At 66.1% G+C, this 54,550-nt stretch carries 56 protein-coding genes and 2 pseudogenes (1 of these 58 cut by a window edge); 21 read left to right on the forward strand and 37 right to left on the reverse strand.

The window, feature by feature from the left end; genetic code table 11:
- Positions 1 to 321, forward strand: a pseudogene (locus tag ACUCV3_RS16805) (transposase); the annotation flags it as partial.
- On the opposite strand, the gene ACUCV3_RS16810 reads toward ACUCV3_RS16805, so the two are convergent.
- The 3 genes and pseudogenes from ACUCV3_RS16810 to ACUCV3_RS16820 form a co-directional block, all read right to left on the reverse strand.
- Positions 291 to 617 carry an alpha-L-rhamnosidase-related protein gene (locus ACUCV3_RS16810; RefSeq protein WP_482240915.1) on the reverse strand — a complete coding sequence of 109 codons (327 nt, stop codon included), beginning with the start codon at positions 615 to 617 and terminating at the stop codon, positions 291 to 293. The pseudogene ACUCV3_RS16805 and the gene ACUCV3_RS16810 overlap by 31 nt on opposite strands.
- Before the next feature lie 113 nt (positions 618 to 730).
- A pseudogene (locus ACUCV3_RS16815) lies at positions 731 to 1,164 on the reverse strand (alpha-L-rhamnosidase-related protein).
- Positions 1,119 to 1,544 (reverse strand): family 78 glycoside hydrolase catalytic domain, encoded by a 426-nt coding sequence (locus tag ACUCV3_RS16820; RefSeq protein WP_279728072.1) that lies wholly within the window; start codon positions 1,542 to 1,544, stop codon positions 1,119 to 1,121. Before ACUCV3_RS16820 ends, ACUCV3_RS16815 begins: the two are co-directional and overlap by 46 nt.
- Here ACUCV3_RS16820 and ACUCV3_RS16825 point away from each other — a divergent pair.
- Positions 1,516 to 1,773, forward strand: a complete 258-nt coding sequence (locus ACUCV3_RS16825; protein WP_122928403.1) for a CoA transferase — start codon at positions 1,516 to 1,518, stop codon at positions 1,771 to 1,773. The genes ACUCV3_RS16820 and ACUCV3_RS16825 overlap by 29 nt on opposite strands.
- Here ACUCV3_RS16825 and ACUCV3_RS16830 read toward each other — a convergent pair.
- The 7 genes from ACUCV3_RS16830 to pgeF all read right to left on the reverse strand — a co-directional run bounded on the left by ACUCV3_RS16830 (position 1,770) and on the right by pgeF (position 10,324).
- Entirely contained in the window at positions 1,770 to 4,484 is a 2,715-nt protein-coding gene (locus ACUCV3_RS16830) for a xanthine dehydrogenase family protein molybdopterin-binding subunit (protein WP_482240916.1), read from the reverse strand. The genes ACUCV3_RS16825 and ACUCV3_RS16830 overlap by 4 nt on opposite strands.
- Positions 4,481 to 4,957, reverse strand: coding sequence for a (2Fe-2S)-binding protein (locus tag ACUCV3_RS16835; RefSeq protein WP_279728070.1), 477 nt, complete (start codon positions 4,955 to 4,957; stop codon positions 4,481 to 4,483). The genes ACUCV3_RS16830 and ACUCV3_RS16835 overlap by 4 nt, the downstream gene beginning before the upstream one ends.
- A complete protein-coding gene (locus ACUCV3_RS16840) occupies positions 4,954 to 5,823 on the reverse strand; it encodes an FAD binding domain-containing protein (RefSeq protein ID WP_482240917.1) in 870 nt (289 codons plus the stop codon). The genes ACUCV3_RS16835 and ACUCV3_RS16840 overlap by 4 nt, the downstream gene beginning before the upstream one ends.
- Positions 5,820 to 6,491, reverse strand: coding sequence for an SRPBCC family protein (locus ACUCV3_RS16845; protein ID WP_279728068.1), 672 nt, complete (start codon positions 6,489 to 6,491; stop codon positions 5,820 to 5,822). The genes ACUCV3_RS16840 and ACUCV3_RS16845 overlap by 4 nt, the downstream gene beginning before the upstream one ends.
- The gene (locus tag ACUCV3_RS16850) at positions 6,491 to 8,578 is read right to left on the reverse strand and encodes a PQQ-dependent dehydrogenase, methanol/ethanol family (RefSeq protein ID WP_279728067.1); all 2,088 of its coding nucleotides are present in this window, start codon (positions 8,576 to 8,578) and stop codon (positions 6,491 to 6,493) included. Before ACUCV3_RS16850 ends, ACUCV3_RS16845 begins: the two co-directional genes overlap by 1 nt.
- A gap of 154 nt (positions 8,579 to 8,732) precedes the next feature.
- Positions 8,733 to 9,518: a FadR/GntR family transcriptional regulator gene (locus tag ACUCV3_RS16855; RefSeq protein ID WP_048938538.1), complete on the reverse strand. Its 786-nt coding sequence runs from the start codon at positions 9,516 to 9,518 to the stop codon at positions 8,733 to 8,735.
- A gap of 44 nt (positions 9,519 to 9,562) precedes the next feature.
- Positions 9,563 to 10,324 (reverse strand): peptidoglycan editing factor PgeF, encoded by a 762-nt coding sequence (gene pgeF / locus ACUCV3_RS16860; RefSeq protein WP_279728066.1) that lies wholly within the window; start codon positions 10,322 to 10,324, stop codon positions 9,563 to 9,565.
- A gap of 152 nt (positions 10,325 to 10,476) precedes the next feature.
- On the opposite strand from pgeF, the gene ACUCV3_RS16865 reads away from it, so the two are divergent.
- The 3 genes from ACUCV3_RS16865 (at position 10,477) to ACUCV3_RS16875 (ending at position 14,820) form a co-directional block, all read left to right on the forward strand.
- On the forward strand, positions 10,477 to 12,039 hold the full coding sequence (locus ACUCV3_RS16865) for an amino acid permease (RefSeq protein ID WP_010338621.1): 1,563 nt from the start codon (positions 10,477 to 10,479) through the stop codon (positions 12,037 to 12,039).
- Between the two features lie 128 nt (positions 12,040 to 12,167).
- Positions 12,168 to 12,566, forward strand: a complete 399-nt coding sequence (locus tag ACUCV3_RS16870; protein WP_159367336.1) for a DUF2946 family protein — start codon at positions 12,168 to 12,170, stop codon at positions 12,564 to 12,566.
- Between the two features lie 85 nt (positions 12,567 to 12,651).
- Entirely contained in the window at positions 12,652 to 14,820 is a 2,169-nt protein-coding gene (locus tag ACUCV3_RS16875; RefSeq protein WP_482240918.1) for a TonB-dependent receptor, read from the forward strand.
- Between the two features lie 98 nt (positions 14,821 to 14,918).
- On the opposite strand, the gene ACUCV3_RS16880 is transcribed toward ACUCV3_RS16875, so the two are convergent.
- Complete coding sequence (locus ACUCV3_RS16880; RefSeq protein ID WP_029547873.1) at positions 14,919 to 16,190, reverse strand: multidrug effflux MFS transporter; 1,272 nt, start codon at positions 16,188 to 16,190, stop codon at positions 14,919 to 14,921.
- Positions 16,191 to 16,427: 237 nt separating this feature from the next.
- Between ACUCV3_RS16880 and ACUCV3_RS16885 the strand changes: the two genes are divergently transcribed.
- A complete protein-coding gene (locus ACUCV3_RS16885; protein ID WP_029547874.1) occupies positions 16,428 to 16,724 on the forward strand; it encodes an SEL1-like repeat protein in 297 nt (98 codons plus the stop codon).
- On the opposite strand, the gene ACUCV3_RS16890 is transcribed toward ACUCV3_RS16885, so the two are convergent.
- The 5 genes from ACUCV3_RS16890 to ACUCV3_RS16910 are packed head-to-tail and all read right to left on the reverse strand — an operon-like array spanning position 16,725 to position 19,959.
- Entirely contained in the window at positions 16,725 to 17,858 is a 1,134-nt protein-coding gene (locus ACUCV3_RS16890; protein WP_313737498.1) for a GNAT family N-acetyltransferase, read from the reverse strand. It abuts the gene before it with no gap.
- The gene (locus tag ACUCV3_RS16895; protein WP_279728087.1) at positions 17,855 to 18,511 is read right to left on the reverse strand and encodes a glycerophosphodiester phosphodiesterase family protein; all 657 of its coding nucleotides are present in this window, start codon (positions 18,509 to 18,511) and stop codon (positions 17,855 to 17,857) included. The genes ACUCV3_RS16890 and ACUCV3_RS16895 overlap by 4 nt, the downstream gene beginning before the upstream one ends.
- Positions 18,512 to 18,554: 43 nt before the next feature.
- Positions 18,555 to 19,022, reverse strand: a complete 468-nt coding sequence (locus ACUCV3_RS16900; protein ID WP_007715324.1) for a RidA family protein — start codon at positions 19,020 to 19,022, stop codon at positions 18,555 to 18,557.
- Positions 19,019 to 19,675 carry an HAD family hydrolase gene (locus ACUCV3_RS16905; protein WP_125989181.1) on the reverse strand — a complete coding sequence of 219 codons (657 nt, stop codon included), beginning with the start codon at positions 19,673 to 19,675 and terminating at the stop codon, positions 19,019 to 19,021. Before ACUCV3_RS16905 ends, ACUCV3_RS16900 begins: the two co-directional genes overlap by 4 nt.
- Positions 19,672 to 19,959, reverse strand: a complete 288-nt coding sequence (locus ACUCV3_RS16910; protein ID WP_125989179.1) for a DUF3572 domain-containing protein — start codon at positions 19,957 to 19,959, stop codon at positions 19,672 to 19,674. Before ACUCV3_RS16910 ends, ACUCV3_RS16905 begins: the two co-directional genes overlap by 4 nt.
- Positions 19,960 to 20,027: 68 nt before the next feature.
- Here ACUCV3_RS16910 and ACUCV3_RS16915 point away from each other — a divergent pair, with 68 nt between their 5' ends.
- The gene (locus ACUCV3_RS16915) at positions 20,028 to 20,390 is read left to right on the forward strand and encodes a response regulator (RefSeq protein ID WP_004208955.1); all 363 of its coding nucleotides are present in this window, start codon (positions 20,028 to 20,030) and stop codon (positions 20,388 to 20,390) included.
- Between the two features lie 149 nt (positions 20,391 to 20,539).
- The gene (locus tag ACUCV3_RS16920; RefSeq protein WP_125989177.1) at positions 20,540 to 22,420 is read left to right on the forward strand and encodes a PhoX family protein; all 1,881 of its coding nucleotides are present in this window, start codon (positions 20,540 to 20,542) and stop codon (positions 22,418 to 22,420) included.
- Positions 22,421 to 22,555: 135 nt separating this feature from the next.
- On the opposite strand, the gene rpmG is transcribed toward ACUCV3_RS16920, so the two are convergent.
- Positions 22,556 to 22,723 carry a 50S ribosomal protein L33 gene (gene rpmG / locus ACUCV3_RS16925; RefSeq protein WP_004208953.1) on the reverse strand — a complete coding sequence of 56 codons (168 nt, stop codon included), beginning with the start codon at positions 22,721 to 22,723 and terminating at the stop codon, positions 22,556 to 22,558.
- 201 nt (positions 22,724 to 22,924) lie between these two features.
- Here rpmG and ACUCV3_RS16930 point away from each other — a divergent pair, with 201 nt between their 5' ends.
- The 3 genes from ACUCV3_RS16930 to ACUCV3_RS16940 all read left to right on the forward strand — a co-directional run bounded on the left by ACUCV3_RS16930 (position 22,925) and on the right by ACUCV3_RS16940 (position 24,440).
- Positions 22,925 to 23,248: a hypothetical protein gene (locus ACUCV3_RS16930; RefSeq protein WP_004208952.1), complete on the forward strand. Its 324-nt coding sequence runs from the start codon at positions 22,925 to 22,927 to the stop codon at positions 23,246 to 23,248.
- Between the two features lie 11 nt (positions 23,249 to 23,259).
- Positions 23,260 to 23,826, forward strand: a complete 567-nt coding sequence (locus tag ACUCV3_RS16935) for a TMEM165/GDT1 family protein (protein ID WP_004208951.1) — start codon at positions 23,260 to 23,262, stop codon at positions 23,824 to 23,826.
- Between the two features lie 122 nt (positions 23,827 to 23,948).
- Positions 23,949 to 24,440, forward strand: a complete 492-nt coding sequence (locus ACUCV3_RS16940; protein ID WP_048938547.1) for a Dps family protein — start codon at positions 23,949 to 23,951, stop codon at positions 24,438 to 24,440.
- Positions 24,441 to 24,506: 66 nt separating this feature from the next.
- Here ACUCV3_RS16940 and ACUCV3_RS16945 read toward each other — a convergent pair whose 3' ends face one another.
- From ACUCV3_RS16945 to ACUCV3_RS16970, 6 genes are all read right to left on the reverse strand, one after another.
- A complete protein-coding gene (locus ACUCV3_RS16945) occupies positions 24,507 to 24,977 on the reverse strand; it encodes a GreA/GreB family elongation factor (protein WP_048938548.1) in 471 nt (156 codons plus the stop codon).
- A gap of 52 nt (positions 24,978 to 25,029) precedes the next feature.
- Complete coding sequence (gene cobT / locus ACUCV3_RS16950; protein ID WP_279728062.1) at positions 25,030 to 26,856, reverse strand: cobaltochelatase subunit CobT; 1,827 nt, start codon at positions 26,854 to 26,856, stop codon at positions 25,030 to 25,032.
- A complete protein-coding gene (locus ACUCV3_RS16955; RefSeq protein WP_097384775.1) occupies positions 26,853 to 27,275 on the reverse strand; it encodes an OsmC family protein in 423 nt (140 codons plus the stop codon). Before ACUCV3_RS16955 ends, cobT begins: the two co-directional genes overlap by 4 nt.
- Before the next feature lie 37 nt (positions 27,276 to 27,312).
- Positions 27,313 to 28,320 (reverse strand): cobaltochelatase subunit CobS, encoded by a 1,008-nt coding sequence (gene cobS / locus ACUCV3_RS16960; protein ID WP_004208944.1) that lies wholly within the window; start codon positions 28,318 to 28,320, stop codon positions 27,313 to 27,315.
- 86 nt (positions 28,321 to 28,406) lie between these two features.
- A complete protein-coding gene (locus ACUCV3_RS16965; RefSeq protein WP_279728061.1) occupies positions 28,407 to 29,699 on the reverse strand; it encodes an Hsp70 family protein in 1,293 nt (430 codons plus the stop codon).
- Between the two features lie 177 nt (positions 29,700 to 29,876).
- Positions 29,877 to 30,494, reverse strand: a complete 618-nt coding sequence (locus ACUCV3_RS16970; RefSeq protein ID WP_279728060.1) for a J domain-containing protein — start codon at positions 30,492 to 30,494, stop codon at positions 29,877 to 29,879.
- Positions 30,495 to 30,539: 45 nt separating this feature from the next.
- Between ACUCV3_RS16970 and ACUCV3_RS16975 the strand changes: the two genes are divergently transcribed.
- Together ACUCV3_RS16975 and ACUCV3_RS16980 are read left to right on the forward strand one after the other, a co-directional pair.
- Positions 30,540 to 30,827 carry a BolA family protein gene (locus ACUCV3_RS16975; protein ID WP_004208941.1) on the forward strand — a complete coding sequence of 96 codons (288 nt, stop codon included), beginning with the start codon at positions 30,540 to 30,542 and terminating at the stop codon, positions 30,825 to 30,827.
- A 22-nt stretch (positions 30,828 to 30,849) separates the two neighbouring features.
- Positions 30,850 to 31,755 carry a pirin family protein gene (locus ACUCV3_RS16980; protein ID WP_279728059.1) on the forward strand — a complete coding sequence of 302 codons (906 nt, stop codon included), beginning with the start codon at positions 30,850 to 30,852 and terminating at the stop codon, positions 31,753 to 31,755.
- A gap of 9 nt (positions 31,756 to 31,764) precedes the next feature.
- Here the strand turns inward: ACUCV3_RS16980 and ACUCV3_RS16985 are convergent, their stop codons facing one another.
- Positions 31,765 to 32,622, reverse strand: a complete 858-nt coding sequence (locus ACUCV3_RS16985; RefSeq protein WP_279728058.1) for an MJ0042-type zinc finger domain-containing protein — start codon at positions 32,620 to 32,622, stop codon at positions 31,765 to 31,767.
- Positions 32,623 to 32,801: 179 nt separating this feature from the next.
- Here ACUCV3_RS16985 and ftsE point away from each other — a divergent pair, with 179 nt between their 5' ends.
- The 4 genes from ftsE to ACUCV3_RS17005 are packed head-to-tail and all read left to right on the forward strand — an operon-like array spanning position 32,802 to position 35,637.
- Positions 32,802 to 33,512, forward strand: coding sequence for a cell division ATP-binding protein FtsE (ftsE, locus tag ACUCV3_RS16990; RefSeq protein WP_010338642.1), 711 nt, complete (start codon positions 32,802 to 32,804; stop codon positions 33,510 to 33,512).
- Positions 33,512 to 34,414 (forward strand): cell division protein FtsX, encoded by a 903-nt coding sequence (locus ACUCV3_RS16995; RefSeq protein WP_279728057.1) that lies wholly within the window; start codon positions 33,512 to 33,514, stop codon positions 34,412 to 34,414. Before ftsE ends, ACUCV3_RS16995 begins: the two co-directional genes overlap by 1 nt.
- Entirely contained in the window at positions 34,411 to 34,941 is a 531-nt protein-coding gene (locus ACUCV3_RS17000; protein WP_010338644.1) for a YdcF family protein, read from the forward strand. Before ACUCV3_RS16995 ends, ACUCV3_RS17000 begins: the two co-directional genes overlap by 4 nt.
- Before the next feature lie 3 nt (positions 34,942 to 34,944).
- On the forward strand, positions 34,945 to 35,637 hold the full coding sequence (locus tag ACUCV3_RS17005; RefSeq protein WP_037509970.1) for a lysophospholipid acyltransferase family protein: 693 nt from the start codon (positions 34,945 to 34,947) through the stop codon (positions 35,635 to 35,637).
- 94 nt (positions 35,638 to 35,731) lie between these two features.
- Here ACUCV3_RS17005 and ACUCV3_RS17010 read toward each other — a convergent pair whose 3' ends face one another.
- From ACUCV3_RS17010 to ACUCV3_RS17025, 4 genes are all read right to left on the reverse strand, one after another.
- The gene (locus tag ACUCV3_RS17010; protein WP_048938557.1) at positions 35,732 to 36,637 is read right to left on the reverse strand and encodes a prephenate/arogenate dehydrogenase family protein; all 906 of its coding nucleotides are present in this window, start codon (positions 36,635 to 36,637) and stop codon (positions 35,732 to 35,734) included.
- Positions 36,638 to 36,641: 4 nt separating this feature from the next.
- The gene (hisC, locus tag ACUCV3_RS17015) at positions 36,642 to 37,751 is read right to left on the reverse strand and encodes a histidinol-phosphate transaminase (protein WP_279728056.1); all 1,110 of its coding nucleotides are present in this window, start codon (positions 37,749 to 37,751) and stop codon (positions 36,642 to 36,644) included.
- 46 nt (positions 37,752 to 37,797) lie between these two features.
- Positions 37,798 to 38,589 carry an acid phosphatase gene (locus ACUCV3_RS17020; protein ID WP_048938559.1) on the reverse strand — a complete coding sequence of 264 codons (792 nt, stop codon included), beginning with the start codon at positions 38,587 to 38,589 and terminating at the stop codon, positions 37,798 to 37,800.
- 102 nt (positions 38,590 to 38,691) lie between these two features.
- Positions 38,692 to 39,318 (reverse strand): TetR/AcrR family transcriptional regulator, encoded by a 627-nt coding sequence (locus ACUCV3_RS17025; RefSeq protein WP_125988648.1) that lies wholly within the window; start codon positions 39,316 to 39,318, stop codon positions 38,692 to 38,694.
- A 174-nt stretch (positions 39,319 to 39,492) separates the two neighbouring features.
- Between ACUCV3_RS17025 and ACUCV3_RS17030 the strand changes: the two genes are divergently transcribed.
- Together ACUCV3_RS17030 and ACUCV3_RS17035 are read left to right on the forward strand one after the other, a co-directional pair.
- Positions 39,493 to 41,850 carry a TonB-dependent receptor gene (locus tag ACUCV3_RS17030; protein WP_279728055.1) on the forward strand — a complete coding sequence of 786 codons (2,358 nt, stop codon included), beginning with the start codon at positions 39,493 to 39,495 and terminating at the stop codon, positions 41,848 to 41,850.
- Between the two features lie 94 nt (positions 41,851 to 41,944).
- Complete coding sequence (locus tag ACUCV3_RS17035; protein WP_279728054.1) at positions 41,945 to 43,195, forward strand: spinster family MFS transporter; 1,251 nt, start codon at positions 41,945 to 41,947, stop codon at positions 43,193 to 43,195.
- Between the two features lie 44 nt (positions 43,196 to 43,239).
- Here ACUCV3_RS17035 and ACUCV3_RS17040 read toward each other — a convergent pair whose 3' ends face one another.
- The gene (locus ACUCV3_RS17040; protein ID WP_017502740.1) at positions 43,240 to 44,817 is read right to left on the reverse strand and encodes a peptide chain release factor 3; all 1,578 of its coding nucleotides are present in this window, start codon (positions 44,815 to 44,817) and stop codon (positions 43,240 to 43,242) included.
- Between the two features lie 145 nt (positions 44,818 to 44,962).
- Positions 44,963 to 45,844: an aldose 1-epimerase family protein gene (locus ACUCV3_RS17045; protein ID WP_279728053.1), complete on the reverse strand. Its 882-nt coding sequence runs from the start codon at positions 45,842 to 45,844 to the stop codon at positions 44,963 to 44,965.
- A 197-nt stretch (positions 45,845 to 46,041) separates the two neighbouring features.
- Between ACUCV3_RS17045 and ACUCV3_RS17050 the strand changes: the two genes are divergently transcribed.
- Positions 46,042 to 46,536 (forward strand): hypothetical protein, encoded by a 495-nt coding sequence (locus tag ACUCV3_RS17050; RefSeq protein WP_004208924.1) that lies wholly within the window; start codon positions 46,042 to 46,044, stop codon positions 46,534 to 46,536.
- Here the strand turns inward: ACUCV3_RS17050 and ACUCV3_RS17055 are convergent.
- The 7 genes from ACUCV3_RS17055 to rpmI all read right to left on the reverse strand — a co-directional run bounded on the left by ACUCV3_RS17055 (position 46,526) and on the right by rpmI (position 52,578).
- The gene (locus ACUCV3_RS17055) at positions 46,526 to 47,230 is read right to left on the reverse strand and encodes a DUF4386 domain-containing protein (protein WP_482240919.1); all 705 of its coding nucleotides are present in this window, start codon (positions 47,228 to 47,230) and stop codon (positions 46,526 to 46,528) included. The genes ACUCV3_RS17050 and ACUCV3_RS17055 overlap by 11 nt on opposite strands.
- A gap of 17 nt (positions 47,231 to 47,247) precedes the next feature.
- Positions 47,248 to 49,677 carry a phenylalanine--tRNA ligase subunit beta gene (pheT, locus tag ACUCV3_RS17060; protein WP_482240920.1) on the reverse strand — a complete coding sequence of 810 codons (2,430 nt, stop codon included), beginning with the start codon at positions 49,675 to 49,677 and terminating at the stop codon, positions 47,248 to 47,250.
- Positions 49,674 to 50,765: a phenylalanine--tRNA ligase subunit alpha gene (pheS, locus tag ACUCV3_RS17065; RefSeq protein ID WP_279728050.1), complete on the reverse strand. Its 1,092-nt coding sequence runs from the start codon at positions 50,763 to 50,765 to the stop codon at positions 49,674 to 49,676. The genes pheT and pheS overlap by 4 nt, the downstream gene beginning before the upstream one ends.
- Before the next feature lie 56 nt (positions 50,766 to 50,821).
- The gene (locus ACUCV3_RS17070) at positions 50,822 to 51,148 is read right to left on the reverse strand and encodes a GIY-YIG nuclease family protein (RefSeq protein ID WP_279728049.1); all 327 of its coding nucleotides are present in this window, start codon (positions 51,146 to 51,148) and stop codon (positions 50,822 to 50,824) included.
- Between the two features lie 52 nt (positions 51,149 to 51,200).
- Positions 51,201 to 51,821, reverse strand: a complete 621-nt coding sequence (locus ACUCV3_RS17075; protein ID WP_279728048.1) for a LysE family translocator — start codon at positions 51,819 to 51,821, stop codon at positions 51,201 to 51,203.
- Between the two features lie 177 nt (positions 51,822 to 51,998).
- On the reverse strand, positions 51,999 to 52,361 hold the full coding sequence (gene rplT, locus ACUCV3_RS17080) for a 50S ribosomal protein L20 (RefSeq protein ID WP_004208917.1): 363 nt from the start codon (positions 52,359 to 52,361) through the stop codon (positions 51,999 to 52,001).
- 13 nt (positions 52,362 to 52,374) lie between these two features.
- Positions 52,375 to 52,578: a 50S ribosomal protein L35 gene (rpmI, locus tag ACUCV3_RS17085; protein ID WP_004208916.1), complete on the reverse strand. Its 204-nt coding sequence runs from the start codon at positions 52,576 to 52,578 to the stop codon at positions 52,375 to 52,377.
- Between the two features lie 159 nt (positions 52,579 to 52,737).
- On the opposite strand from rpmI, the gene ACUCV3_RS17090 reads away from it, so the two are divergent.
- A protein-coding gene (locus ACUCV3_RS17090; RefSeq protein WP_482240921.1) for an AsmA family protein crosses the window boundary here: on the forward strand, positions 52,738 to 54,550 show its 5' portion. Its footprint extends 350 nt past the window's final position; 1,813 of the gene's 2,163 nt are visible here — the first part of the coding sequence; the start codon lies at positions 52,738 to 52,740; the stop codon falls past the right edge of the window.

The following is a 54,550-nucleotide window of genomic DNA, read 5'->3' on the forward strand; positions in this document are numbered from 1 at the left end:
TATGCCCGCGCCCTACCAGACCAGCGACAAAGCCCAATCGCTGCTGGGCGATCGGGGCTATGACACCGACAGTTCCGCAATGCGGTGCAGGAAAAAGGGATTGCTCCCTGTCCGGCTCGGAAATCCCGCAATAAGGCCGTCAAATACGGCACCCGTCGGTATAAGAGGAATCCTAACCGCCTCGAAATCATGTTCGGTTGCCCCAAAGACTGGCGGCGCGTCCCCACCCGCTATGACCGGTGCCCCCACGTCTTCCGATCCATCGTTTGCGCGCACTGCCACAGTCTTGTTCAGGTCATGGGCCTGTCCCTGATGAAATGATATCGGCCTGAACCCACCTCGATCGTCACGCCTTCGGGTGTCGTGGCATGGACGGGGATATCGGGATGCTCCTCGACTGCCCGGCTGCCTTCGCGCCAGACTCTGGCCGGAAGGCTGATCCGCGCCGTGCAATTGGCAGGCACGCTCAGCGTCAGGTGCGACAGGTCGCCGACATCGCCATTCCATCTTTCCCAGACGGTGGTGGCGCCGACACTGGGCATATAGCCCCAGGAGGGATAGCGGGTCTGCAGCAGCAGGCCGATCACCTCGTCGCGTGTGCCCGCATCGGCGAGCACGTCGAGCAGAGAGGCGTGGCGAGGAAGCCGGTGGACAGCGCCATGCCGCGCGCGCGAATATCCTGTGCCAGAATTTGTGCCGCCTGCGCCTGCTGGTCCGCCGGCACCAGCCCCTAGCTGTCATTGCCGGCCTTGCCCGCACCGTCCAGCAATTCTGCCGCAAGGGCCGTGCCGCTCGCCGCGCGCAGCGCTTTATAGTGGGCGGCGTCGGCGGCGCGGCCAGACGCCTGGGCCATCTCGGCCATCCATTGCTCCATCGCGGCCCAATTCTCGTCGATCACGGCGGTACCGCCATAATGGCGCCACAGCCCATGGGGCAGGATGATGCCGGCCTCGCTCCAGCCGGCGGTCACGACATCGGGGAAGGAGAGGGGCTGCGGCACGACGATCGGATAGGCGTCATCGGGGTGCTGCGCAGCGCGTGCCTCCAGCAGGAAGCGGCGGATGAAGGGATCGACCTCCATGTTGAAGGCGGCGGTATCCAGAAAACCTGGATGTCGCTCATCCATCCCATGCGCTCGTCGCGCTGCGGACAGTCGGTCGGCACGGCGAAGAAATTGGAGCGCTGGCTCCGCAGGGCATTGTCCGAGATCTGCTAGAGCGGGGGGAGGCCAGCTGTATCTCGCCGGTTTCACGGCAATTGCTAGGGACGACGACGGCCGCGATATCGTCGAGCGTCGGCCTGCCGGGATAGCCCTCCACCTCGACATAGCGGAAGCCATGATAGGTGAAGCTGGGTTCGAAATGCTCGCCGGCGGGATCGCCGCGCAGGATCACATGGTCGGTGCATGCGGTGCGGCGCAGATTGGACTGGTCGGCGGTGCCATCGGGGTTCAGCAATTCGGCAAAGCGCAGGCTGATCTGCTGGCCCAGGCATTGTCCGGGGCGATGTGGCTCAATGGCCGCGCTCGTCCGGCGCAGTATCAAGGGCGTGGGCGGCCATGTCGAAACAAGCCTGCTGGAGGCGATGGTCGATTTCCAGTTCGAGGTGCTGACTACCCATCTCAACGATGGCGGCCGTCCGCCGCAGCGGGCGCGGGTCCGCAATGCCCATGCCTATCTCGGCGCGCGCCATGGCGTCTATCGCACTGCCGGTGCCTCGGCAGCGCCCCATGTCGACGAACATGGCGCCCGGATACGCGCCGAATTTGGCTAGGCCCTTTCGCCGCGCACCTTGACGGTGCCGAATATCCCCATCTTGCACTTGCCGGTTACGCTGTCGCCATCGAACATCAGGGCATATTTGAGGGTGATCGCCATCGGCTTTGTCACCTTCATCTCCCATGCCACCTGATTGCCGGCGATCGTGCCGGCAAATTCCTGCGATCCCTGATCCGCCTCCAGCCGCCCCGTCACCCGGTCGCCCGTAACCTCGAAATGCGCCACCATCGGCTGCGGCCCCATCGGCGTCGCCAGCACCAGCTTCCATGCGCCGCCGATGCCCACCGGGGCGGCCGGCACGACAGGCGGGGGAGAGGGGGCTGCCGGGGCAGGGACATCGACCTCCGGCGCCAGATGATCGGGATGGAAGCGGCTGACCGGACGTTCGGGCCAGGGCTGCCCTTCGATCACGGTCATCAGCTTGTCCGGCGTCAGCGGCAGGTCCACCGGCACCTCGCCGAACGGCGCCAGCGCATCCGCGATTGCATTGACCAGGGTCGGCGGGCCGATGATGCAGCCGCCCTCGCCAACGCCGCGAAAACCGCCTTCGGCCTGTGACGGCGTATCGGCATGGACATATTCGAAATCGGGCACGTCGAAGATCGTCGGCAGCGCATAATCCTTGAAGGTCGCGGCCGTCGGATTGCCCTGCGCATCGCGCGCGGCATCCTCCAGCAGCACGCTGCCGATCGCCTGGGCCAAACCGCCGGCAATCTGCCCCTCGACCACGGCGGGATTTATCATCACCCCGCAATCCTCGCTGCTGACCCAGCGCTGGATCGTCACGAACCCGGTGTCGGCATCGACCTCGACGATGCAGGCATGGGCCGCGCTGGTGAAGGTCATGGGCGGCGGATCATAGCGATATTGCGCTTCCAGCCCCGTCTCCATGCCCGGCGGCATCCGTCCCGGTTCGCCATAGGCGATCTCGGCAATCTCGCGCAGCGTCCGCCGCATCTCCGGCGCGCCGGCAACATGGACCATACCGTCGGCCAGGCTGATCGCCTCCGGACTGGCGTTGAGCAGATGGGCGGCCACCATCTTCACCTTGTCGGCGAGCAGCCGCCCGGCCCGGATCGCCGCGCCGCCGCCGATCACCCCCTGACGACTGCCGCCCGCGCCGGGGCCGAAGCCGCCGCGCGAACTGTCGCCGTCAAAGATGGTGACGTCCTCGATTGGCACGCCCAACTGCTCGGCGATGCACTGCGCCATCGTCGTCTGGGTGCCATGGCCCTGTGAATGGACGCTCATCACCGCGACCACCCGTCCGGTCGGCTCGATCCGCAGTTGCGCCAGTTCGCCGGTCATCACCGCGATGCTGCCGGCTGCGCCGGTCGGCTCGATATAGGCGGCAAGGCCCAGACCCAGATAGCGCCCCCGCGCCCGCGCCGCCGCCTGCTCCGCGCGGAAGGCGGGCACGTCCACCACCGCCAGCAGCTTTTCCAGACATTGCGCCGGCGTGATGTCCTCGCGCGGGATGCCGAGCGGCGTGACCGACGGTTGGTCGGCGGCGGTGCAGAGATTGCGCCGGCGTAGCTCCACCGGATCGATGCCGATCTGCCGCGCTGCCCGGTCGAGCAACGTCTCGCGCGCCAGCGTCTCGATCGCCCAGGGCCCGCGATAGGCGGCCAGCCCCGGCGTGTTGCTGTACCAGCCGCGGGACACGAAGCTGTAGGCGGGGATATTATAGGCCGACCACTGGAACATATGGACCGCGATATTGGCGTCCGCCCCCATCGGATAGGCGCCGTTGTTAAGCGCATAATCGGCATGGCTGGCGATCAGCCGCCCGTCCGCGTCGAAGGCGGCGCGCAATGTCATTTCCTGCTCGCGCGCCTGGTTGGCGGCGGTCAGATTCTCGATCCGGTCCTCGATCCACTTGACCGGCCGGCGCAGCAGCATGGCGGCAAGGATGGCGGACACCTCCTCCATCCAGGGATGATTCTTGAGGCCGAAGGAGCCGCCGACATCCTTGGCAATCACCCGCACGCTCAGCCCCGGCCGGTCGAGCGCCAGCGTCAGCCAGCGCGCCACCAACTGCGGCCCGGCGCAGGTGATATGGACCAGCAATTCGCTCTCGCCCTGCAGGCTCGCCACCACGCCGCGCGTCTCCATCGGCGACTGGGCGATGCGCTGATGGCGGATCGACTGGCTGACCAGATGCGGCGCGCGCGCCAGCAGCGCCTCCAGCGCGGCATCGGCGTCCTCCTCGCCCATCAGCGCGGCGACATTGTCGTCGGTATCGGGATGCACCCGTGGGCCAAGGCGCGCATCGTCCAGCGTGACGACGGCGGCTTCCTCGGCATAATCGACCACCACCAGGCTGGCGGCATCCTCGGCCAGATAGCGATCGTCGGCGATCACCAGCGCGACCGGATGACCGACATAGGCGACCCGCCCGTCCGCCAGCGGCGTCATCGCCACCTCCACCGGGCCAAGGAAGAAGCTCAGCATGGTGACGCCGAACGGCGCCAGATCCGCCTGGGTCAGCACCGCATGGACGCCGGGTTGCGCGCGCGCGACATCGGTGTCGATCGACCGGATCGTGCCGCGCGCGATCGGGCTGCGGACGAAGGCGGCGTGCAACATGCCGGGCAGGATGATATCGTCGACGAAGCTGCCGCGCCCGGTCAGCAGCCGGCCATCCTCCTTGCGCGGCACGCGCCGGCCGATGAAGCGCTGGGCGGGAATCGGCGGCGCGTTCACGCGCCATCCTCCGTCGCCAGTTGCCGGATCGCGCGGCGTATCCCCTGATAGCCGGTGCAGCGGCAAAGATGACCGGACATCGCTTCGGTCATCGCTGCTTCGTCGGGCCGGGCGCCGTCTGCCCGCAATGCCGCCAGGGTCATGACGATACCCGGCGTGCAGAAGCCGCATTGCAGGCCATGGTTATCCTTGAGCGCCTGCTGCACCGGGTGGAGTGTGCCGTCGGTTGCGGCCAGACCCTCGACCGTGGTCAGGCTGCATCCATCGGCCTGCACCGCCAGCATCAGGCAGGACCGCACCGCGCGCCCGTCGACAATCACGGTACAGGCGCCGCACCCCCCCTGCTCGCAGCCGACATGCACGCCGGTATAGCCCGCCGCCTCGCGCAGCCAGTCGCTCAGCATCAGCCGCCCGTCCACCAGCCCGCGATGCTGCTGGCCGTTCACCGTCATCGAAATGCGATGCTCGCTCATGCGGCCAGCCTCCGGTCGAGCGCTTGCGTCAGGCTGCTGGCAAAGATGCGCCGGCCGACGCTGCATCGATAGGCGGCGCTGGCATGGCCGTCGTCAAACGGCGCGCTGTCGGCGATCGCCAGATCGGCAATGGCCTGCACATCAACTCGATCGATCGCCTGGCCGACCAGCGCCTGCTCCGCCTGTCGCGCGCGCATCGGCGTTGGCCCCATGCCGAACCAGGCGATGCCCGCCCTCTCGATCCGGCCTTCCGCGATCGCCAGCGCGCCGACCAGCCCGACCAGTGCAAAATCGCCGGGCCGCCGCGCCACTTCGCGGAACAGCGGCACCGCATCCGCCGGCCAGGCGGGATAATCGATAGCCACCAGCATCTCGTCCGGTGCGATCGCGGTCGCATAGGGGCCAAGATAGAGGTCGTCGGCGGCCATGGTCCGCGCGCCGCGCACCGACCGCAGGGTCATGGACGCACCGAGCGCCACCGCCGTCGCCGGCATTTCCGCTGCCGGTTCACCCAGCGCGATCGAGCCGCCGATCGTCCCGCGATTGCGGGTCTGGTGATGGCCGACATGGGCCAGCGCCGTGACGAAGACCGGCAAGGCCTGTGCCAGCAGGGGATGGACCAGCGCGTCGGCCTGCCGTGTCGCCGCGCCGATCCGCAGGCCGCCGGCATGGGCGGCGATGCCCTGCAATTCGGGCAGATGGCCGATGTCGATCAGGATGAAGGGCTGGCTCATGCGCAGCGCCAGCAACGGCATCAGCGTCTGGCCGCCCGCCAGCAATTGTGCGCCGCCGCCGGCCTCGGCCAGCAGGGCGCAGCCATGGTCGATGCTGGTGGCGCGGACATAGTCGAACGGTGCGGGCTTCATCGCCGCCCCCTGCGCCCGGCCTCGAACCCGGCCAGCGCCGTCACCGCCAGCAACAGGCCGATCGCCACCATGCCGGTGCCCGCCACGCCGCTGCGCTCCAGCAGCACCCCGGTCGCCAGCGCCAGCAATAGCGCGATGATCCAGCCCCAGGGATGGCCGCCCGCCGATGGCGGAGCTTGCACCGGCGCCGTCACCGCCGCGACCCGCCCATCCTCCGCCGGCGCGCCTGCGCCGCTGACCACCGCGTTGAAGTTGCGAAAAAATTGCCCCGCAAGCTGCTTCGCCGTGGCGTCGATGATCGGTCCACCCAGTTGCGCCAGCCGGCCGCCAACCTCGGCCTCGACCGCATAGGACAGGCGCGTGGCCCGGCCATCGTCGGCCAGCGTCACCTTCGCGCCACCCCTGGCATGGCCCACCGTGCCGCCCTGGCCTTCGCCGCTGATGCGATAGCCATTGGGGGCGTCGATCTCCGACAGGGTGACGGTGCCGGCAAAGCGCGCGCCGATCGGCCCGATCTTCACCGCGATTTCGGCCCGCAGCCGGTCTTCGCCGTCGCGTTCCAGCGACTGGCAGCCGGGAATGCACTGGCGCAGCACCGCCGGATCATTGAGCGCCTGCCATACCGCGTCGCGCGGCGCGGCGATCCGCTCCTCGCCGGTCAACTGCATCAGAAGCGGGCCGCCGTCGGTATGTCGGTGTCGGGCTTGCGCGTGCCCAGCGCCTCGCGCGCGGTGGCGCGCAGATAGGACCAGATATTGTGGATCTGCGCCTTGCCCAGCGGGAAGCGCGGCATGCCCCGTTCGGCCAGCGCGCCTTCCTGCACCACCTCGTAGAAATTCTCCTCCGACAGCGACAGGGCGGATTCGCGCAGGTCCGGTCCCGGTGCGCCGGCGCCCTTGAACGCCATGCCGTGGCAGGCGCCGCAGATGAAACCCATCTCCTTGCCCGCGGCCACCGCCTTTTCGTCCAGCACGATGTCGGGATCGTCGAGCGCATGGACCGTCATGTCGCGCGGGGGTGATGGCGCCAGCCGCGCCTTGCCGTCGATCGCGAAGCTCAGCAGCCGGCGGGGCTGGGCGCCATATTTCCAGCCGACATTCAATATCTCGCTCGCCGCCGCCGTGGTGCCGCCCCAGCCGACCAGCAGCGACACATATTGGGTGTCGCCGATGGCATAGCTCATCGGCGCGCCGATGATCCCCAGCCCCGCATTGAAGCGCCACATTTCCTTGCCGCTCGCCGCGTCATGGGCGCGGACATAGCCATCGGCCGTGCCCTGGAACACCAGCCCGCCCGCCGTCGCCAGCGTCCCGCCATTCCACAGATGGGGCCGCGTCATGCGCCAGCGCGCCTTCTGCGCCACCGGATCCCACGCCAGCAGCGCGCCGGTCAGGTCGTCCTTGTCGCGCTTTTGCGTGATGAAGCTGGCGCTGGCCCCGGTGATGCTCGCCAGGAACCCCTTGTCCGCCTTCGCGTAGCGGGCGCCGGCCTGCATATAGGGGATATAGGCCAGCCCCGTCTGCGGGCTGTAGCTCATCGCCTGCCAGTTATGGCTGCCCAATGTGCTGGGATAGATGTCGACCGGCCCGTCCTGATAATGGGCATTGGCGGTTTCCACCGGGCGTCCCGTGGTCATGTCGATATGGCTGGCCCAGTTCACCTTGCCGACCTTCTCGGCGGAGATGAGCTTTCCGGTCTCGCGGTCCAGCACATAGAAGAAGCCGTTGGTCGGCTGCTGCATCAGCACCCGTCGCGGCTTCCCGTCGATCGTGACGGTCGCGGCGATCATGTTGGCCGTCGCCTTGTAATCCCAGCTTTCGCGGGGGTTCTGCTGATAATGCCAGAGATATTTACCGCTATCGGCGTCCAGCGCGACGATCGAGGCGACGAACAGATTGTCGCCGCCGCCCGGACTGCGCTTCTCCGGATCATAGGGGCCGGCATTGCCGACGCCCAGATAGATGCGGTTGAGCTCCGGGTCGAAGGTCATGCCGTTCCACACCGTGCCGCCGGTGCCGGTCTTCCAGTAGGAACCGTTCCAGCTTTTGGCCGCCATTTCCATCACCGGGTCGCCGGCATTCTGTTCGGGGCTGCCCGGCACCGTCCAGAAACGCCAGACCTGCGCCCCGGTCTTCTGGTCATAGGCGGTGACGAAGCCGCGCTGGCCGATGTCCGCGCCGCCATTGCCGATGATGACCTTTCCGTTGAAGGTGCGTGGCGCGCCGGTCAGGCTGTGCATGGTGCCGGGCGGCAGGGTATTGACGCTCCAGGCGACCGCGCCGGTCCTGGCATCCAGCGCGATCAGCCGGCCGTCCAGCACGCCGATGAAGATCCGGCCATTGTCGTAAGCGACACCGCGATTGACCCCCATGCCCATCGCCTGCCGGGTCGGACTGACCTTCCAGATTTCCGGATCATATTTCCAGATCAGCCTGCCGCTCGCCCCGTCGACGGCATAGACCGCGCCATAGCTGCCGCTGAAATAAAGGATGCCGTTCACCGCCAGCGGGGTCGCCTCCAGCGATACCTCGCCCTCCAGGTCGAGCGACCAGGCCAGGCCCAGCTTGCGGATATTGGCGGTGTTGATCGCGCTCAGCTGGCTATAGCCGCTCTCGTCGGCGCCGCCGCCGACGCCCGGCCAGTCGGCCCCCGTGCCGGTCTGCACCGCCTGCTGCGCCACCAGCCCGGCGGCCGACGCCGCCAGCGCAAGTCCCGCCACCGTCCGCACCAGAAACAGCCCGCGCGTCCCCCGCATCCGCTCTCTCCCGTCCTGCCCGCTTGCCGCGAAGCCCGTTTGACTGAACAGGTGTTTAGTTTTTGTCGCTCAGCCGGTCAAGCAGGCGCAGGCCATCGCTCGCGGGCATCGCCCCGGTGCTGTCATCATCGCTGTCACTATTGCCCTGTCGGGATCAGTCCGCGCCGGGGGCGAAGCGGGCGCGGGTCGATTGCGCCGCCTTGCGCGCTTCCTCGACGGCTGCCTCCTCGGTCGCGAACAGCAGATGGTCGATCACCGCCGCCAGATGGCCGCGCATCGCCGCGCGCGCCGCCGCCGGATCGCGCGCCCGGATCGCCTGGGCGATGACGCGATGCTCCTCGACCACCGGCGTCACCTTGGCCGCCCGCGCCTTGGCGAGCAGCAGCCGGGATTCCGGTGCGCTCGCCCGCATTTCCCACAGCCGCGCGACACTGTCGACCAGTGCCGCGTTGCGCGTCGCCTGCGCGATCAGCATGTGAAATTGCTGGTCGACGGCATAGGCATCGCCATCGCGCAGATTCTCGCTGGCGATCTGTTCGACCAGCCGATCCAGTTCGTCCAGTTCGTCCGGTCGGGCATGGAGCGCCGCCAGCGCCGCCGCCTCGCCCTCGATCGCCAGCCGCGCCTCCATCAGTTCGAAGGCGGTGATGCTGAATCGCGGCGCCTCGGCCGCCTGGCGATCGGCGCCGGGAATCCGCACCACATAGGCGCCCGATCCAACCCGCACCTCGACCAGTCCCTGCACTTCCAGCGCGATGATCGCCTCGCGCACGGTCGGCCGGCTGACATCATGCTCGATCGCCAGTTCGCGCTCGGGCGGCAGCCGGTCGCCCACGGCATAGCGGCCACCCGCCAGGTCCGCGAGCAACCGCCGGGCCAGTTGCTGGTAAAGGCGGCTGCCATCGCCGACGTCCGGCAGGGTCTGGGAAGAACTGGTCATGTCAGCCCCTCTCATGCGCTACTCTGCCCGGCTTTTGAAGCCCCTCAGCCGGGCAGGGCGATCATCGATATCTGCCGGCCATAATCACCTTCCTGCGCATGGCAGGACCGGCGATAGCTGAAGAAGCGATCGGCCTGGCTATAGGTGTCCTCGTCCAGCAGGCTGATCCGCCCGATCCCCGCCGCCTGCAGCCGCGACGCGACATAGGCGGCGATGTCGAACTGGCAGTGGCCTGCCCGCCCGGCGCTGAAGAATCGCGCATTGTCCGCGTCGTCCCGCTCGAACCGCTCGGCAAAGTCCAAAGTCACCTCATAGGAGGCACGGCCGATGCAGGGGCCGATGGCGCAGGCAATGCCCGCGCGCGTCGCGCCCAGCATCTCCATCGCCGCGATCGTCCGGTCGGTGACGCCGCTGATCGCGCCCTTCCAGCCGGCATGGGCCGCGCCGATCACGCCGGCTTCCCTGTCGGCGAACAGCACCGGCACGCAGTCGGCGGTCAATATGCCCAGGATAAGCCCCGGCGTGCGCGTCACCATCGCATCCGCCTCGGGCCGTTCATCTTCGGCGATCGGCGCGGTCACGGTCACCACATCGGGCGAATGGACCTGCCGCACCGTCACCAGCGTCGCGCCGGGCAGCAGCGCGTCACGCGCCAGATCGCGGTTGCGCAGGATCGCCAGCCGGTCATCCTCCGACCCCAGCCCGACATTCAAACCGGCGCACACCCCGGTCGATACGCCCCCCTGTCGTCCGGCAAAGCCATGCGGGACATCGCCCAGCGCGGGCGCCCGCAGCAACTCGATCATAAAATTTCCTTCGTGCGTTCAGTGAAGAAGCATGTCTCAGAAGCGCAACATACTTGCGCATGGCGGATTAGGCGATAGTCTCCCGTCCCACAGAAAAGGGGGGGCGGCTAACGCGTCGCCCGGGCAGAAGACTCCAATAAAGGGTTTCATTGATGATTTTCGGGCGCGTTAAGCCTCTCGACGCCATATTGGCGACGGCAGAGAAAAAATCACTGCATCGCTCACTGGGCGCATTCCAACTCACCATGCTGGGCATCGGCGCCGTCATCGGCACCGGCATTTTCGTGCTGACGGCCGAAGCCGCGCAAAAGGCGGGGCCGGGCATGATGCTCTCCTTCGTCATTGCCGGCTTCGTCTGCGCGGTCGCCGCGCTCTGCTATGCCGAAATGGCGGCCATGGTCCCGGTCTCGGGTTCGGCCTATACCTACAGCTATGCGGTGATGGGCGAACTGATCGCCTGGATGGTCGGCTGGGCGCTGATCCTCGAATATGCGGTCGCCGCCGGTGCCGTGTCGGTGGGCTGGTCCGGCTATGTGGTCGGCCTGATCGAACATACCTTCCATCTCGACATACCCGATCTGCTGACGCGCGGGCCGTTCGATGGCGGCATGGTCAACCTGCCGGCGATGCTGATCGCGTCGCTCGTCACCTGGCTGCTGGTCATCGGCACCAAGGAAAGCGCCACCGTCAACGCGGTGCTGGTCGCGATCAAGGTGTCGGCGCTGACCCTGTTCATCGTCCTGTCGGTGCCGGTCATGAACATGAAGGGCTTCACCCCGTTCATGCCGCTCGGCTTCTCGGGCGTGTCGGCCGCCGCCGCCTCGATCTTCTTCGCCTATGTCGGCTTCGACGCGGTTTCGACCGCAGCGGAGGAAACCAAGAATCCGCAGCGCAACATGCCGATCGGCCTGATCGGCTCGCTCGCCATCTGCACCATCTTCTACATGCTGGTGGCCGCCGGCGTCATCGGCACCGTCGGTGCGCAGCCGGTCTATGGTCCGGCCGGCGAAGTGCTCGCCCCCGGTTCGACCGCTTTGTCGCAGCAGTGCGCCGCGCTGGCCGCGGCCGGCACCGAAGCCGTCACCTGCTCGAAGGAAGCGCTGGCCTGGACGCTGCGTGAAATCGGCTGGCCCCAGATCGGCAACCTGCTCGGCCTCGCCGCCGGCCTGGCTTTGCCTTCGGTCATCCTGATGATGATGTTCGGCCAGACCCGCATCTTCTTCGTCATGAGCCGCGACGGCCTGCTGCCGGAACTCTTCTCGAAGGTGCATCCGACCTACAAGACGCCGCACGTCATCACCATCCTGACCGGCATCTTCGTGGCGCTGTTCGCCGCCTTCTTCCCGGTCGGCATCCTGGCGGACATCTCCAACTCGGGCACGCTCTTCGCCTTCGCTGCCGTGTCGATCGCGGTGATGCGCCTGCGCAAGACCGATGCGGACCGCAAGCGTCCGTTCCGCACCCCGGCCATCTATATCACCGCGCCGATCGCGATTGCCGGCTGCGCCTATCTCTTCTGGAGCCTGGGCGTCGAAACCAAGCTGATGTTCGTCGGCTGGGCGACGCTCGGCCTGATCGTCTACTTCGCCTATAGCCGCAGCCGCAGCCATGTCGGCCGGGGCGTGGTCGATGTGGCGGAGGCTGGCGCGGGCATCCCGCCCCAGCCGGTGCCGCCGCTGCCGGGCGCGCACACGCCGGGCGGTCAGGACGCCTGATCGGCCTGACGATCGATGGAAGGAAGGGGCGGGCGACCGCCCCTTTTTTCTTGGGTGCCGTTGCCGGCGCGACCCCTGCGACCTTTTGTCTTGGTGACAGGGGCCAGGGGCCGGGCTAGGCCGTCCCCATGGGGAGCCTGCGCGCCTATCTTCAGCAGCATCGGGGGCAAGCGCTGGCGCTTGTCCTGCTGGCGCTGTGCATGAAGGCCTTTCTGCCCGGCGGCTTCATGCTGGCGCAGCAACAGCGCACCCTGGTCATCCAATTCTGCCATGACGCCGCGATCGGCAGCACCGCCTCGCAGCTGATCGTCCCCTTGCAGGCCGATCCCGATCATCAGCCGGCCGACGCGGCCAAGCGCACATGCCCCTATGGCGCGCTTTCCATGGCCTCGACGGGCGGCGCCGATCCGCTAATAGTAGCGCTGGCGATCGCCTTCGCGCTGCTGCTCGGCTTTGCGCCGGTGCGGCCGCCTGCGCTCGTGCGCATCGGCCATCTGCGTCCCCCTTTGCGCGGACCACCTGCCTGATCTGACCATGGCCGTGCCGCCGTGCGGCCTTTTCTTAGATCAAGCGCCCCTGCCGGAAGGCGGGCGCGCGCAAACAGGGTTTCCGATGAAGACATCTCTCGTCGCAATCGCCGCATCGCTGGCATTGCTCCCCACCCATGTCGCCGCGCAGGACAGCCTGCCGGCCGATACTCCCATCGCCGATGATGCGGCCCCGCCGCTACAGACCCGCTTCGACGGGGCGGCGCTCGACATCGGCAGCGCGCCGCTCAACGGCGCCCGGCTCGGCAGCGGGACATTGCGTCGCCGCGCCCTATCGAGCAGCGACACCGCTGCCATCCTCGCCAGCCTGCCCGGCGTCGCGGCCAATGGCGGAGGCGGCTTTTCCTCCATGCCGGCGCTGCGTGGCCTCACCGAACAGCGGATCCGCATCACGCTCGACGGTATCCCGGTCGACATCGCCTGTCCCAACGACATGAATACGCCGCTTTCCTATACCGATCCGCAGACGGTCGGCAGCATCGCGGTGGTGCCGGGGGTTTCGCCGGTCAGCATGGGCGGTGACAATATCGCCGGCATCATCGCCGTCGAAAGCGCGATGCCGCGCTTCGCCGTCGATGGCGGCACCCTGGTCATGGGGGAGGCCTCCAGCTTCTATCGCAGCAATGGCGACGCCTTTGGCGGCGGGGTCACGCTGACGGTCGCGGGCAAGCGGATCAGCGCCACCTATAGCGGCTCCTACACCCAGTCGGATAACTATGACGGCGGCGGCAACCGGGGCGTGGTGCGTTCGACCGAATATGCCAAGACCGACCATCAGCTGGCGCTCGCCGCCCAGACCCGCCTTGGCCTGTTCGAGCTGAAGGGCGGCTATCATTTCTCGCCCTATGAGGGCTTCCCGAACCAATATATGGACATGACCTCGAACAAGTCCTGGTTCCTCAACGGCCGCTATCGCGGCACCTTCGCCTGGGGCGATGTCGATGCCAGCATCGGCTATCGCGACACCGCCCATCGGATGGACTTCCTCGCCGACAAGCAGCCGGGCTCCATGCCGATGAACACGCAGATCCACAGCTTCACTTCGGCGGTGAAGCTGAGCCTGCCGGTGGGTCCGCACGATACGCTGCGTGTGGGCGGCGATTATCAGCATCAGGGCATGGACGACTGGTGGCCGCCGGTCGCCGGATCGATGATGATGGGCCCCAATCCCTATATCAACATCAACAATGGCCGGCGCGACCGGCTCGGCCTGTTCGGCGAATGGGAATCGCACTGGACCGATCGGCTCTCCACCTCGATCGGCGCGCGCTTCGATCGGGTGCGGATGAACACCGGCGACGTCCAGCCCTATGGCACCGGCATGATGAACATGGCCGACGCCATGGCGGCCGAAGCCTTCAATGCGCGCAGCCATCGCCGCACCGACAACAACTGGAGCGCGACCGCGCTGGCCAGCTGGCAGGCGTCCGACCTGCTCGCCTTTGAACTCGGCTATGCGCACAAGAGCCGCGCCCCCAATCTCTACGAACGCTATGCCTGGGGCCGGGGTGCGATGGCCAGCCAGATGATCGGCTGGTATGGCGACGGCAATGGCTATGTCGGCAATCTCGACCTCAAGTCGGAACAGGCCGACACGGTCAGCGCGGCGCTGCGCCTGACCGCGAAGGGCGGGGCGACGCTGAAGATCTCGCCCTATTATACCCGCGTGAACGACTATATCGACGCGGTCCATCTTCAGGATCTGACCGACATGATGGGCATGCCCAGCGGCTTCGTGCAGCTGCAATTCGCCAATCAGGATGCCCAATTTTACGGCGTCGATGTCAGCGCTAGCGTGCCGCTCCAGCGCAGCGCCCATGTCGAAACCAGCTTCACTGCCAGCGCTTCCTATGTCCATGGCCAGAATCTGTCGGATGGCGGCCCGCTCTATCGCCAGATGCCGCTCGACCTGAAGATGGGCCTCGCCCATCGCATCGACGCGCTGGAACTGGGCGCCGATGTCGAATTTGTCGCCGACAAGAATCGCGTCGACGCCACCCGCAACGAACCGCGCACGCGCGGCTATGCGCTGGTCGACCTGCGTGCCGGCTATACGCTGCCGCTTTGGGCCAAGGGGCTGAAGCTGACGGTCGAGGCGAAGAATCTCTTCGACGCCGGCTATGACCTGCCGCTTGGCGGCATGTCACTGGGCGATTATGGCGCGATCGGCGTGCTGCGTCCGGTGCCGGGCATGGGCCGCTCGATCAATCTGGGCCTCAGCACGCGCTTCTGACGAACCGGCCCACACCCCCACCCGACCTCGCAATCAGGATATACTCTGTGGGCGGTCGGGTGGGGGCGTGGGCCGGCGCGGACTTTCCAACCAGAAAGTCAGTGCATTGCCTCATAATCCTCGCGCAGGGCATTGAGGTGCGGCCGGGTGAACAGCTTGCCGCGCTCCGCCCAGAAGACGATCAGCAGCGATCCCGATCCGAACACCAGCAGCCCCAGCGTGAAGGGCAGGGTGGTCCCGTCGAAGGCGCGACCGACCAGGCTGCCCAGCGCGCTCGACACCGCGGTCGTCAGGAAGGCCTGGAAGGAGGAGGCGACGCCCGCTCCCTTGGAGAAGGGCTCCATCGAGATCGCGCTGAAATTGGATGCGGTGAACGCCACCGTCATCATCGTCATCGCCTGCAGCACCATGAAGGTGACGATTGTTTCCTGCCCGGCCAGGATCACCGCCAGGTGCACCGCCGCAATCAGGATGAAGGCGATCAGCGCGCTCTGGCTCAGCCGCCGCGCGCCGAAGCGCGAGACCAGCCGGCTGTTGACCAGGCTGCCGATGCCCATGCTGCCGGCGATCGTTGCAAAGGCGAGGGGGAAGATCTTCTGCGCATGGAAAACGTCGAAGAAGATCTGCTGCACCGACAGGATGAAGCCGATCAGGCCGCTCATCACCACGCCGCTCGCCAGCATGTAACCGATCGAGCTGCGCGTGCGAAAGATCGTGCCGACCGTCTGGAGGATGGTGCGCGGGTTGATGCGGATGCGATTGTCGGGATGCAGCGTCTCGGGCAGGCGGATCGCCATCCAGCCCAGGATCGCGGTCGCCAGGATCGCCAGCACCCAGAAGATCCAGCGCCACGGCGCGATCCAGAGGATCGCCTGGCCGAAACTGGGTGCCATCACCGGGATCAGCATGAACACGGCGAAGATCAGCGACATGACCCGCGCCATCGCGTCGCCCTTGAACCGGTCGCGGATGATGCCGACGGTGATGACGCGGCTCGCCCCGGCAAAGAAGCCGGCGCTGGTGCGCGCGATCAGCAACATGGTGAAGCTGTGCGCCCCGGCACAGGCGATCGAGGACAGGATGAACAATATCATCGCCCCGCCCAGCACCTTCTTGCGCCCGAACTGGTCGGACAGCACGCCGAACAGCAGCGATCCCACGCCCAGCCCCATGAAATAGAAGCTGATGATCAGCTGCCGGTCATTGGGATTTGCGATATGCAGGTCGCGGCCAATGTCGGGCAGGGCCGGCAGCATCGGGTCGATCGACAGCGCATTCATCGCCATCAGGCACGCACACAGCAGCACGAACTCGCGGAAATGAATATCCTTTGCGGCAGGCTGTGCGCCCATGGGGGAATTTTCGGCCATCACTGGCCTATGCGGACAATCGCCCGGCGGCGCCAGCCCCAACGCGCTTATTTCCGCCCCTCATCGCCCACCTGTCATCGCCCGCCGGGCATTAACCCTGCTGCATCCAGCAGCTTCGGGCAAACTGCGCAAATATGTCGATTTTGCCGTTAACCATTTTTTACGGCCTGCCGGGCATTCTGCCCCCACTCGCAAACCAAAGGTTGGAACATTGGGTTAGGGATACAGGGGAAGATCATGGCAAATAGTCTCAAAAGTGCGCAGTTTTTGATGGATAGTCGTATGGCCGGTGCGGCCCACGGCTCGGCAGAGGCCTGTTTCGAACTGGGCGTCGCCTATAGCTGCGGCACCGGGGGCATGCCGATCGACCTGGTCGAGGCGCATAAATGGTTCAATCTTGCGGCCCGTGGCGGCAGCGAAGCCGGCCAGAGCATGCGCGCCGAAATCGCCGAGGAAATGACCGCGCGCGAGATTGCCGAGGCCCAGCGCCAGGCCCGTGCCTGGATCGTCGCGACCGAAGTCCGCGCCGCCTGATCAGCCTTCCTTGCGGAAGGGCGTTCTTTCATTGAGCCACAAACGGTCGCGCTGCACTTCCTCCCGCTCGGCGTCGAGGAAGTCCGCCACCGCCCGGCGAAAGCTCGCATTGGGAATATGATGCGCCGAATAGGTGGGCTGCGGCGCATAGCCGCGCGCCAGCTTGTGGCCGCCCTGCGCGCCCGCCTCGACCCGGTCCAGCCCGCGCGCGATCGCCGCATCGATCGCCTGATAATAGCATAGCTCGAAATGCAGGTTGGGCACGTCCTCGCGGCATCCCCAATAGCGGCCATAGAGCGTGTCTTCGCCGATCAGGTTCAGTGCGCCTGCAATCGCCTGGCCCTCGCGCAGCGCCAGCATCAGCAATATGCTGTCCGCCATCGTCTCGCCCAGAATCGAGAAGAAGGATCGGGTCAGATAGGGCCTGCCCCATTTGCGCGCGCCGGTATCCTGATAGAAATCCCAGAATATGTCCCAATGCGCTTCGGTCAGATCGCGTCCGGAAAGGTGGACGATCTCCAGCCCCTCGACCGCACGCCGCCTTTCCTTGCGGATATTCTTGCGCTTCTCGCTCGACAGCTCGGCCAGGAAATCCTCGAACCCGGCATAGCCCTTATTATGCCAATGGAACTGGCTGTCCTCGCGAATCAGCCAGCCGGCTGCCTCGAACAGCGCGATCTGGTCGGGATCGACGAAGGTCGCATGCGCCGATGACAGCTCGTTGCGCTCGACCAAAGTCTCGATTCCCGCGATCAGCGCCGGCCCCAGCGTCGAATCGCGCAGTAGCAATCGGGGGCCGGGCACGGGGGAGAAGGGCGCGGCGATCTGTATTTTCGGATAATATTGGCCGCCCGCCCGTTCCCAGGCATCGGCCCAGCCATGGTCGAACACATATTCGCCCTGGCTGTGGGTCTTGGCATAGAGCGGCGCGGCCGCCGCGATCGTCCCGTCGGGTCCATCGATGACGATCGGCAAGGGTTGCCATCCTGTGCCCGGCCCGACGCTTCCGGACCGTTCCAGCGCGGTCAGGAAATCCCAGCTGACGAACGGATTGGCACTGCCGGCACAGGCATCCCATTGCGCCCTGGGCAGGTCGGCGACGCCACCGGCGATGCGCGCGACAAATTCGCTCATGCTGGTCCCTCGAAGATGATCTGGTCGGCATGGGCGGCGGCGATCGCCCGCTGCGCCGTGCTACGTACCGTCCAGCTCAACACCGGCAGCCCCCGGCGACGGGCGGCATCGGCGAAGCGGAAGGGCAAGTCACGGATATCACAGGCCAGAAAATCGGGATTGGCCAGCCAAAGTGCAAGGGTGCGGTCGAAAAGCGCGCGCAGCCGCCCCTTGTTCTGGCTGCTGCTCACCAGCCCGCGCACCAGGTCCGGCCGGTGCCGCGCAAACCAGCGCATCGCCAGCGGGTTGAACGACATCACCGCCACCGGCTGGTCGCGGCCGTCGAGCGCCCTTGCCACCGCGGCGCAGGTCGGCGCGACATTGCGCCCTTCGACCTTTATCTCGATCAGCAGCGGCGTCGTGATACAGGCGTCCAGCAGTGCGGCGAGGCGCGGGATCGCGCCGCCATCGGGCAGGCGTAGCGCGTCCAGTTCTGCCGCATCGCGATCCGCTACGGCGCCCGCTTGCCCGGTCATCCGCATCAGGCTGGCGTCATGAAAGACGATGGGCCGGCCGTCGCGGCTCAGCTGGACATCGCATTCGATGCCCAGCCCCTTGGCGATGGCGGCATCGAACGCCGCCATGCCATTTTCGCTGATGCCCGCCCGATGCAGCCCGCGATGGGCGAAGGGGCGGGCGGTCAGCCAGTCGGGCCGCTTATGCAGCGGGGCGAACCTGCACGATCGCGTCGATCTCGACGGCCGCGCCCAGCGGCAGCACCGGCACGCCGACGGCGCTGCGGGCATGCTTGCCGGCCTCGCCGAACACCGCGACCATCAGTTCCGACGCGCCATTGGCGACCTTGGGCTGGTCGGTGAAGCCGGGGGCGCTGGCGATGAAGGCGCCCAGCTTGACGATCCGCTCGACCCGGTCGAGGTCGCCGCCCAGCGCCGCCTTCATCTGGGCGATGAGGTTCAGGCCACAGGCACGCGCCGCCTCGACGCCATAATCGAGGTCGCGGTCCTCGCCCAGGCGGCCGGTCATCAGCTGCCCGTCCTTCAGTGCGATCTGGCCGGAAATATGCAGCAGGCCGTTGACCTCGACCGCCGGCACATAGGCGGCGACCGGCGCGGCGGCGGCGGGCAGGGTGATGCCGAGTTCGGCAAGGCGGGCGTCGATGCTCATGCAATGGCTCCATTCAGGGGCGTTGAAAGTGCGGGTGCCGGCCCTTCGGCCAGGCGAGCGATGATCCATTTTTCGGCGCTGGCCCAATCGTCGATCCGGGCATGGGCCTTGTCCGCGACCGGGATGTCGCCGGCGATTTCGGGCTCACCGACCATGTGCAGCCGCCACACATCGGGCGCATGACGCGCGACCGACGCATGATGCTCGCCCAAATCGTCGATGAACAGGGCGCAGCTCGGCTGGCGCTCGGCCAGGATATTGGCCAGCTTGCGCCCCTTGCCGCCATGGTTCCAGTGAACCGGCAGGTGCAGGCCATGGCTCGCCAGCTGTTCGATGCGCAGCTGGTGGTGGCGCTCGCCGATATTGGTCAGCACCTCGATATCGGCAATCTGTGCCAGCCGGTGCAGCGCCTCGACCGCGCCGCTGATCGGGGTCTGGCGCGCCATTTCGGTATCGAAAAAGGCGATCAGCAACTCCCACACCAGTTCGCGTTCCAGCGGGATGCCGCTGTCCTTGTGGCGCAGCGCTTCGGCAAAACCCTGTTCGCGCATGTCGAAATGCACGTCATGCGTCTCGTCCAGCCAGTGGCGGAACGGCACGACCATGTGCAGCAATACCTCGTCGCAGTCGGTGATGATCAGCGGACGGCTCATCGGCTCAGATTCTCCTTCGCGGCGATCAGGGCCGCCGGGCTGCTGTCGATCGCCTCGGCACAGGCAACCAGATCGGGTTCATGGTCGGCCAGGAAGGCCAGCACGGCGCTCAGGATCGCGCGATTGCCGACCCCGGCGCGCAGCGCATCGGCATCCAGTCCGGTCAGCGCCAGCAGCCGATCGGCCCGGCGACCATCGCTCAGCGTCCATCCCATTGCCATCAATGCCAAAATTTCGGCATCGGCGGCGCTATCCGGCTTGCCATTCTGGGTCTCGGGTCGCATGATTGGCTCTCGCGGAATGGGCGGCTATAGGGGCGCACCAAGGGGCTTCTCTGGAACGCGGGTGACTCGTGGCAAAGCGCGTGCTCGTTGTCGAGGACAACGAACTCAATCTGAAACTTTTTTGCGACCTGCTGCGCGCGCACGGGCATGATGTGCTGCCGCTGCGCGACGGCCGCGACGTGCTGGCGCAGGCGCGCGAATTCGCGCCGGACCTGGTGATCACCGACATCCATCTGCCCCATGTCAGCGGCTATGACCTGATCGTGTCGCTCAAGGGCGATGACAGCCTGTCGGCGGTGCCGATCATGGCGGTCACCGCCTATGCCGGGAAGGGCGATGAGGACCGCATCCGCGCGGCCGGCGCCGACGCCTATGTGTCCAAGCCGATCTCGGTGCTGCGGTTCGTCGAACAAGTGAACGCGCTGCTGTAACCGGCCGGCAACAGCGTCACTTATGCGTCATCATTCGGTCGCCGCACTGACATCATAGCGCAGTTTGCGCGTCATCCTCCTCTGTCACGTCATGCGCGCCAAGGGCGCGGCGGTCATGCCGGCGCTCGCATGCACAGGGGTATTTTATCATGTCTCATCTGACCGACGAGGCGCGCGCGGCCACGCGTGCGGCCCAGCCGACCATCGATATGGGCGACCAGAGCCTGGAGGCGATCGTCGCCGCCAATCCGGCCCGCCGCACCATCCTCAAGAACGGCCTGCTCGGCCTCTCCATCCTGCCCATGCTCGGCGCGCTGGCCGCATGCGATGACGATGATGAAGAGACCCCGACGCCCACGCCCACGCCGACTCCGACCCCCACGCCGACCCCGACGCCCAGCTATGGCATCAGCTTCACGCCGGTCGCCGCCAGCATGGCCGACACCGTGACCGTGCCGTCGGGCTACACCGTCGACGTCCTGCTCAAGGCGGGCGACTCGGTCGAAACCGGCACCCCCTATTCGGGCAGCTATCCGACCCCCGCCGACGCCGAAAAATGGGCCGGCGGCAATCATGACGGCATGGAATATTTCGAACTGTCGGGCACCGACGCCAATAGCGGCGGCCTGCTGGCGATGAACTTCGAATATCCCGACTTCAACATCCTGATGGCCGGCAGCTATGACGCGGCCACCGCGACGGCGGATCAGAAGGCGCTCGCCCTGTCGGCGGTCGGCATCGGCGTGGTCGAGGTCGCCAAGGCGTCGGACGGCAAATGGTCGGTCAAGGCCGGCTCGAAATATAACAAGCGCTACACCGGCAACAGCAGCTACAAGGCCAGCGGCCCCGCGTCGGGCCTGCTGTCGGGCACCATCAAGGGCATGCTCAACAATTGCTCGTCGGGCCGGACCCCCTGGGGCACCTATCTCACCTGTGAGGAATCGACCGACAATTATCTCGATCCGACGCAGCCGGAGGAAAATTATGGCTGGGTGGTCGAAATCGACCCCTATCTGGAACTGGCCGTGCCGACCAAGCGCACCGCGCTGGGCCGTTTCGACCATGAAAATGTCGCCTATATGGCCGACAGCAACAACCGCGTGGCCTTCTATATGGGCCATGACGGCACGCCGGGCTGCATCTACAAGTTCGTCTGCGATCGCGCCTATTCGACCGGCAATCGCGCCGCCAACACCGACATGCTCGACCATGGCACCCTCTATGTCGCCCGCTTCAACGGCGACGGTACGGGCGAATGGCGTGCGCTGGTCCAGGGTGAAAATGGCCTGGTCGTCGGCGCGTCCGATCCGGGCAATGTCAGCCAGTTCACCACGGCGCCTGCCCCGACCACGGTCGATTTCGCCAACCAGGCGCAGGTGCTGGTCAACACCATCTCGGCTGCCCGTGTTGCCGGCGGTACCGTCATGGATCGCCCCGAATGGATCACGGTTGCGCCCGACAACAGCGCGATCTTCGTGACGCTGACCAACAACAGCAGCCGCAAGTCGACCGACGCCGCCAATCCGCGCACGACCAACCGCCACGGCCATATCATCAAGTTCAAGGAGGACGGCAATTCGCCGCTGTCCACCAAGTTCAGCTGGGAAATCTTCCTGCTGGCGGGTGATCCCTCGCTGGCCAGCTTCGGCGCCGCCACTGACGATCTGGAAGGCAATATCAACGGCGACACCTTCTCCAGCCCGGATGGCATCCGCATCGATCCCAAGGGCCGCCTGTGGGTCCAGACCGACCATTCGGTGCCGGGTTCGTCGGGTGATTCCAGCCGCACGATCGAACAGGTCTTCGGCCAGAATGCGATGTTCTACATCGACCAGTCGACCAAGAAGTCGATGCGCTTCCTGGTCGGTCCGGCCGGGTGCGAGATCACCGGTATCGCCTACACGCCGGATCTGGTGAACTTCTTCATCAACATCCAGCATCCGACCGGCAACTGGCCGGTTTCGGGCCAGCAGCCGCGCTCCTCGACCATCGTCGTACGCCGCACCGACGCCAAGCCGGTCGGCAACTGACGATATCGGGCTCCCGATCTTCGGATCGGGGGCCTATCCGGCTCGAATGCCAACAGGAAAAGGCCCGCTCCCAACAGGGACGGGCCTTTTTCGGTGCCGAAAGATCAGGCGCGCGGGCGCGAAGCCCGCTACGGCTTACTTGATCTTGGCTTCCTTGAACTCGACATGCTTGCGCACGACCGGGTCATACTTGCTGAAGCTCAGCTTTTCGGTCGTGGTGCGCGGGTTCTTCTTGGTGACGTAGAAGAAGCCAGTGTCAGCCGTGCTGACGAGGCGGATCTTGACAGTTGCCGGCTTGGCCATGGCTTGGTCCCTGGTCTTGAAATAGCGTAAAAAGAAAAGCGGCCCTGTCGGACCGCCCCGTTTCAGCGGTGCCCCTTGGGGCAGATTCGCCCCGATGTCAAGGCTCGCGTGCCCAATGGAGGCTGCGCAACAGGCTTTACGGCCCTTTAACCCTATGCGCGCATGCTGTCAGGCGGGGCACGGATGAAGGGAGATGGCTCCATGCGACATGATCCGAAACTGGCGATTCTGGCGGACCTGCTGCGGCGGGTCGACGGACTCGCCGCCCAGCGCGGCCATGTGTCGGTGCCGCGCCTGCATGACGAGGTCGACCAGATCCGCCATATCGCGCGCGCCTTCCGCGTCGATAGCGTCGGCGACCTGGCCGCCACGCTCCAGTCGGTCCTCTCGCTAGACGGGCTCGATTCGGTGGTCCTCTCCTATCTCGACCGGATGCGGGACGCGATCGCCGACGAATTGCCGCCGCTCGACAATATTTTGCCGCCGGCCGCCGCGCCCGCTACGGTGCACCGCCTGCACGCCTGACGGGATTTGGAATGGACGCCTTGTTGATCGCCCTGCTGGGCTGCCTGTTCGGGGAAATCGGGGACAAGGGGCAGTTGCTCGTGCTGGCGCTCGCCCATCGCTATCAACGCGACGGGGCGATCATCGCCGGCGTCGCCGTTGCCGCCATCGCCAATGCAGCGCTTTCCGCGGCAGCGGGCGCCTGGATCGGGCCGATGCTGGGCCATGACGCACGGCTGTTGTTCATGGCGCTGTCGCTGCTGTTCCTGGGCGTCGGCCTGCTCTGGCCAGTGAAGATGCCTGACACGCTCGACGACTGGCGCATCGGGCCGTTCCTCACCACTGCGCTCGGCGTCTTCATCCTCGGCTTTGGCGACGGCCCGCAATTCCTGATTCTGGGCATCGCCACCCGCACGGCCGACCCGGCGCTGGCCGCGATCGGCGGCGCGATCGGCGTGATCGCCGCCAGCGTGCCAGTGATCCTGATGCGCGACCGGTTCCTCTCCGTGCTGCCGGTGCGCGCGATTCGGCTGGTCGGCGGCGGCATCGCCATATTGGCGGGTGCGGGCATGGCGATGAGCGCGATCGGCCGGCTCTGATCGATTCCCTTCATCAGCCTGACCGATAAATTGCCCAAAGATTTCCGACTTGCGGGGGCACCTTATTGACGGACAATCATTATATGTCCGAAATCAATTCCGCCCCAACAGGAGGACAATGCATGACCGCCCCCGATCTCAAGACGCCCACCGACCTCAAGAGCAACGCCACCAAGTCGGTCGCAGAGGCCCTGAACGGCGCCCTGGCCGACAGCTTTGCCCTCTATCTCAAGACCAAGAATTTCCACTGGCACGTCTCCGGCCCGCATTTCCGCGACTATCATCTGATGTTCGACGAGCAGGCGACCGAGATTCTGGACGTGACCGATCTGATCGCCGAGCGCGTGCGCAAGACCGGCAACACCACGCTGCGCTCGATCGGCGACGTCGCCCGTCATCAGACCGTCAAGGACAATGACGCCGATTTCGTCAGCCCGGCCGACATGCTCAAGGAACTGCGCGACGACAATCTGGCGCTGGTCGAAACCTTCCGCGCGGTGAAGGCCGCCGCTACCGAGGCAGGCGACAATGCGACCGAAGGCATTGTCGACGACTGGACCGACCAGGCCGAACAGCGCGCCTGGTTCCTGTTCGAGGCCGCCCGAGGCGCCTGAATCTGAAAAGGGCCTCCCGGCAAGTCGCCGGGAGGCCCTTTTCATGATCGCAATCGGTGAGGGGGCTTACGCCTCGTCCACCACCCCGATCGCCACGATCTCGATCGCGCCGTCCTTGCCGGCAAAATCGACCGCCTCGCCGATTTCGGCGTCCATCATCGCGCGAGCCAGCGGTGCGGAAAAGCTGATCCGCCCCTCATGTGGATCGGCCTCGTCATCGCCCACGATCGCCACGGTCTTCTCCTGCCGGTTCAGCCGATAGGTTACCCGCGTCCCGAACGCGACCGTCTCGCCATCAGGGGCCGGGCGCAGTTCCGCCGTCGCCAGCCGCGTGCGCCAATAGCGCAGCACTCGCTTGTGCTTCTTGGCGGCTTCCTCGTCCATCGCAGCGGTGTCGATCGCTTCCAGCGCCGCCACCTGTTCCTGCGTCAGCCGCAATCCGCGCGCCGTGACCCAGTTCGGCCCCAGCGGGATCGGCAGCTCGAACTTGGGCTCCATATGCTCATCGTCGCTCTCGCGACGAAAGGCGACACTCATCTTGCCTCTCCAGAATTCCAATAATGCGGGACGACGGGACCGAACTGGCCGGTCAATCCTCGTCGAACAGCCCTGCAAGCTGTTCAACCATCGTGCCGCCCAATTGTTCGGCGTCCATGATGGTCACGGCGCGGCGATAATAGCGGGTGACATCATGGCCGATGCCGATCGCCACCAGTTGCACCGGCGACCGGTTCTCGATCCAGTCGATCACCTGGCGCAGATGCCGCTCCAGATAGGTGCCGCTATTGACCGACAGGGTGCTGTCGTCGACCGGCGCACCGTCGGAAATCACCATCAGGATGCGCCGCTCCTCGGGCCGCGCGATCAGGCGCGCATGCGCCCATAGCAGCGCCTCGCCGTCGATATTCTCCTTCAGCAGCCCTTCGCGCATCATCAGGCCCAGATTCCTGCGCGCCCGGCGCCAGGGTTCGTCGGCCTTCTTGTATATGATGTGGCGCAGGTCGTTGAGCCGCCCCGGCATCGGCGGACGCCCCGCCGCCAGCCAGTCCTCGCGGCTCTGTCCGCCCTTCCAGGCGCGCGTGGTGAAGCCGAGGATTTCGGTCTTCACGCCGCAGCGTTCCAGCGTGCGGGCCATGATGTCGGCGCTGATCGCGGCGATGCTGATCGGCCGGCCGCGCATCGATCCTGAATTGTCGATCAACAGGGTGACGACGGTATCGCGAAACTCGGTGTCGCGCTCGATCTTGTAGGTCAGCGACCGGGTCGGATCGATCACGATCCGCGCCAGCCGCGCCGCGTCCAGAATCCCTTCTTCCTGGTCGAAATCCCACGAGCGAAGCTGCTGCGCCATCAACCGGCGTTGCAACCGGTTGGCGAGCTTGGTCACCGCGCCCTGCAAGGACACAAGCTGCTGATCCAGAAAACCGCGCAGACGGTTCAGCTCATCCTCGTCGCACAGGTCGTCGGCGGTGACGACCTCGTCATGCTTTAGGGTATAGGATTTATAGTCGAAACCGGGGGGCAGGTCGGATGTCGGCCGATTGGGCCGCACCGGCATCATGCCTTCCTCGCCCATATCGTCGGCGCCGTCTTCCGCGTCGGCGTCGAGCTCCTCGCTATAGTCGGTGTCGCCCTCTTCGGTCTCGCCGCCCTGATCCTCGGATCGGGCCTCGGCGTTCATGTCGCTGTCGCCCGATTCCTCCTGGCCGGAATCGCCTTCTTCCTGCTCTTCCTCCTTGTCCTCGCCCTCATCCTCGGGCTCGGGGTCGTCGGTTTCGGGCGGCACGTCGGCATCGACCAGTTGCAGATGCTCCAGCATCGCCTGGGTCAGCTTCTGGAAGGCGCGCTGATCATCGATCGCCAGGCCCAGCGCGTCGAGATCGCTGCCCGCCTTGTCCTCGATCCACTGGTCGACCAGCTTCATCGCCGGCTGCAATTCCTCGGGCACCGCCTGGCCGGTCAGCCGTTCGCGCACCTTGAGCGCCAGCGCGGTCGACAGCGGCACCTCGTCCGCCGCCCGCGCCCGGCGGATCGGATCGGACTTCAGGCGCATCGCCAGCGCCTCGTTCAGGTTCGCGCGCACGCCGTCCAGCGCCCGCGATCCGATCGCCTCGACCCGCGCCTGCTCGACCGCGTCGAACACCGCGCGCGCCACCGCTTCGCCCGGCGCCATCGCATTGTGCAGCCTGGCATTATGGTGGCGCAGCTTCAGCGCATTGGCGTCGGCAAAGCCGCGCGCCAGTGCCACCTGATCGGCGGGCAAAGCGCGGCTGGGCGTCGGCACCTTGATCGCCTTGCCCACCATGTGCGGCGTGTCGGCGGTGAAGCTCACCTCCACCTCCATGTCGCGCGTCATCGCCCGCGCGGTACCGGCCAGCACATCCTTGAAGGCGTCGAGGGGGGAACGTTCGGTCACCGGCCCTCCGGATCGCGCACGCGCGGCACGGCGACGGTCTCGATCTGCGTCTCGACCTCGCTCATCAGCTTGTGGACCGGGCATTTGGCCGCGACCGCGATCAGCTTGTCATGCTGCTCGTCGCTCATCGGGCCGGTCACGGCGATGCGGGTGGTCAGCTTGTAGACCCCGGCCCGCTCCTGGCTCGCATCGCGCACCACGCCGACATGGATATTCTCGACCGGAATGCCGTTGCGCTGCGCATACCAGAGCATGGTCATCGCCTTGCAGGCGCCCAGTGCCGAATCATACAGGTCATGCGGGTCCGGCCCGGCGTCATGGCCGTCGGGCGCCGACATGTCGGCGACGATCTCATGGCCCCGGATGCTGATCCGGTGCGCACTGCCGCCATTGGGGTCGATCCGTTCGACGACGATCATGGGTTCCGCCCTTTCGTTCAAGGGGCCGTGCGAAGGTTCAGTTCGCCCGGCTCGCCACGCTCTCGGGCAGGTCCTTGCCAAAGACGCGCTGATAATATTCCGCCACCAGCGGCCGTTCCGCCTCATCGCACTTGTTGAGGAAGGAGAGGCGGAAGGCGAAGCCGACATCCTTGAAGATCAGCGCATTTTGCGCCCAGCTGATCACGGTGCGGGGCGACATCACGGTCGAGATATCGCCGTTGATGAAGCCCTGGCGGGTCAGTTCCGCCACCTTGATCATGCTCTCGACCTCCTTGCGGCCGCCCTCATGGTCGTACTCGCCCGACTTCGCCAGCACCACCTGCGCCTCGGTCGCGGCGGGCAGGTAATTCAATGCCACCACCAGATTCCAGCGGTCCATCTGGCCCTGGTTGATCTGCTGCGTGCCATGATAGAGGCCGGTCGTGTCGCCCAGGCCGACCGTGTTGGCGGTCGCGAACAGGCGGAAATGCGGGTTCGGCCGGATCACGCGATTCTGGTCGAGCAGTGTCATCTTGCCGTCGGTTTCCAGCACGCGCTGGATCACGAACATCACGTCCGGGCGGCCGGCATCATATTCGTCGAACACCAAGGCGACCGGGCGCTGCAGCGACCAGGGCAGCAGGCCTTCCTTGAATTCGGTGACCTGCTGGCCGTCCTTCAGCACGATCGCGTCGCGCCCGACCAGGTCGATGCGGCTGATATGCGCGTCCAGATTGATGCGGATGCACGGCCATTTCAGGCGCGCGGCGATCTGCTCGATATGGCTCGACTTGCCGGTGCCATGATAGCCCTGCACCATGACGCGACGGTTGAAGGCGAAACCGGCCAGGATCGCCAGCGTGGTGTCCGGGTCGAACACATAGGCGGGGTCAAGGTCGGGCACGCGCTCGTCGGCCTGGGAAAAGGCCGGGACCTTCATGTCGATGTCGATGCCGAACATCTCGCGCACATCGACTTCGCGGTCGGGCGCCTCCATCAGCGTCTCGGAACGGGCATCGGGCTGGATGTTGGAAATGTCGGTCATGTCGTCATCATCTTCCTGCGAGTCACTCTCGCCCTAAACGATCGGGCAAGGGTGTGTCGAGACAGTGGGGGCTCGGCGGCCGGCGATCAAGCGGCCCATTCGGTCAGATTGGCCTCCTGTCCGACCAGTGCCAGCCCATGGGCGATCGATGTCAGCTCGCCGCCGGTGGCGATCCGGTCATGGCCGAAGCGGCGGAAGAAGATGTCGCGGATCGCCGGGATCAGCGACGATCCGCCGGTCAGGAACACCCGGTCGATGCTTTCCGGGGCGACATTGGCCTTGGCCAGCGCCTTGTCGACGGTCGCCTCGATCGCGGCGATGTCGGCCGCGATCCAGCGCTCGAAATCGGCGCGCGCAACCTCGGTCTCGATTCTGATGCCGCCACCTTCGAAGCGGAAGGTGGCGCTGTCCGCGTCCGACAGGGCCCGCTTCAGCGCACCGACCGCGTCATAGAGCGGATAGCCCAGCTCCTTCTCGATCACCGTGATCATCCGGCCGATCGCGGCGGGATCGCGCGCCGCCTTCTGCAATTTGGCCAGCTCGTCCATCGTCCGCCGGTTGCGCATCAGCGCCAGGCGCGACCAGTCGGCGAAATCGGCGAAATAGTTGCGCGGTATCTCCAGCTCCTTGCCGAAGGAGGTGTAGGCGCCGCCCTTGCCCAGCATCGGCAGCACCAACTGGTCCATGATGCGATAATCGAACCGGTCGCCGGCGAGGCCGATACCCGCCGATCCCAGCGGCACGCAGCGCCGCGCCGCGCCCGGCGCCTCCACCCGTACCAGCGAAAAGTCGCTGGTGCCGCCGCCGAAATCCGCGACCAGGATGGTCGCCGCGCTGTCGAGCCGGCTGGCATAGCTGAACGCGGCGCCCAGCGGCTCATAGACATAATGGATCTCGCTGCCGAAGCTGGCGAACATCGCGTCATAGCGTTGCCGTGCCAGCGCCTCGTCAGGCCGCGCGCCGGCATATTCGACCGGCCGGCCGACAACGATCCGCTCGGGGCGCTTGTCCAGCGTGCCGCCAGCATGGCCGATCATCTTCCCCAGGAACATCTGCCCCAGTTCCTCGAAGCGATAGCGTTTCTCGAAGATGCTGGCGCTTTCGAAGATCGGGCTGGCCGCCACCGACTTGAAGGACTGCAGGAACCGGCTGTCCTCGGGAAATTCCAGATATTCGCTGATCGCCCAGGGGCCGGCCTCATGCGCCATGCCGCCCTTCACATGGCTGTCATGCCAGAAGCACAGGGCAGACCGGAACACCGCGCCGGTCGCCTGCGCGCCGGCAAATTCGACCAGCTCCGATTGGCCGGCATCGGCGATGGCGGCGACGCTGTTGGTCGTGCCGAAATCAAGGCCCAGCGCGCGGGGCTGATCCTGCATGGGGTCTCTCCGGGAAAATCGAGGGCCGGGCGCTATGGCAGCGTCATTCCCACCCGGCAAGGCCATCCTGTCCTACATCGGGGGCTGATGCTAGACCGGATAAGGCTGGGCAGGCGCGCGCAGCAAGATTTCCAACTCTTGTAACTTGATGTCAAAATAAGCGGGAAATATGCGAAGTTAAGCGAACACCGGTGCCTTGCGCAGATGGCCATAGGCCTCGATCACATTCTGCAACTGCCCCTCCTTGGTGCGGTCGCCGCCATTATGGTCGGGATGATAGCGGCGCAGCAATTCGGTATAGCGGGTGCGCAGCGCCTTGCGGTCGGCATCGATCGGCAGGCCCATCACCGACAGCGCCTTGCGGTCCTCGGCTGACAGGAACTGGCCGTCCTGCCGCACCTGCGCATCAGCCCGCGCCTTGGCGACGCGCTCCTTGAACTTGGCGCCGATCGCGTCGAGCGGGTCCTGGAAGTCCGACCATTTGGGCGGCGGGCTGGCGGCATTGCTGGAAAAGGCGCGGGTCTCCCGCTCCCAGCCGGCATAGGGGCGCTGGGCCGCGGCAATTTCCTCCGGGCTCATGCCGGTGAAGAAATTATAGCCCTGGTTGAAGGCGCGGACATGGTCCAGGCACAGCCAGCGCCATTGCGGCCCTTCATGATGCGACCGGTGGCCTTCCTGCAATGGCGCGCGAAATTCGCCCGGTTCCGGGCAACCGGGCACGGCGCAGGGGCGGTCGCTTTCCACGCGGCCATGGAAACGGTTGAAACGACGGGTCGAGAAGGGATCGCTGCTCAAGATTGTCCTGATGGAATGGCTGGCAAAGCAGCCTATATAGGGCGCATGACCACCGACCTCAAAGGCCCTGTCGCCACCGAAATCGAGGCGCGGCTGCGCGCCGCCCTGACGCCTGCCCATCTCGCCGTCATCGACGACAGCGAAAAGCATCGCGGCCATGCCGGCCATGACGGCTCAGGCGAAAGCCATTTCACCGTGGAGATCGTCGCCGAACGGTTCGTCGGCCAGAGCCGCGTCGCGCGCCAGCGCCTGGTCAATGCCGCGCTCGCCGACCTGCTGCGCGACAAGGTCCATGCCCTCGCGATCAAGGCCCGCGCACCCGGAGAAGCCTGACCCCAACGACAGGAGCCGTCCCATGTCGAGCGACAATGTGCTGCTGCAGACGATCACGCCAACGACCCATGATCTGGGCGATTTCAAGGTGCATCGCGCGCTCCCGGCGAAGGAGCGGACCATGGTCGGCCCCTTCATCTTCTTCGACCAGGCAGGGCCGGCGCTGTTGCCGACGGGGGAGGGGGTGGACGTCCGCCCCCATCCGCATATCAACCTCGCCACCGTCACCTACATGCTGGAGGGGACGTTCCTCCACCGCGACTCGCTCGGCACGCAGCAGTTGATCGGCCCCGGCGCGGTCAATCTGATGACCGCGGGCAAGGGCATCGTCCATTCGGAACGCACCCCGCCCGCCGATCGCGGCCATGGCAAGAAATTGCTGGCGATCCAGACCTGGCTCGCCTTGCCGGAGCGTGACGAGGAATGCGATCCCGCCTTCGAGCATGTCGAGGGCGGCGGCCTGCCGGTGCTGGAGGATCATGCCTCCTGGGCGCGGGTCATCATGGGCACCCTCTGGGGCGAGACGGCACAGGTTTCGACCTATGCCGACACCATCTATGCCGATATCCAGCTGCGTCCCGGCGGCTCGATCCCGATCGATGCGATTGCGGAGGAACGGGCCCTCTATCTCTGGCAGGGATTGGCCACGCTCGACGGCGTCGAACTGCTGCCCCAGACCCTCTATGTGCTGCGTCCCGGCGTGCCGGCGACGCTGCACAGCGATCATGGTGCCAATCTGGTTCTGTGCGGCGGCGAGGCATTCACGACCCCGCGCCATGTCTGGTGGAATTTCGTCTCCTCGACCAAGGACCGGCTGATGCAGGCGCGCGAGGATTGGGAAGCGATGCGTTTCTCGCTGATACCGGGCGACGATCAGGAATTTATCCCGATCCCGCAGGGCCGGCCCAAGACCGTCAGCTACCCCTGACGATCAGGCTTATTCGACGAAGGTCAGCGAGAGATTCTCGGCATTCTTGGGAATGTCGATCCGGCTTTCGTTGATCGACGCTTCCTCGCCGGGCTTCAGCCGGGCCTTGTCCGCCTTGGTGGTCCAGCTGAACACCAGCCGGTTCTGCCGGTCGCGCAGCTGCACCAGCACCGGCGGCACCGGCAGCGCCTGCTTGCCGCTGTTCACGATCCGCGCGCCAAAGGCGAAATATTCCTCGCCGGTCGGCAGCTTGCGCCGCTCGGCAGGCTTGGAAAGATAGAAGAGCAGGTCCGGATCGCCCTCTTCGGCGACCAGCCCCATATTCACCGCCCAGGCCGGCGGCCCGAAATAATGGAGCGCAGCGCCGGCGGCCGCGACCAGCAGGAAGAAGAGGACGGCGGCCCAGGTCAGCAGCTTGGCGCCATTGCGCCGACGCTTGGCCGGCAGCGACGGCGGCGGTGGCACCTCTTCGGCCGGCTGCGCTACGCCGGCATAAATGTCGTCGAACCGGTAATCGGGCGCGATCGCCGGCGTCGGCTCGGCCGCAGGTTCGACGGGTGGCGGGGCAGCGGCCTCCGGCTGCGCGGGTGCGACCGGTTCCGGCTCGGGCGCCGGCGTGAATCGCATCGGCGCTTCGGCGGGCGCGGCTTCCACGGGGGGAGGCGGCGGTGGTGGCGGAGGAGCGGGTGGCGGCGCAACAGGCGCGGGAGCGACCGGTTCCGGCGCCTCTTCACGCGGCGCGGGGGCGGGGCCTTCCTGGAACCAGCTATGCTTGCAGGCGGCGCACCGCACCTGGCGTCCGTCCGGGCCGACGGCGGTGTCGGGCACGATGTAGCGCGTCGCGCAATTGGGGCACACCAGGATCATTCTGCTTCATAGGCATGGCAGGGACTCTAGGGCAAGAGTCTGAAACACAGACCCGCTCATGGCGCGACTCGCGGCATTGCGCGGGATAGTTTGTCGGCCTACCCTTTACGCGTCCCCGCCGCCTGTGCCATGGCAGGGCTTCGGGGAAGCAGGGAGCGCATCGGCGCCACACGTCACTTATGTCGGCCATCGTCCAGTTCGAAAATGTCGGCCTGCGCTATGGTCTGGACAGCGAGACCCTGTCCGACGTCAGCTTCTCGCTCAACAGCGGCGATTTTTATTTCCTCACCGGCAGCTCGGGCGCGGGCAAGACATCCCTGCTGAAGCTCCTTTATCTCGCCCAGCGACCCAGTCGCGGCGTGATCCGCCTGTTCGGCGAGGATGTGGTGACGCTCCCCCGCAAGCGCCTGCCCGGCTTTCGCCGCCGCATCGGCGTCGTGTTCCAGGATTTCCGGCTGGTCCCGCATCTGTCCGCCTATGACAATATCGCCCTGCCGCTGCGGGTCGCGGGCATGGAGGAAAGCGAGATCGACGCGCCGGTCAGCGAAATGCTGAACTGGGTGGGGCTGGGCGATCGCGGCCAGGCGCGCCCCGCGACCCTGTCGGGCGGGGAGCAGCAGCGTGTCGCCATCGCCCGTGCGGTGATCGGCCGGCCGGAGATTCTGGTCGCTGACGAACCGACCGGTAACGTCGATGCGGACATGGCCCGCCGCCTCATGACCCTGTTCGAAGCGCTCAACCGCCTCGGCACCACCATCGTCGTCGCCACCCATGACCTGCCGCTGATGGCGCAGGTGGCGAGCGCGCAGATGATGCGGCTGGACAAGGGCCGGCTGGCCGATCCGACCGGCGCGCTGCGCTATCCGCCCCGTCCGCAGGGTGGCGTCTGATGGCCGGGGGCAATCGTCGCAGCGCCGCGGCCGCGCGCCATCGCCTGCTGCCCGCCGGCCGGGTGGCGGGGCCGATGCCCTGGATCATCGCGATCATGATGTTCCTGACCGTGCTGGCCGCCGCGGCGGGCCTGGGCCTTGGCACTGCCGTCCGCGCGATGAGCGCCGATCTTGCCGGCCGCGCCACGGTTCAGGTGGTGGAGGCCGATGCGCAGCAGCGCGACCATCTCTCCGCCCGCGTGCAACAGGCGCTGCGCGGCAATCGCGATGTGCGCCAGGTCGCACCGGTCCCGGCCGCTACGCTGGCGCAGCAACTGCGTCCCTGGCTCGGCGCCGATGTGACCAGCGGCGACCTGCCGATCCCGGCGCTGATCGACATCAGCCTGACGCCGGGCGATGCGACGGCCAAGGTCGACCGGTTGCGCCGGTCGCTCGCTACCCTGTCGCCCAGCCTGCGGGTCGAACCCCATGCCGCCTTCCTTGCCCCGCTGGCCGGCCTGCTCACCGCGCTGGGCTGGCTGTCGGGCGGGCTGGTGCTGCTGATGGGGCTCGCCACCGGCGCCGTCGTCGTGCTGGCGGCGCGCGGCGCGCATGACAGCCATCGCACCACGATCGAGGTGCTGCACCTGATGGGCGCGACCGATGTACAGATCGCCCGCCTGTTCCAGCGTCGGATCGCGCTCGACGCCACCATGGGCGGCGCATTGGGCTTTTCCTTCGCCGTGCTGGTGATCCTGCTGATCGGCGCACGCCTGTCGGCCACCGGATCGCAGCTGATGGGCGCGGTCGCCTTGCCCTGGACCAGCTGGGCGCTGCTCGCGGCGCTGCCGATTGCCGGCATTCTCCTGTCGACGCTCACCGGCCGCTGGACCGTGCTGCGCGCACTCGGGCGCTCGCTATGATCGTCCGCCTGATCGCCGTTACGCTGCTCGGCTGGATGCTGGGCTTCGCCTGGTTCGCGATGTTCCTGCCCCAGCCGCTCGACGGGCGACAGACCGACGCGATCGTCGTGCTGACCGGCGGCGCCGGTCGGATCGACCGGGGGCTGGCCCTGCTGGAGGAAGGCGCGGCCAAGCGCATGCTGATTTCGGGCGTCGACCGCTCGGTCCGTCCGGTCGAACTGGCGGCCGAATACAAGACGCGGCTGTCGCTCTTCACCTGCTGCATCACCCTGGGGCGCGAGGCGATCGACACCCGCTCCAACGCGATCGAGACGGCCCGCTGGCTGGAACGGCGCGATTATAAGAGCGTCCGCCTCATCACCACCGACTGGCATATGCGGCGTTCCGCGCTCGAACTGCGTCAGGCGCTTCCGGGCCGCATCAACCTTGTCTATGACGCGGTGCCCAGCCGTCCCAGCCTCACCATATTGGTGCGGGAATATAATAAATATCTCGCGCGCCGCGTGGCCGCGCTCTTTGGTATCTGATCCATGACCCTGTTCATTGCCCTTCGCTCGCTCGTCTTCATGCTGGCCTTCTATGTCGGCACGGCCTTCTTCGTGCTGGCGGCCGTCATCGGCGGGATGTTCAAGCCCGCGCATGTCCAGTCGGCGGCGACCGGCTGGAGCCGCTTTCATCGCCTCTGCGTGCGCTGGATATTGGGGCAGCGGATCGTGGTCGATGGCGACCTGCCGATCGGTCCCTATCTCTACATCATCAAGCATGAATCGATGTTCGAGACGATCGACCTGCTCTGCCTGTTCGACCGGCCGGTGATCGGTGCGAAACGGGAACTGCTCGATATTCCCTTCTGGGGCGGCATCGCCCGGCGCTACGGCCTGATCCCGATCGAGCGGACCGCCGGCGCCAGCGCGCTGCGAACCTTGCGTGCCTCCGCCAAGGACGCCGTGGCGCAGGGGCGGGCGGTCTGCCTGTTCCCCGAAGGCACGCGCGTTCCCCATGGCGAAGCGCCGCCGCTCAAGTCGGGCTTTGCCGGCCTCTACAGCCTGCTCGGCCTGCCGGTGGTGCCGATCGCGATCGACAGCGGCGTCGTCTCACCGCGCGGCAAGTTCCTCAAGCGCCCCGGCACGATCACCTACAAGGTGGGTGAGATCGTCCCCACCGGCCTCGACCGCAAGGAGGCCGAGATCCGCGTCCACGCCGCGATCAACGCGCTCAATTGAACAGATTCGCAAAGCGCCCTTGGCGCTTTGCCAAGCCCGCGCGGCGCCTGAGCGTTTCAAGCTGCTGATGCTTAAGCATCATGGCAGCTTGCTATCAATGCGACCGGCCGAAGTCGGGCTTGGCGTCGTCCTGGCCCTGTTCGATGATCGACCGGCGGATCGCGCGGGTGCGCGTGAACAGGTTGAACAGCGTGTCGCCGTCATTCCAGCGGATCGCCCGCTGTAGGGTCGACAGATCCTCCGAGAAACGCTGCAGCATTTCCAGCACTGCGTCCTTGTTCGCCAGGAACACGTCGCGCCACATAGTCGGGTCCGATGCGGCGATACGGGTGAAGTCGCGGAAGCCGCCGGCCGAATATTTGATCACCTCGCTCTGGGTGACATTCTCCAGGTCGCTGGCCGTGCCGACGATCGTATAGGCGATCAGGTGCGGCAAATGACTGGTCACCGCCAGCACCAGGTCATGATGCGCCGGGTCCATCGTCTCGACATCGGCACCGACCCGGCGCCACAGTTCCGACACCCGCTCGACCGCCGCCGGATTGGCATCGGCGGGCGGGGTGACGATCGACCAGCGGCCCTTGAACAGGGTGGCAAAGCCCGCTTCCGGCCCGCTATTTTCGGTGCCGGCCACCGGATGCGCCGGAATGATGATGCGGCCGGGCAAAGCGGCGTTGAGCTGCGCCAGCACGTCCGCCTTGCACGAACCCACGTCGCTGATGATCGCATCGGCCGGCAACTCGTCGGCAATCTCCGCCGCTGCCGCGCCCATGGCGCGCACCGGCACGCACAATATCACCAGTTCGGCGTCGGTCACCGAAGCGCTGGCCGTATCGGTGATGTCGTCGCACAGGTCGATGCGGCGGGCGGTTTCGCGCACCGCCGGATCGGCATCATGGCCGGTGACACGGACGGTCGGCATATATTCGCGGATCGCCCGCGCCAGCGAGGATCCGATCAGGCCAAGGCCGATGATGGTGACACGGGAAAAGGGCAGCATAGCGTCAGGCCGCCTCCGCCATGGCGCGCAGCTTGGCGGCGACGGCGCGGGTCTGTCCCTCGGTGCCGATGGTGATGCGCAGGCCATTGGGCAGGCCCTGGCCGGGCAGCCAGCGGGTGGCATAGCCCTCGTCCCACAGCCCTTTCATCGCCGCCTCGGCGGTCAGCTTGCCGTCGAACAGGATCAGCAGGAAATTGGTGCGGCTCGGCACCGCGCGCAGGCCATGGTTGGAGAGGGACGCGATCTCGCCGGCCAGCCATTCGCGCCATTGCGCATTATGGGCGCGGCTCGCCTCGACCCATTCATTATCCTGGATCGCGGCGACCGCAGCGGCCTGGCCGGCGGTGGTCACGTTGAACGGCGCGCGGATGCGGTGGAGGATGTCGATCACATCCTGGCTGGCATAGCCCCAGCCGATCCGCTCAGCGGCCAGACCATAGATTTTCGAGAAGGTGCGGGTGACGAACACGTTGCTGGCGGTCTTCGCCAGTTCCAGCCCCGCATCATCCTCGTCCGCGTCCAGATATTCGGCATAGGCCTGGTCCAGCACGAAGAGAATGTCGGGGCGCAGCCCGGCGTGCAGCCGCGCAATCTCCTCCCGGCTGGTCATGGTGCCGGTCGGGTTGTTGGGGTTGGCGAGGAAGACGACCTTGGTCTTCTCCGTCACGCAGGCCAGCAGCGCGTCGACATCGGTGGCATAATCGGCGTCGGGCGCCTCGATCGGCGTCGCGCCGACGCGGCGGGCGGCGATGTCATAGACCGAAAAGCCGTAGCGCACATAAAGCACCTCGTCGCCCGGCCCGGCATAGGCGCTGGCGGCGATATGCAGCAGTTCGTCCGACCCGGTGCCATAGATGATGCGGGCGGGATCAAGGCCATGGACCGCGCCGATCGCCTCGCGCAGCCTGGCCGCGCCGGGATCGGGATAGGTGGCCAGGTCCGCCGTCGCCGCCACCAGCGCCGCGCGGGCAGCCGCGCCGGTGCCGAGCGGGTTCTCGTTGGCGGACAGCTTGATCAGCGGCCGGCCGTCATCGGCGGCGGACTTGCCCGGCACATAGGCATGAATGCCGAGAATCCAGTCCTTGGGGGCGGGTTTTGCTGCAGCGTCGCTCATGGAGCGCGGCTTTAGCGGCTTCCGCGCCAAAGGCAAAGCGGCTGGATCAGCGCGGCGCCGCCAATTCCTGCCGCGCCAGTTCGCGCTGGGCACGGAACACCGGATCGGACTGCAACCGCGCATAGGTGGCCGATGCCACGACCCGGCCGGCCAGCGTGTCGCTCAGCCAATGGGCGCGACAGATGACCCGGCTCTCGCCAAATTCATAACCGCGCTTGAGCAGGGCATCCTGCTTGTCGGGCATGACGTCGGTCAGGACCAGCGCCAGCATCCAGCCGATCGCGGTATGGCCCGATGGATAGGAGCCGTCCTTGCGCAGCATCGGCTCGTCCTGTGGGCGGCAGGTATTGCCGTCATGCTCCACGAACGGGCGCACCCGCTGATAATGGCCCTTGGCGCGCGAGGTGGAGAAGGCGGCGTCGGCCGCCGCGCGGCGCAGCAACATGGTCAGGTGCGGGTGGGTGCCGTCCGACAGCGACAGGCCGGCGATCGGCTCGAACGACTGGACCATGTGCGGCCAGCCCAGGTCCGCGTCCGACGCGGCCAGCGCCTGGCGATCGGCCGGCGCGGCGAGCGCGGCGCGATAGGCTTCCTCATCGGCGGCCTTGGCGGCGGTGCCGGGGGCGGGCGGGGGCGGCAGCAGGGTCAGGCTGTTGGGCAGGGCGGCGGGGTCGAGATAGCCGCGCGGGAAGGGGATGGCCTTGGTCAGCTGCCCGACCGCCTCGATCGTGGTCGGCGGCACCGGGGCGCTGGCTGACGGCGGCGTGGCGGTGGTCGCACAGCCGCTGACCAGCAGGATCGATGCCAGAAGGAATGTCTGTTTTTGGAGTGTGCGCATCGCCTGTCCGCCTTTTGCTTTGGGGCCTGACGCCCGGCCCTATCAGCAGGGGCAGGGCACGACCATCGGTGCTTGTCCCGATAAGCGGCAGCGGTGCAACCCTCAAGCGCGCTTGCCGATCCCCTTCTCGATCAACGCGTTGGCGATGTCGGCAATCTCCTGCGCGGGGCGGCTGTCGTCCCACACGCCATAGCGCAACCCCAGGAAAACATTCATCCCCATGATCGCCCAGGCATGGACCTCTTCCACGTCCGCGCGCACGTCGCCCTGCTGCGCGGCCTTCTTCAGGCGCGCGGCCATGCGGGTGGCGGTATTCTCATAATGGGCGCGATAGGCGGCCTGGTCGACGAACTCGGCCTCGTCGATGATGCGGTAGATTTCCTTGTGGGCGCGGGCGAACTCCAGGAAGCTTAAGAGGCCGATCCGCTCCGCCTCGATCCCGTTACGGGCATCGGCGATGCGCGGCGAGACATAGTCGCGCACCTGGCCCGACATGTCGTTGACCAGCGCGCGGAAAATGTCGTCCTTGCTGTCGAAATAGGTGTAGAAACTGCCCAGCGCACAGCCCGCCCGGCGGGTGATGCCGCTGATCGACCCGTCGTGGAAACCCTTCTCGCCAAACTCCTCTGCCGCCGCCGACAGCAGCGCGCGAAGCGTCCGTTCGCCCCGCGCGGTGCGTGGCGCCTTGTCATCGCGTCTCTCATCCCGTGGGGAAGCCGGATCGGTCATGCTCTCTCCCTCCGCCTACCAATACGTGCCTTTTCAATCATTTGAGGACGTCTGGTGGCCTTGTTCGTCGTCCCTCATATTTGAAGTTGAAAGCTGGTTCAACTTTCATTATTCAAAGGGCAAGCAGATTGGCTACCCGGATGACCGGGGGCCGCTTCAGGAGAGGAAACGCCGATGAAGGCCCATCACAGCATTCGTGCCCTTGCCCTCGCATCCGCCGCCTGGACCGGCGCGATGGCATTCCCCGCCTTCGCGCAGGACGCGTCGGCGCCCGCCGCAGACACCGAAGAAGCCGGCATCATCGTCACCGCCCGCCGGCGTGAGGAAACGCTGGTGTCGGTACCGATCGCGGTCAGCGCCTTCTCTGGCGCCGATCTGGAACGGGGCGGGGCGATCGACATCAGCGACCTCGCCAATGTCACCCCCAACACCACGCTGGAGGCGTCGCGCGGCACCAATTCGACGCTGACCGCCTTCATCCGCGGTGTCGGCCAGCAGGATCCGGTTTCCGGCTTCGAACAGGGCGTCGGCATCTATCTCGACGATGTCTATCTCAACCGGCCGCAGGGCGCGCTGCTCGACATCTATGACGTCGAACGGATCGAGGTGCTGCGCGGGCCGCAGGGCACGCTCTATGGCCGCAACACGATCGGCGGCGCGGTCAAATATGTCACGAAGATGCTGCCGCAGGACTTCTCGCTCAAGCTCAAGGGCAGCTATGGCAGCTATGATCAGGCCGATGGCATCATCAGCGTGTCGGCGCCGATCGGCGACCTGATGCGCGTCGGTGGCGCCTTCGCCCGCCTGTCGCGCGGCGGCTTCGGCAAGAATCTCACCACCGGGCAGGATAATTATAACAAGGATATCTGGGCCGGCCGCGCCACCTTCGAAATGGGCGGCTATGGCGCGCCGGTGCTGATGCGCATCACCGGCGACTATACCAAGGATAACAGCAACCCGCGTGGCGGCCACCGCCTGATTCCGGGCCAGGCATCGGGCGCGCCGGTGCTGGACGATGTGTTCGACACCCGTGGCGGGCTGGTCGATCCCAAGCAATATGTGAAGTCCTACGGTCTGTCGATGAACCTGACGGCCGAACTCAATGATGCGGTGACGCTGCGCTCGATCAGCGCCTGGCGCAAGGATGACAGCGCCTCGCCAATCGACTTCGACGCGCTCCCCGCCGTCGATGTCGACGTGCCGGCCTATTACAAGAATGAGCAGCTCAGCCAGGAATTCCAGCTTCTCTATGACAAGGGCCGGCTGCACGGCATGGTCGGCTTCTATTATCTTGATGCCAGCGCCGACACCCAGTTCGATACCCGCATCTTCACCACCGTGGCCGGGCTGACCGCCTTCACCCAGGCCAATGTCGACACCGAAACCTATGCCGTGTTCGGCGACATGAGCTTCGACCTGACCGATCAGCTCAGCCTGTCGGCCGGTGGTCGCTATACCTGGGACACGCGCCGGGCCAATATCCTGCGGCAAAGCTATCTGGGCGGCGGCTCGCCGGTGTTCGACGGGGCGGGCATTCCCTTTGGTGCGCCCAGCACCAATTTCCGTGGCGAACGCGAGTTCAAGAAATTCACGCCGCGCTTCTCGGTCAGCTACAAGCCGACCGCCGATCACAATATCTACGCCAGCTATTCCAAGGGCTTCAAGGGCGGCGGCTTCGACCCGCGCGGGGTCGGCACCAACGCGCCCGACCTCAATGGCGATGGCATCCGTCAGGACAGCGAAATTGCCTCCTTCCTCAGCTTCGCGCCCGAACAGGTCGACAGCTATGAAGTCGGCTACAAGGGCAATCTGATGGACGGCGCCCTCTATGTCGCGGTCGCCGGCTTCTATGCCGATTACAAGGATGTGCAGATCCCCGGCTCGGTCGCCTGCACCGTCAATGTCGGCGGCGTGCCCACCCCCTCCTTCTGCGGTGTCGTGTCCAACGCCGGCAAGGCGCGCTTCAAGGGGCTGGAGTTCGAAAGCAATGCCCGCCTTGGCCGCGATATCTTCAGCGGCGGCGACCGCCTGAACCTGCAGACCGCGATCGGCTTCATCGACGCCGATTATCGCGAATATATCGCCAATATCGCCAGCGTGCCGACCGATGTCGCCGACTATCGCCGGGTCCAGAACACGCCGAAATGGACCGCCAGCGGCACGCTCAGCTACAATGTCCCGGTGGGCGATGGCAGCCTCTATTTCGGCAGCACCGTCTCCTGGCGCTCCAAGACCTATCAGTTCGAAATCCCCAACCCCTATATCGACCAGAAGGGCTATGCGCTCTGGGATGCGAGCCTGGTCTATACCGCGCCCAGCGATCGCTGGAGCATCGGCGTCCATGGCAAAAACCTGCTCGACAAGGAATATAAGACCTCGGGCTATACCTTCGTCGCGGCCAATCCGGTGACCGGTGCAATCATCAACAATGCGGCCGGCTATCCCACCCCCTCGCTCGGCAAGGAAGGCACGCTGACCGCCTTCTACGGCAATCCGCGCCAGGTGTTCGTGACCGGTTCGGTCAAGTTCTAAGCTGCGCTTCCCATCCGTTCGGTTCGAGCTTGTCGAGAACCCCTGCGCAACGGTGCTCGACAAGCTCGAACTGAACGGAGATGGGTAGCCGTCTATGACCGACCGAACCTCTTCCCCCGCCTATCGTGGCGTCGTGCTGGCGATGCTGCTGCTGGTCTATACCTTCAACTTCCTCGACCGGCAGATCCTGGGCATCCTCGCCGGGCCGATCAAGGCGGAGCTGGGGCTGACCGATACCCAGCTTGGCGCGCTGGGCGGCATCGCCTTCGCGCTTCTCTACTCGACGCTGGCGATCCCGCTGGCGCTGCTGGCCGACCGGACCAGTCGCACCTGGGTCATCACCGTCAGTCTGGCGGTGTGGAGCGGCTTCACCGCACTCTGCGGCATGGCCGGCAATTTCATGCAGATGTTCCTGTTCCGCATCGGCGTCGGCGTGGGGGAGGCGGGCGGCGTCGCCCCCTCCTATGCGGTCATCTCCGACTATTTCCCGCAGCATCAGCGCGCCCGCGCCCTCTCCATCTATTCGCTCGGCATTCCGCTGGGTTCGGCCGGCGGCGTGCTGCTGGGCGGCTATATCGCCCAGACCGTCGAATGGCGCACGGCCTTCATCGCGGTCGGCATCATGGGCATCCTCATCGCGCCGCTCTTCCGCCTGGTGGTGCGCGAACCGGCCCGCCCGGTGCAGTCTGGCACGCCCGTGCCGGTCAGCGCGGTGTTCGGCATTCTCGCGGCCAAACGCAGCTTCTGGTTCCTGGCATTGGGCGCAGCGTGCAGCTCGATGTGCGGCTATGGCGTCGCCTTCTGGTTGCCCAGCCTGCTGATGCGCAGCTTCGGCCTTGACCTGCTGGGCGCGGGCCAGTTTCTGGGCGGGCTGCTGCTGCTGGGCGGGGTCGCGGGCGTGCTGCTCGGCGGTTTCCTGGGCGACGCCATGGGCAATAGGGACAAGGCCTGGTTCGCCTGGGTGCCCGCGATCAGCTATGTGATCGGCATGCCCTTGTTCGTGGTCGGCGTGCTGTCATCCAGCGTATCCTTCGCCTTCGCCCTGTTCCTCATCCCGCAGGCTTTGGTCTATGTCTGGCTCGGCCCGGTGCTGACCGCCGTGCAGCATCTGGTGCCGCCGCATATGCGGGCCAGCGCCTCGGCGACCTTCCTGCTGATCAACAATCTCGTCGGGCTTGGTCTTGGCAGCTGGAGCGTCGGCGCCCTGTCCGATGCGCTGACCCCGACCTATGGCCAGGAAGCGCTGCGCTACGCCATCGTCGCGGCGCTCGGCTTCTACCTGCTCGCCGGCCTGTTCATGGCGCTCGCCGGCAAGGCGCTGCGCAAGGATTGGGTGACGGCCTGACCCGCGAGGTGACAGGGCGTTGCCCTGTCACTTTCGCTGTCGGCTTAGCGCTCCTTGGTGGCGCTGAACTTCACCTTGGGATGGCGCTCCTGCTGATAGCCGATGTCCCAGGCGCTGCGCGCCATGAACACCAGATTGCCGTCGCGATCCTTGGCCATGTTGGCGCCATTATAGGCGACCAGATCCTTGATCGCCTGATCGTCGCCGCTGATCCAGCGGGCGGTGTCGAACGGCGAGGGTTCCAGCACCGCTGCGACCTTATATTCCGCCTCCAGCCGGCTGATCAGCACTTCCAGCTGCAGCTGGCCGACGACGCCGACAATCCAGTTGCTGCCGATCTCGGGATAGAAGACCTGGATCACGCCCTCTTCGGACAGGTCATCCAGCGCCTTGCGCAGCTGCTTGGTCTTGGTCGGGTCTTTCAGCTGCACGCGGCGCAGGATTTCCGGCGCAAAATTGGGCAGGCCGGTAAAGCGCAGGCCCGGCTTCTCGCTCAGCGTGTCGCCCACGCGCAGCGCGCCATGATTGGGGATGCCGATGATGTCGCCGGGGAAGGCCTCGTCCGCCAGCTCGCGGTCCTGCGCGAAGAACAGGATCGGCGAATGGACGGCCAGCGCCTTGCCGCTGCCCGACGGGGTCAGCTTCATGCCGCGTCGGAACTTGCCCGACACCAGCCGCATGAAGGCGATGCGGTCGCGATGCATCGGGTCCATATTGGCCTGCACCTTGAAGATGAAGCCGGTGACTTCGCTGCCCTCGGGTTCGACCGGGGCCGGCTCGGCCGGCTGGGCGCGCGGCGGCGGCGCATGCGCCGACAGCGCGTCGATCAGCTCGGTCACGCCGAACAGCTTGAGCGCTGACCCGAAATAGACCGGGGTCAGGTCGCCATGGCGATAGCGCTCCAGGTCGAACTCGGCATAACCGCCCTGGGCCAGTTCGGCCTCCTCGCGCAGCTTTTCCAGGCCCCGCTCGGACAGATAATCGGCGAGCTTGGGATCATCCAGGCCGCTGAACTGGTGGCGGGTGCCGTCAAATTCCTTGGACGGGCCGGTGGGCTGCATCAGCCGGTTGGTGGCGAAGTCGTAAATGCCCTCGAACTCGCCACCCATGCCGACCGGCCAGCTCATCGGGCAGACGTCGAGCTGCAACTGGTCCGCCACCTCGTCGAGCAGGCCGAACAGCTCGCGGCCCTCGCGGTCGACCTTGTTGACGAAGGTGATGATCGGCACGTTGCGCAGGCGGCAGACCTCGAACAGCTTGCGCGTCTGCGGCTCGATGCCCTTGGCCGCGTCGATCACCATTACCGCCGAGTCCACCGCGGTCAGGGTGCGATAGGTATCCTCGCTGAAATCCTCGTGACCCGGCGTGTCGAGCAGGTTGAAGGTGATGGTCTCGCCATCGCGCGTCCGCTCGAACGTCATGACCGAGGATGTGACGGAGATGCCGCGCTGCTGCTCGATCTTCATCCAGTCCGATCGCGCGCGCCGGTTCGCGCCGCGCGCCTTGACCTCGCCGGCCAGATGAATCGCGCCGCCTTCCAGCAGCAGCTTTTCGGTCAGCGTGGTCTTACCGGCGTCCGGGTGGGAAATGATCGCGAAGGTGCGGCGGGATGGGATGCTCATGGGGCGGTTTTCTGGGGCACGAGTAAAATAACCCGTTCGCCCTGAGCGAAGTCGAAGGGCCTTGCCGAGCGGAGGCGAGGCACTTCGCTGCGCTCAGTGGAGGGCTTCGACTTCGCTCAGCCTGAACGGAACTTGGGAAAGCCCGTTACACGTCGACCAGCGTCACGTCCATGCGGAAGGATCGGCTGTCGCCAGGCAGCAGCGTCATGACGCCCTGCTTGTCCCAGACATCGCCGGTGAAGCCAACCGGGTCGGCCATGCCGGCCCAGGGTTCGACGCACAGATAATGGGCGCCCGGCTTCTGCCACAGGCCGAGCCAGGGCGTATCGGGGAAATCGATCTTCAGGTGGGACTTGCCGGGCACGCCCCAGGTCAGCGACCGGCTGGCGAGATCGTCCCAGATGAGGGCATCGCCCGCGAACATGGCATGGGTCGGCGCCAGTTCCTTCCCCTCGACCGGGGAGGGAACGCTTTCCAGCGCGATCAGCCCCGGCTCGCTGCCGACCTTGCGGATCGGCGCGGGTTCGGCCTGCTCGAACAGGATACGGTGGTCCTCGACGCGGCCGCCATAGGGCAGCGGCCAGGCGAAGGCGGGGTGATAGCCAAAGCAGAAGGGCATTGCCGTCTCGCCCCGGTTCATGACGGTGGCGGTCATGCGCAGGCTCGGTCCCTCCAGCACGAACCCCATGTCGAGGCGGAAATCGAACGGATAGACGGTGCGCGTCTCCCGGTCCGCCTCCAGCCGGAACAGGGCGGCTTCCTCGTTGCGATGGACCAGGGTGAAGGGGCTGGTCCGGGCAAAGCCATGCTGGCCGATCGGATAGTCGACTTCGTTCAGCCGATAGACGTCGCCGCGCGACCGGCCGACGAAGGGGAAGAGCAGGGGCGCATGGCCGGTCCACCATTGCGGGTCGGCATCGGTCATCAGCTCGCGCCCCTGCGCATCGGTCAGCGACCAGAGTTCGGCGCCCAGCGGCGATATGCTGGCGGACAGCTGGTCGGAGGCGATGGCGATGCGGTCGTTCATGGCGAAACACTCCTGTTTGCCCAGCGACATAGAGCCGGATCGTCATCTGTGGAAGCACCTTGGGCTTCCGCAGATGACGTGAATCAGGTTCTATTCCAAGGTCCGGCGCGGCAAATCCCGACTGTCTCGCCCGCCGCGCAATCGTTACGTTGCGGAACCGACATGGGGGCTGGCGGGTTGAGCCAGCGGGAGGACCAATGATGAAAATTGCCGTATCGACCGCCACCATCCTGCTGCTGCTCGGCACGTCGGCGCTCGCTCAGGAACAGGGCAAGAAGAGGGACGACACGCTCGACAAGGCGGGCGAAATCGCCTCCCAGCCGGCTCGCGATGTCGGCATCGAAAAGACGCAGGTGCCGCCGATCCTCGTCGCGGCCGAGGAAAATCCCTATGCCGCGCCATCGGGCAAGACCTGCAAGGCGCTGAATGGCGACATGGCGGCGCTCAACAAGGTGCTTGGTCCCGATTTCACCATCGGCCGCGAAGCCAATGAGGATCGCACTAGCAAGATCGCCGAGGGTGTGGGCAAGTCGCTGGTCAATTCGCTGATCCCCTTCCGCGGCGTGGTGCGGGAAATCAGCGGCGCCGCCCCGGCGGAACGTCGACTGCGCGCCGCGATTGCCGCCGGTCTCGCCCGGCGCGGCTATCTACGCGGCATGGCATCGGCCAAGGGCTGCAAGATTACGGGCTGACCTCCGGCGCCGCCGGGCGCGGCGCGCCGAACAGCAGCAGCCAGATGGCGAAGGTGCCTTCGCCCAGCAACGGCACGAAATCGAGCTGGCCGGGGATCGCCTCGCCGATTGCCGGCGACAGCAGCGCCAGGCTGCGGGCGAACAGATGGACCGCGCCGCCCGCCATCAGCAGCGCACCGACCGCCACCGGCAATTGGCGTGATCGGATCGCCAGCCAGCCGATCAGCAGGCAATAGATGCCGAAGAAGATGAGGCTGATGCCGTAGAGATCATTGTGGAGGCTGAGGCTGATCCGCACCAGCGACTGCACCTCCGCCATCGGGATGCCGGGATGCGGCGCACCATCGATCAGCGCGAGCGGCTGCAGATGGAGCAGGCTGTTGCCCGCCAGCACGGCAATGCCGGTCAGGCTGAACAGGGCGGCTATGCGCGCCAACACCCGCCCGGTCGGCGCGAACAGGCCATAGAGCAGGGCGGTGACCGCCAGATAGCAGCAGAGCATGGCGACATCGCTCGCCCCGCCGGCCCGGTAGAGCCAGGGATAGTCGGCGATGTTGCGCATCGTCTCGCGCCCGTTGCCCGGCACGATCAGGGCCGCGCGCACCACCGCCTCGGCAAACATGCCGCAGCCAATGGTGCCGATGTAGAAGAGGCCGGCGAGGCGGGCCTGAAGTCGTTCAGCCTTCCCGTCCATCGCCGGCCTTTCTCGCTTTAGCCGCGCAGGCTCGCGCCCAGCTTCTGGGCGGCCTTGACCACGGCGGCGCTGATCGCGTCCAGCTCTTCCTGGGCGAAGCTCTTCTCGCCCGGCTGCAGCGTGATTTCTACCGCCAGCGACTTGTGGCCTTCATCCACGCCGGGGCCGGTGAAGACGTCGAACAGACGGGCGTCGACGATCGCCTTCTTGTCCGCGCCCTTGACCGCGCGCACCAGCGCATCCGCCTCGACCGCTTCCGGCACCAGGAAGGCGAAGTCGCGCTTCACCGCCTGCAGCGCCGGCGGCGCGTAAGGCGCGCGCATGAAGCCGCTCTTGCGCTTGGGGGGAATATTATCCAGATAAATTTGAGCAGCTACAACAGGTCCGCTCAAACCGAATTTTTTTACAAACGCTGGATGTAATACGCCAAATTGGGCTAGCACAGTTTTTGGACCGAGCCGAAGCGTCGCACACTGGCCGGGATGCCAGATCGGAACTTCGTAGTGCCAATCAAGCGGCATGGTCTGGAGGTTGCCGACCGGGGCGCCGGCGGCCGCCAGCAGCGCAATCACTTCGCCCTTGGCATCAAACGCGTCGAAGGGCTGGGCCTTGCCGCTCTGCCAGCCGCGCGGCGTCCTCTCGCCGGCCAGCACGAAGCCGACCGTAGCGCGCTCGCCCTGCTTGAAATAGCGCCGGCCGAGTTCAAACAGTCGGATCGACGTGGCGCTGCGATCGACATTGCGCTTGGTCGCCGACAGCAGGCCGGGCAGCAGCGAGGGCCGCATGACCTTCAGGTCTTCGGAGATCGGATTGGCCAGCGTCCAGTCGCCACCGCCAACGCTCGCGGCTTCCTTCTCGGAAATGAAGGACCAGTTGATCGCTTCAGCCAGGCCGCGGGCGGCGGCGGTGCGGCGCACGCGGCGCTCGACCAGTTGCTCGGCCGTGGCGGTCGGGCGGGCGACGCCCGGCACGCGCGGCAACGGGGTGGACGGCACATGGTCCAGACCGACGATGCGCACCACTTCCTCGACGATATCGGGCCAGCCATCGACGTCGCGGCGCCAGGTCGGCACGCTGATGGTCCAGTGGCCCGGCACGCTCACCGGCACGCCATCCTGATATTCGATGCCGCCGGCTTCGCCGCTGACGCCGAAACCCAGGCTTTCCAGAATGCGCTTCTGCACGTCATGCGGCACATCGACGCCGGCCAGCGCCAGGCACTGGTCGGGCGCATAGGCGACCGTCCTGGGCGTGGCGGGCGGGGTGCCGGCGCGGGTCGCTTCCGACGCGGCGCCACCGCACAGGGTCATGACCAGGCTGGTCGCGATCGACAGGCCATCGTCCAGGAAGGCGGGATCGACGCCACGCTCGAACCGGCCGCGCGCATCTGAGGTCAGCGCCAGCTTCTGGCCGGTCACCGCGATCCGCTCGGGCGTGAAATAGGCGCATTCGATCAGCACGTCGGTGGTGCCGTCCTGCGCGCCCGAATGTTCGCCGCCCATGATGCCGCCAATGTCATGCACGGCCGCGTCGTCGGCGATGACGGTCATCGTCTCGTCAATCGCATAGGTCTTGCCGTTCAGGGCCAGCACTTCCTCGCCGGCCTTGCCCTTGCGCGCAACCAGACCGCCCTTGAGCGTCGCCATGTCATAGACATGCAGCGGCCGGCCGAGGTCGATCATGATGTAGTTGGTGATGTCCACCAGCGCGCTGATCGGCTTCTGGCCGATCGCCTTGAGCCGACGCGCCATCCATTCGGGCGAGGCGCCGTTGGTCACGCCCTTGACCGAGCGGGCGAAGAAGGCGGGGCAGCCGTCGACATCGTCGGTGCGCACGTCCGGTCCCGGACCCACGCCGGCAATCTCCGGCACGATGATGGCGTTCAGCGTACCCAGGCCCGCCGCCGCCAGATCGCGGGCGATGCCGCGCACGCCCATGCAGTCCTGACGGTTCGGCGTGATCGACACATCGATGACCGGGTCGTTGAGGCCGGCCCAATTCGCATAGACTTCACCCACCGGCGCGTCGCCGGCCAGTTCGATGATGCCGTCATGATCGTCGCCCAGCTCCAGTTCGCGGGTGGAGCACATCATGCCGTTGGATTCGACGCCGCGAATGGCGGTCTTCTTGAGCACCATGCCGTTGACCGGCACCACCGCGCCCTCGACCCCGAACACGCCGATCAGGCCGGCGCGGGCATTGGGCGCGCCGCACACGACCTGCAGCGGGTTGCCGTCGCCATGGTCGACGCTCAGCACCTGCAGCTTGTCGGCCTGCGGGTGACGGTCGGCGGTCAGGATCTTGGCGATCTTGAACGCGCCCAGCTTCTCCGCCGGGTTCTCCACATCCTCGACTTCCAGCCCGATGGCGTTCAGCGTCTTGAGAATGGTGGCCAGATCGGCATCGGTCTTGAGGTGCGTCTTGAGCCAGCTCAGGGTGAACTTCATGCGCCGACTCCTCCCGACAGCGTGGGCACGTCGAGTGCCGAAAATCCATAATGTTTCAGCCAGCGCAGATCGCCGTCGAAGAAGGCGCGCAGGTCGTTCATGCCATATTTCAGCATGGCGAGACGATCGACGCCGGTGCCGAAGGCAAAGCCCTGCCATTCGTCGGGATCAAGCCCGCATGCCTCGATCACGCGGCGGTTGACCATGCCGCTGCCCAGCACTTCCAGCCAGCCGCCACCGGGTGCATCGCCGTCGCCGCCGATGACGCGCTGGCCATTGGTCAGCGTGTAGCCCACGTCGACTTCGACCGACGGCTCGGTGAAGGGGAAATAGCTCGGGCGCAGGCGCAGGACGATATCCTCGCGCTCGAAAAAGGCCTTGAGGAAGGTCTCCAGCGTCCACTTCAGATGACCAAGCGTGATGCCCTTGTCGATCACCAGACCCTCGATCTGGTGGAACATCGGCGTGTGGGTCGCGTCGGAGTCGCTGCGATAGACGCGGCCGGGCGCGATGATGCGGATCGGCGGTTCCTGCGTCATCATGGTGCGGATCTGCACCGGCGAGGTATGGGTGCGCAGCAGCATCTTCTTCTGTCCCTCTTCGTCGGGGAAGTAGAAGGTGTCGTGCATCGCGCGCGCCGGGTGCGTCTCCGGGATATTGAGCGCGGTGAAATTATGCCAGTCGTCCTCGATCTCTGGACCCGTCGCGACCGAGAAGCCCAGGTCGGCGAAGATCTCCGCCAGCTCGTCCATCACCTGGCTGACGGCATGGACGCTGCCCTGCGGCCCCAGATCGGCGGGCAGGGTCATGTCGACCTTTTCCGAGGCGAGGCGGGCGTCGAGCGCGGCCTGCTCCAGCGCGGCCTTGCGGTCGGCGATCGCGGCGGTCACGCTTTCGCGCAGATCCTGGATCGGCGGGCCCTTCTCCAGACGCTCCTCGGGCGACATGCCGCCCAGCGTCTTCAATAGGCCGGTGACGACCCCATTCTTGCCCAGCGCGCCCACGCGCAGCCCTTCCAGCGCGTCCAGCGTGTCGGCAGCCTCGATGTCGGCGATCAGGCCGGCTTTCAGATTGGCAATTTCACTCATCTTCTCAAACCTTCGTCATTCCCGCGAAAGCGGGAACCCATCTCCTGATCTATCGATCAGTCGCTACGTAAAGAGGACAAAGGCTCAAAGCCAAAGCCCAGCGCCAGATCGTCCCAATCGGGATTCCCGGCTTCGATCAGCTCAATCTTCCACTGCCTGTTCCATTTCTTGATCCGTTTTTCCCGCAGGATGGCGCTGTCCATACTGTCATGCGGTTCGAACCAGACCAGGCGCTTGACGCCGTAGTCTTTCGTGAAGCCTTCGATCAAGCCGTTTCGATGCTCGTAGAGGCGCTTTATGAGATCGGATGTGACGCCGGTGTGGAGCGTGCCATTCTTGCGGCTGGCAAGAATGTAAACGGTGGGGTTGATCTCGCGCGTCATCGCATCTTCCGGAGATGGGTTCCCGCTTTCGCGGGAATGACGGAGTTGGGGGTTAAGCCCGTGCCCCCAGCAGCGCGCCGCCAAAGCTGATGAACATCAGGCCGGTGCCGCGGTTGAACAGCTTCTGCCGGTTGGCGGGCGCCAGCCAGCGGGCGAGGCGCAGACCGCCCAGCGCATAGACCGAATACCAGAAGCTCTCGATCACCACGAAACTGACGATCAGGATCGCGAGCTGCAGCCAGAAGGGGCGGGCCAGGTCGATGAACTGGGGGAAGAGCGCGGCGGCGAAGATGATGAGCTTCGGGTTGGAGAGCCCCGTCAGCAGGCCGGTCGCATAGAGCGCACGGGCCGAGCGGACCGGGCCGGCATCGCCGCCGTCGGCAGTGCCGACCGGCGCGCGCCAGGCCTTGATCCCCAGCCAGATGAGATAGGCGACACCGGCATAGCGCAATATGTCGAACAGGCGCGGCGACGCCTTGAGCAGCGCGCCAAGGCCCAGCGCCGACGCGATCAGGCACAGCAGCACGGCGCTCATCAGCCCCGCCATCGTCACCAGCGCCTTGCGCGGGCCATGGGCGATGCTCTGCGTCATCACATGCAGCATGTTGGGGCCGGGTGTGGCCGAGATCAGGAAGACTGCCGTGACATATAACCACCAGAGATGCAGCGACATGGGATCACTTCTCCAAGGCGCTCTCTTCACCGTTCGCTTCGAGCGAAGTCGAGAAGCGGCAAGCGCAGTGCGGGCGTTTCTCGACACGCTCGAAACGAACGGAGGTCGAGGAAAACAAAAAGGGCGCCGAAGGCATCTGCCCCGGCGCCCCTTTGACGATCTTGCGATCGATCAGCTTCAGGCTGCGGGCAGCGCAGCCTTGGCCTGGGCGATGATGGCGCTGAACGCCTCGCCTTCGTGCATCGCGATGTCGGCCAGGACCTTGCGGTCCAGCTCGACGCCGGCCAGCTTCAGGCCGTGCATGAACTGCGAATAGGTCAGGCCTTCAGCGCGGACACCCGCGTTGATGCGCTGGATCCACAGGCCACGGAAGGTGCGCTTCTTGACCTTTCGGTCGCGATAAGCGTACTGGCCGGCCTTTTCGACAGCCTGGCGAGCGACGCGGATCGTGTTCTTGCGACGGCCATAATAGCCCTTCGCCTGAACCAAAATCCTCTTATGCTTCGCCTTGGTGGTTACACCACGTTTTACGCGTGCCATTGTCCTCTACTCCTTACTTCAGGCCGTAGGGTGCCCAGAGGCGGACGTGAGCCACGTCGGCATCGGACAGCACGGAAGTGCCACGGTTCTGGCGAATATACTTGGCGTTGTGCGAGATCAGGCGGTGACGCTTGCCAGCGACGCCGTGCTTGACCTTGCCGGAAGCGGTGAACTTGAAGCGCTTCTTCACACCGCTCTTGGTCTTGAGCTTGGGCATTTTCGTCTCCTTGTTTGGCGCGACGATTACAGACAGCCACGGCAGCCCTAGTTAGCCGGGCGGTCTCACTGAATATCGCGAAGGGCGGCCCATAGTCGGCCGCGCCCGCAAAAGCAAGCGATTCGGACCCAAAGGCGGCATGCCCGCGTTGACCCTGCCATGGCCGATGTCGAACCTGTGCCGCCCAGCGCGTCCAAGCCCGCCCAGCCCGGTGGCGCGGCTGTCCATCTGCGCCGCGCGCGCGACCGCTGGCGCACCCTGCCGCTGCCGGCGCGCATCCTGTTATGGATCATCGGCATCCTCTTCGCCCTGTGGCTGATCCTCTTCATCACCAAGGGGCGCTTCCTCAAAGGGTCGTTCGAGCGCATCTTGTCCGCCCGGCTGGAACGGCAGGTAGAGGTCGGCGGCGACTTCCAGCTCTATTTCGCGCCGATCGCGATCAAGTTCCGGGCGGAGGGGATGCGCGTCGCCAACCTGCCCTGGGCCAGCCGGCCTGACCTGCTGCGCGCCGACCTGATCGACGCAAGGATCGCGCCCTTGAGCCTGATCTTCGGCAGCAGATATCGCATCCCCTGGCTGGAACTGCGGGGGGCCGCCGCCGACCTCGAATGGTCGCGCGACCGGCAGCATAATACATGGACGCTGGGCGACCCCGATCGCAAGGGCGAGCCGATGACCCTGCCGCTCGTCCGCCGCGCGCTGCTGGCCGGTACGACGATGCGCTATCGCGATCCGGTGCTGATGCTCTCGACCGATATCGGCTTCGAGACGGTGAAGGCGCAGGACACCCGCTTCGCCAGCGATGTCCGCCTGTCGGGCACGGGCACGATGCGCGGCAAGCCCTTCACGCTGAAGGGCGGCCTGCTGTCGCCCAACGCCACCGTCACCGGCGGCAAGAACAGCCTCGCGCTGCGGGCACAGGCGGGCGCGACCGTGCTGGAGGTGACCGGCACACTGCCCGGCGCGACCGAGCTGGAGGGCAGCGACCTGCGCGTCGTGGCGCAGGGGCCCAATCTCAGCCATTTGTTCGATTTCCTGGGCGTCGCCATTCCCGGCACCCGTCATTATCGCTTCACCTCCGCGCTGACCAAGGCGGGCGAGGAGTGGCGCTTCACCCATTTGAAGGGCCGGTTCGGCGCGTCCGACCTGGCTGGCCGCTTCACCGTGTCGTTGCCGAACAACCGGCTGTTGCTCGATGCCGATCTGGCGACGCAGCGGCTCGACATCATCGATGTCGGCCCCTTCATCGGCTATGATCCGCAAAGGCTGGATGCGCAGGGTGGGGCGGGCGCGATCACGACCGTGCAGGGCACGCCGCGCCTGCTGCCCGACGCGCCGCTGCGGATCGAGGCGATCCGCAATTTCGACGCCAATGTCCGCTACAGCGTGAAGACGATCCGCGCGCCCAACGTGCCGATCGCCAACGCCGCTATGACAGTGAAGCTCGACCATAGCCTGCTGACCCTCTCGCCTTTGACCTTCGACATGGCGGGCGGCCATGTCGCGTCGGACATAGAGATCAACGCCCGCAACCAGCCGGTGCGCACGAGCTATGACGTCCGCCTGGCGCCCACGCCGATGGGCACGCTGCTCGCCCGCTGGGGCGTCGAGCAATCGGGCACGACCGGCATGGTCAAGGCGCGGATGCAGATGACGGGCCTGGGCGATACCGTCCATGACTCGCTCGCCACTGCCAATGGCCGCATTGCCGTCATCCTGCCGGCGGGCAGCATGTGGGCGCGCAATGTCCAGCTGTCGGAAATTGATGTTGGCACCTTTATCACCAAGATGTTCGAGAAGAAGCTGAAGGATCCGGTGCAGATCAATTGCGGTCTCATTGCCTTCACCGTGCGCAACGGCGTGGCGGCGGCCGACCCGATCCTGATCGACACGCGCAAGAATGTGATGGTCGGCCGGGGCGGCTTCTCGTTCAGGAATGAGAGCCTCGACCTCGCCTTCCGCGCCGATGGCA

It is taken from the genome of Sphingobium sp. VMM, from assembly GCF_056790315.1.

Bases quoted from the DNA above. Each gene is read 5' to 3' on its own strand.
- ACUCV3_RS16985 (WP_279728058.1), bottom strand. From the start codon at position 32,622: ATGATCCTGGTGTGCCCCAATTGCGCGACGCGCTACATCGTGCCCGAC.
- ACUCV3_RS17040 (WP_017502740.1), bottom strand. From the start codon at position 44,817: ATGAGCATCCCATCCCGCCGCACCTTCGCGATCATTTCCCACCCGGAC.
- ACUCV3_RS16935 (WP_004208951.1), top strand. From the start codon at position 23,260: ATGGACGCCTTGTTGATCGCCCTGCTGGGCTGCCTGTTCGGGGAAATC.
- ACUCV3_RS16945 (WP_048938548.1), bottom strand. From the start codon at position 24,977: ATGAGTGTCGCCTTTCGTCGCGAGAGCGACGATGAGCATATGGAGCCC.
- ACUCV3_RS17010 (WP_048938557.1), bottom strand. From the start codon at position 36,637: ATGCTGCCCTTTTCCCGTGTCACCATCATCGGCCTTGGCCTGATCGGA.
- ACUCV3_RS17000 (WP_010338644.1), top strand. From the start codon at position 34,411: ATGATCGTCCGCCTGATCGCCGTTACGCTGCTCGGCTGGATGCTGGGC.
- pheT (WP_482240920.1), bottom strand. From the start codon at position 49,677: ATGAAGTTCACCCTGAGCTGGCTCAAGACGCACCTCAAGACCGATGCC.
- rpmG (WP_004208953.1), bottom strand. From the start codon at position 22,723: ATGGCCAAGCCGGCAACTGTCAAGATCCGCCTCGTCAGCACGGCTGAC.
- ACUCV3_RS16975 (WP_004208941.1), top strand. From the start codon at position 30,540: ATGACCACCGACCTCAAAGGCCCTGTCGCCACCGAAATCGAGGCGCGG.
- ACUCV3_RS16920 (WP_125989177.1), top strand. From the start codon at position 20,540: ATGTCTCATCTGACCGACGAGGCGCGCGCGGCCACGCGTGCGGCCCAG.
- ACUCV3_RS16870 (WP_159367336.1), top strand. From the start codon at position 12,168: ATGGGGAGCCTGCGCGCCTATCTTCAGCAGCATCGGGGGCAAGCGCTG.
- cobS (WP_004208944.1), bottom strand. From the start codon at position 28,320: ATGACCGACATTTCCAACATCCAGCCCGATGCCCGTTCCGAGACGCTG.
- ACUCV3_RS16840 (WP_482240917.1), bottom strand. From the start codon at position 5,823: ATGAAGCCCGCACCGTTCGACTATGTCCGCGCCACCAGCATCGACCAT.
- ACUCV3_RS16845 (WP_279728068.1), bottom strand. From the start codon at position 6,491: ATGCAGTTGACCGGCGAGGAGCGGATCGCCGCGCCGCGCGACGCGGTA.
- rpmI (WP_004208916.1), bottom strand. From the start codon at position 52,578: ATGCCCAAGCTCAAGACCAAGAGCGGTGTGAAGAAGCGCTTCAAGTTC.
- rplT (WP_004208917.1), bottom strand. From the start codon at position 52,361: ATGGCACGCGTAAAACGTGGTGTAACCACCAAGGCGAAGCATAAGAGG.
- ACUCV3_RS16965 (WP_279728061.1), bottom strand. From the start codon at position 29,699: ATGCAGGATCAGCCCCGCGCGCTGGGCCTTGATTTCGGCACGACCAAC.
- ACUCV3_RS17005 (WP_037509970.1), top strand. From the start codon at position 34,945: ATGACCCTGTTCATTGCCCTTCGCTCGCTCGTCTTCATGCTGGCCTTC.
- ftsE (WP_010338642.1), top strand. From the start codon at position 32,802: ATGTCGGCCATCGTCCAGTTCGAAAATGTCGGCCTGCGCTATGGTCTG.
- ACUCV3_RS16905 (WP_125989181.1), bottom strand. From the start codon at position 19,675: ATGAGCCGTCCGCTGATCATCACCGACTGCGACGAGGTATTGCTGCAC.
- ACUCV3_RS16825 (WP_122928403.1), top strand. From the start codon at position 1,516: ATGGCCGCGCTCGTCCGGCGCAGTATCAAGGGCGTGGGCGGCCATGTC.
- ACUCV3_RS17050 (WP_004208924.1), top strand. From the start codon at position 46,042: ATGATGAAAATTGCCGTATCGACCGCCACCATCCTGCTGCTGCTCGGC.
- ACUCV3_RS16855 (WP_048938538.1), bottom strand. From the start codon at position 9,518: ATGACCAGTTCTTCCCAGACCCTGCCGGACGTCGGCGATGGCAGCCGC.
- ACUCV3_RS16875 (WP_482240918.1), top strand. From the start codon at position 12,652: ATGAAGACATCTCTCGTCGCAATCGCCGCATCGCTGGCATTGCTCCCC.
- pgeF (WP_279728066.1), bottom strand. From the start codon at position 10,324: ATGATCGAGTTGCTGCGGGCGCCCGCGCTGGGCGATGTCCCGCATGGC.
- ACUCV3_RS16995 (WP_279728057.1), top strand. From the start codon at position 33,512: ATGGCCGGGGGCAATCGTCGCAGCGCCGCGGCCGCGCGCCATCGCCTG.
- hisC (WP_279728056.1), bottom strand. From the start codon at position 37,751: ATGAGCGACGCTGCAGCAAAACCCGCCCCCAAGGACTGGATTCTCGGC.
- ACUCV3_RS16835 (WP_279728070.1), bottom strand. From the start codon at position 4,957: ATGAGCGAGCATCGCATTTCGATGACGGTGAACGGCCAGCAGCATCGC.
- ACUCV3_RS17035 (WP_279728054.1), top strand. From the start codon at position 41,945: ATGACCGACCGAACCTCTTCCCCCGCCTATCGTGGCGTCGTGCTGGCG.
- ACUCV3_RS16955 (WP_097384775.1), bottom strand. From the start codon at position 27,275: ATGATCGTCGTCGAACGGATCGACCCCAATGGCGGCAGTGCGCACCGG.
- ACUCV3_RS17020 (WP_048938559.1), bottom strand. From the start codon at position 38,589: ATGCGCACACTCCAAAAACAGACATTCCTTCTGGCATCGATCCTGCTG.
- pheS (WP_279728050.1), bottom strand. From the start codon at position 50,765: ATGAGTGAAATTGCCAATCTGAAAGCCGGCCTGATCGCCGACATCGAG.
- ACUCV3_RS16865 (WP_010338621.1), top strand. From the start codon at position 10,477: ATGATTTTCGGGCGCGTTAAGCCTCTCGACGCCATATTGGCGACGGCA.
- ACUCV3_RS16930 (WP_004208952.1), top strand. From the start codon at position 22,925: ATGCGACATGATCCGAAACTGGCGATTCTGGCGGACCTGCTGCGGCGG.
- ACUCV3_RS16910 (WP_125989179.1), bottom strand. From the start codon at position 19,959: ATGCGACCCGAGACCCAGAATGGCAAGCCGGATAGCGCCGCCGATGCC.
- ACUCV3_RS16940 (WP_048938547.1), top strand. From the start codon at position 23,949: ATGACCGCCCCCGATCTCAAGACGCCCACCGACCTCAAGAGCAACGCC.
- ACUCV3_RS16880 (WP_029547873.1), bottom strand. From the start codon at position 16,190: ATGGCCGAAAATTCCCCCATGGGCGCACAGCCTGCCGCAAAGGATATT.
- ACUCV3_RS17075 (WP_279728048.1), bottom strand. From the start codon at position 51,821: ATGTCGCTGCATCTCTGGTGGTTATATGTCACGGCAGTCTTCCTGATC.
- ACUCV3_RS17025 (WP_125988648.1), bottom strand. From the start codon at position 39,318: ATGACCGATCCGGCTTCCCCACGGGATGAGAGACGCGATGACAAGGCG.
- ACUCV3_RS16890 (WP_313737498.1), bottom strand. From the start codon at position 17,858: ATGAGCGAATTTGTCGCGCGCATCGCCGGTGGCGTCGCCGACCTGCCC.
- ACUCV3_RS16885 (WP_029547874.1), top strand. From the start codon at position 16,428: ATGGCAAATAGTCTCAAAAGTGCGCAGTTTTTGATGGATAGTCGTATG.
- ACUCV3_RS17055 (WP_482240919.1), bottom strand. From the start codon at position 47,230: ATGGACGGGAAGGCTGAACGACTTCAGGCCCGCCTCGCCGGCCTCTTC.
- ACUCV3_RS17045 (WP_279728053.1), bottom strand. From the start codon at position 45,844: ATGAACGACCGCATCGCCATCGCCTCCGACCAGCTGTCCGCCAGCATA.
- ACUCV3_RS17070 (WP_279728049.1), bottom strand. From the start codon at position 51,148: ATGACGCGCGAGATCAACCCCACCGTTTACATTCTTGCCAGCCGCAAG.
- ACUCV3_RS17030 (WP_279728055.1), top strand. From the start codon at position 39,493: ATGAAGGCCCATCACAGCATTCGTGCCCTTGCCCTCGCATCCGCCGCC.
- ACUCV3_RS16850 (WP_279728067.1), bottom strand. From the start codon at position 8,578: ATGCGGGGGACGCGCGGGCTGTTTCTGGTGCGGACGGTGGCGGGACTT.
- ACUCV3_RS16900 (WP_007715324.1), bottom strand. From the start codon at position 19,022: ATGAGCATCGACGCCCGCCTTGCCGAACTCGGCATCACCCTGCCCGCC.
- ACUCV3_RS16980 (WP_279728059.1), top strand. From the start codon at position 30,850: ATGTCGAGCGACAATGTGCTGCTGCAGACGATCACGCCAACGACCCAT.